This is a genomic window from Janthinobacterium sp. KBS0711 (assembly GCF_000988085.1).
Classification (GTDB): domain Bacteria; phylum Pseudomonadota; class Gammaproteobacteria; order Burkholderiales; family Burkholderiaceae_D; genus Janthinobacterium; species Janthinobacterium lividum_E.
This window is the reverse complement of the sequence record NZ_LBCO01000024.1, coordinates 253,968-310,793: the sequence shown is the minus strand read 5'-3', so window position 1 is coordinate 310,793 and position 56,826 is coordinate 253,968. Positions and strand designations below refer to the sequence as shown.

Annotated in this window: 50 protein-coding genes and 3 tRNA genes (1 of these 53 cut by a window edge); 24 read left to right on the top strand and 29 right to left on the bottom strand. The window is 63.3% G+C overall.

From position 1 onward, the window contains the following. Positions 1 to 481: the 3' portion of a hybrid sensor histidine kinase/response regulator gene (locus VM94_RS14020; protein ID WP_235432912.1), read on the top strand. Its footprint begins 2,408 nt before the window's first position; only the last 481 of its 2,889 coding nucleotides appear in the window; its start codon lies beyond the left edge, outside the window; it ends in the stop codon at positions 479 to 481. Here VM94_RS14020 and VM94_RS14015 read toward each other — a convergent pair. After that, positions 466 to 1,377: an alpha/beta hydrolase gene (locus VM94_RS14015; protein ID WP_052755762.1), complete on the bottom strand. Its 912-nt coding sequence runs from the start codon at positions 1,375 to 1,377 to the stop codon at positions 466 to 468. The genes VM94_RS14020 and VM94_RS14015 overlap by 16 nt on opposite strands. Before the next feature lie 2 nt (positions 1,378 to 1,379). After that, positions 1,380 to 4,517, bottom strand: a complete 3,138-nt coding sequence (locus tag VM94_RS14010) for an NAD(P)-binding protein (protein WP_046684014.1) — start codon at positions 4,515 to 4,517, stop codon at positions 1,380 to 1,382. A 188-nt stretch (positions 4,518 to 4,705) separates the two neighbouring features. Here VM94_RS14010 and VM94_RS14005 point away from each other — a divergent pair, with 188 nt between their 5' ends. Further along, the gene (locus tag VM94_RS14005; protein WP_052755761.1) at positions 4,706 to 5,254 is read left to right on the top strand and encodes a phosphohydrolase; all 549 of its coding nucleotides are present in this window, start codon (positions 4,706 to 4,708) and stop codon (positions 5,252 to 5,254) included. Between the two features lie 362 nt (positions 5,255 to 5,616). Beyond that, positions 5,617 to 6,216 carry a response regulator gene (locus tag VM94_RS14000; RefSeq protein ID WP_235432911.1) on the top strand — a complete coding sequence of 200 codons (600 nt, stop codon included), beginning with the start codon at positions 5,617 to 5,619 and terminating at the stop codon, positions 6,214 to 6,216. 416 nt (positions 6,217 to 6,632) lie between these two features. Here VM94_RS14000 and VM94_RS13995 read toward each other — a convergent pair whose 3' ends face one another. Continuing rightward, entirely contained in the window at positions 6,633 to 6,854 is a 222-nt protein-coding gene (locus VM94_RS13995; RefSeq protein ID WP_046684013.1) for a hypothetical protein, read from the bottom strand. A gap of 261 nt (positions 6,855 to 7,115) precedes the next feature. Between VM94_RS13995 and VM94_RS28735 the strand changes: the two genes are divergently transcribed. The 3 genes from VM94_RS28735 to VM94_RS13980 all read left to right on the top strand — a co-directional run bounded on the left by VM94_RS28735 (position 7,116) and on the right by VM94_RS13980 (position 8,541). Beyond that, entirely contained in the window at positions 7,116 to 7,292 is a 177-nt protein-coding gene (locus VM94_RS28735; RefSeq protein WP_185982125.1) for a hypothetical protein, read from the top strand. 80 nt (positions 7,293 to 7,372) lie between these two features. After that, complete coding sequence (locus tag VM94_RS13985) at positions 7,373 to 7,960, top strand: chromate transporter (RefSeq protein WP_046684011.1); 588 nt, start codon at positions 7,373 to 7,375, stop codon at positions 7,958 to 7,960. After that, the gene (locus VM94_RS13980) at positions 7,957 to 8,541 is read left to right on the top strand and encodes a chromate transporter (RefSeq protein ID WP_035820135.1); all 585 of its coding nucleotides are present in this window, start codon (positions 7,957 to 7,959) and stop codon (positions 8,539 to 8,541) included. The genes VM94_RS13985 and VM94_RS13980 overlap by 4 nt, the downstream gene beginning before the upstream one ends. Before the next feature lie 2 nt (positions 8,542 to 8,543). Here VM94_RS13980 and urtE read toward each other — a convergent pair whose 3' ends face one another. The 5 genes from urtE to urtA all read right to left on the bottom strand — a co-directional run bounded on the left by urtE (position 8,544) and on the right by urtA (position 14,168). Beyond that, positions 8,544 to 9,242 (bottom strand): urea ABC transporter ATP-binding subunit UrtE, encoded by a 699-nt coding sequence (gene urtE, locus VM94_RS13975; RefSeq protein WP_046684010.1) that lies wholly within the window; start codon positions 9,240 to 9,242, stop codon positions 8,544 to 8,546. A gap of 2 nt (positions 9,243 to 9,244) precedes the next feature. Continuing rightward, on the bottom strand, positions 9,245 to 10,075 hold the full coding sequence (urtD, locus tag VM94_RS13970; RefSeq protein WP_046684009.1) for an urea ABC transporter ATP-binding protein UrtD: 831 nt from the start codon (positions 10,073 to 10,075) through the stop codon (positions 9,245 to 9,247). Next, the gene (urtC, locus tag VM94_RS13965; protein ID WP_046684008.1) at positions 10,072 to 11,193 is read right to left on the bottom strand and encodes an urea ABC transporter permease subunit UrtC; all 1,122 of its coding nucleotides are present in this window, start codon (positions 11,191 to 11,193) and stop codon (positions 10,072 to 10,074) included. Before urtC ends, urtD begins: the two co-directional genes overlap by 4 nt. Further along, entirely contained in the window at positions 11,190 to 12,773 is a 1,584-nt protein-coding gene (urtB, locus tag VM94_RS13960; protein WP_046684007.1) for an urea ABC transporter permease subunit UrtB, read from the bottom strand. The genes urtC and urtB overlap by 4 nt, the downstream gene beginning before the upstream one ends. Positions 12,774 to 12,914: 141 nt before the next feature. Next, complete coding sequence (gene urtA / locus VM94_RS13955; RefSeq protein WP_046684006.1) at positions 12,915 to 14,168, bottom strand: urea ABC transporter substrate-binding protein; 1,254 nt, start codon at positions 14,166 to 14,168, stop codon at positions 12,915 to 12,917. A 309-nt stretch (positions 14,169 to 14,477) separates the two neighbouring features. Between urtA and VM94_RS13950 the strand changes: the two genes are divergently transcribed. After that, positions 14,478 to 14,672 (top strand): hypothetical protein, encoded by a 195-nt coding sequence (locus tag VM94_RS13950; RefSeq protein ID WP_138829149.1) that lies wholly within the window; start codon positions 14,478 to 14,480, stop codon positions 14,670 to 14,672. A gap of 75 nt (positions 14,673 to 14,747) precedes the next feature. On the opposite strand, the gene VM94_RS13945 is transcribed toward VM94_RS13950, so the two are convergent. Both VM94_RS13945 and VM94_RS13940 read right to left on the bottom strand, forming a co-directional pair. After that, on the bottom strand, positions 14,748 to 15,530 hold the full coding sequence (locus VM94_RS13945) for a DUF4349 domain-containing protein (protein WP_046684004.1): 783 nt from the start codon (positions 15,528 to 15,530) through the stop codon (positions 14,748 to 14,750). Between the two features lie 15 nt (positions 15,531 to 15,545). Further along, positions 15,546 to 16,145: a transglutaminase-like domain-containing protein gene (locus VM94_RS13940; protein WP_046684003.1), complete on the bottom strand. Its 600-nt coding sequence runs from the start codon at positions 16,143 to 16,145 to the stop codon at positions 15,546 to 15,548. A gap of 265 nt (positions 16,146 to 16,410) precedes the next feature. Between VM94_RS13940 and VM94_RS13935 the strand changes: the two genes are divergently transcribed. From VM94_RS13935 to VM94_RS13925, 3 genes are read left to right on the top strand one after another with little or no spacing between them, the layout of a single operon-like run. After that, complete coding sequence (locus VM94_RS13935; RefSeq protein WP_046684002.1) at positions 16,411 to 16,992, top strand: DUF2760 domain-containing protein; 582 nt, start codon at positions 16,411 to 16,413, stop codon at positions 16,990 to 16,992. Further along, a complete protein-coding gene (locus VM94_RS13930) occupies positions 16,989 to 18,869 on the top strand; it encodes an Hsp70 family protein (protein WP_046684001.1) in 1,881 nt (626 codons plus the stop codon). Before VM94_RS13935 ends, VM94_RS13930 begins: the two co-directional genes overlap by 4 nt. Before the next feature lie 2 nt (positions 18,870 to 18,871). Next, positions 18,872 to 21,649, top strand: a complete 2,778-nt coding sequence (locus tag VM94_RS13925; protein WP_046684000.1) for an Hsp70 family protein — start codon at positions 18,872 to 18,874, stop codon at positions 21,647 to 21,649. Position 21,650: 1 nt separating this feature from the next. Here VM94_RS13925 and VM94_RS13920 read toward each other — a convergent pair whose 3' ends face one another. The 3 genes from VM94_RS13920 to VM94_RS13910 form a co-directional block, all read right to left on the bottom strand. Next, positions 21,651 to 22,049, bottom strand: a complete 399-nt coding sequence (locus VM94_RS13920) for a GFA family protein (RefSeq protein ID WP_046683999.1) — start codon at positions 22,047 to 22,049, stop codon at positions 21,651 to 21,653. 62 nt (positions 22,050 to 22,111) lie between these two features. Next, positions 22,112 to 23,689 carry a CHASE2 domain-containing protein gene (locus tag VM94_RS13915; RefSeq protein WP_046683998.1) on the bottom strand — a complete coding sequence of 526 codons (1,578 nt, stop codon included), beginning with the start codon at positions 23,687 to 23,689 and terminating at the stop codon, positions 22,112 to 22,114. Between the two features lie 84 nt (positions 23,690 to 23,773). After that, a complete protein-coding gene (locus VM94_RS13910) occupies positions 23,774 to 25,114 on the bottom strand; it encodes a serine hydrolase domain-containing protein (RefSeq protein ID WP_082127708.1) in 1,341 nt (446 codons plus the stop codon). A gap of 237 nt (positions 25,115 to 25,351) precedes the next feature. On the opposite strand from VM94_RS13910, the gene VM94_RS13905 reads away from it, so the two are divergent. After that, on the top strand, positions 25,352 to 26,494 hold the full coding sequence (locus VM94_RS13905; protein ID WP_046683997.1) for a sigma-54-dependent Fis family transcriptional regulator: 1,143 nt from the start codon (positions 25,352 to 25,354) through the stop codon (positions 26,492 to 26,494). A 143-nt stretch (positions 26,495 to 26,637) separates the two neighbouring features. Next, complete coding sequence (locus VM94_RS13900; protein ID WP_046683996.1) at positions 26,638 to 28,446, top strand: NAD(P)/FAD-dependent oxidoreductase; 1,809 nt, start codon at positions 26,638 to 26,640, stop codon at positions 28,444 to 28,446. 249 nt (positions 28,447 to 28,695) lie between these two features. Here VM94_RS13900 and VM94_RS13895 read toward each other — a convergent pair whose 3' ends face one another. Then, the gene (locus VM94_RS13895; protein WP_034779171.1) at positions 28,696 to 29,262 is read right to left on the bottom strand and encodes a YceI family protein; all 567 of its coding nucleotides are present in this window, start codon (positions 29,260 to 29,262) and stop codon (positions 28,696 to 28,698) included. A 455-nt stretch (positions 29,263 to 29,717) separates the two neighbouring features. Between VM94_RS13895 and VM94_RS13890 the strand changes: the two genes are divergently transcribed. From VM94_RS13890 to VM94_RS13875, 4 genes are all read left to right on the top strand, one after another. Next, entirely contained in the window at positions 29,718 to 30,176 is a 459-nt protein-coding gene (locus tag VM94_RS13890) for a YbaN family protein (RefSeq protein ID WP_082127707.1), read from the top strand. 324 nt (positions 30,177 to 30,500) lie between these two features. After that, positions 30,501 to 31,310: a methionine ABC transporter ATP-binding protein gene (locus VM94_RS13885; protein WP_046683995.1), complete on the top strand. Its 810-nt coding sequence runs from the start codon at positions 30,501 to 30,503 to the stop codon at positions 31,308 to 31,310. Continuing rightward, positions 31,303 to 31,977 (top strand): methionine ABC transporter permease, encoded by a 675-nt coding sequence (locus tag VM94_RS13880; protein WP_046683994.1) that lies wholly within the window; start codon positions 31,303 to 31,305, stop codon positions 31,975 to 31,977. Before VM94_RS13885 ends, VM94_RS13880 begins: the two co-directional genes overlap by 8 nt. Before the next feature lie 32 nt (positions 31,978 to 32,009). Beyond that, positions 32,010 to 32,837 carry a MetQ/NlpA family ABC transporter substrate-binding protein gene (locus VM94_RS13875; protein WP_046683993.1) on the top strand — a complete coding sequence of 276 codons (828 nt, stop codon included), beginning with the start codon at positions 32,010 to 32,012 and terminating at the stop codon, positions 32,835 to 32,837. Positions 32,838 to 32,914: 77 nt separating this feature from the next. Here the strand turns inward: VM94_RS13875 and VM94_RS13870 are convergent, their stop codons facing one another. Then, entirely contained in the window at positions 32,915 to 33,532 is a 618-nt protein-coding gene (locus VM94_RS13870; protein ID WP_046683992.1) for an OmpW/AlkL family protein, read from the bottom strand. Between the two features lie 146 nt (positions 33,533 to 33,678). Then, positions 33,679 to 34,575 carry a LysR family transcriptional regulator gene (locus VM94_RS13865; RefSeq protein ID WP_046684590.1) on the bottom strand — a complete coding sequence of 299 codons (897 nt, stop codon included), beginning with the start codon at positions 34,573 to 34,575 and terminating at the stop codon, positions 33,679 to 33,681. 235 nt (positions 34,576 to 34,810) lie between these two features. Between VM94_RS13865 and fur the strand changes: the two genes are divergently transcribed. The 7 genes from fur to VM94_RS13830 all read left to right on the top strand — a co-directional run bounded on the left by fur (position 34,811) and on the right by VM94_RS13830 (position 39,521). Further along, positions 34,811 to 35,251: a ferric iron uptake transcriptional regulator gene (gene fur, locus VM94_RS13860; RefSeq protein WP_034756687.1), complete on the top strand. Its 441-nt coding sequence runs from the start codon at positions 34,811 to 34,813 to the stop codon at positions 35,249 to 35,251. 76 nt (positions 35,252 to 35,327) lie between these two features. After that, complete coding sequence (locus tag VM94_RS13855; protein ID WP_046683991.1) at positions 35,328 to 35,693, top strand: MerR family transcriptional regulator; 366 nt, start codon at positions 35,328 to 35,330, stop codon at positions 35,691 to 35,693. Positions 35,694 to 35,752: 59 nt separating this feature from the next. Next, positions 35,753 to 36,343: an NAD(P)H-dependent oxidoreductase gene (locus tag VM94_RS13850; RefSeq protein ID WP_046683990.1), complete on the top strand. Its 591-nt coding sequence runs from the start codon at positions 35,753 to 35,755 to the stop codon at positions 36,341 to 36,343. 172 nt (positions 36,344 to 36,515) lie between these two features. After that, on the top strand, positions 36,516 to 37,733 hold the full coding sequence (locus VM94_RS13845; RefSeq protein WP_046683989.1) for a SpoIIE family protein phosphatase: 1,218 nt from the start codon (positions 36,516 to 36,518) through the stop codon (positions 37,731 to 37,733). A gap of 65 nt (positions 37,734 to 37,798) precedes the next feature. Next, complete coding sequence (locus VM94_RS13840) at positions 37,799 to 38,356, top strand: SiaB family protein kinase (RefSeq protein WP_034756676.1); 558 nt, start codon at positions 37,799 to 37,801, stop codon at positions 38,354 to 38,356. A 22-nt stretch (positions 38,357 to 38,378) separates the two neighbouring features. Beyond that, positions 38,379 to 38,777, top strand: coding sequence for a DUF1987 domain-containing protein (locus VM94_RS13835; protein WP_046683988.1), 399 nt, complete (start codon positions 38,379 to 38,381; stop codon positions 38,775 to 38,777). A gap of 3 nt (positions 38,778 to 38,780) precedes the next feature. Further along, positions 38,781 to 39,521 carry a GGDEF domain-containing protein gene (locus VM94_RS13830; RefSeq protein ID WP_046683987.1) on the top strand — a complete coding sequence of 247 codons (741 nt, stop codon included), beginning with the start codon at positions 38,781 to 38,783 and terminating at the stop codon, positions 39,519 to 39,521. Positions 39,522 to 39,535: 14 nt separating this feature from the next. Here VM94_RS13830 and VM94_RS13825 read toward each other — a convergent pair whose 3' ends face one another. The 9 genes from VM94_RS13825 to VM94_RS13780 all read right to left on the bottom strand — a co-directional run bounded on the left by VM94_RS13825 (position 39,536) and on the right by VM94_RS13780 (position 52,196). Further along, on the bottom strand, positions 39,536 to 40,249 hold the full coding sequence (locus tag VM94_RS13825; protein ID WP_046684589.1) for a substrate-binding periplasmic protein: 714 nt from the start codon (positions 40,247 to 40,249) through the stop codon (positions 39,536 to 39,538). A 159-nt stretch (positions 40,250 to 40,408) separates the two neighbouring features. Then, positions 40,409 to 40,504, bottom strand: a tRNA-Sec gene (locus VM94_RS13820). Positions 40,505 to 40,516: 12 nt separating this feature from the next. Next, the gene (gene selB / locus VM94_RS13815) at positions 40,517 to 42,472 is read right to left on the bottom strand and encodes a selenocysteine-specific translation elongation factor (RefSeq protein WP_046683986.1); all 1,956 of its coding nucleotides are present in this window, start codon (positions 42,470 to 42,472) and stop codon (positions 40,517 to 40,519) included. Then, a complete protein-coding gene (gene selA / locus VM94_RS13810) occupies positions 42,469 to 43,878 on the bottom strand; it encodes an L-seryl-tRNA(Sec) selenium transferase (protein WP_046683985.1) in 1,410 nt (469 codons plus the stop codon). Before selA ends, selB begins: the two co-directional genes overlap by 4 nt. Continuing rightward, positions 43,875 to 44,924 carry a formate dehydrogenase accessory protein FdhE gene (gene fdhE / locus VM94_RS13805; protein WP_046683984.1) on the bottom strand — a complete coding sequence of 350 codons (1,050 nt, stop codon included), beginning with the start codon at positions 44,922 to 44,924 and terminating at the stop codon, positions 43,875 to 43,877. The genes selA and fdhE overlap by 4 nt, the downstream gene beginning before the upstream one ends. A 175-nt stretch (positions 44,925 to 45,099) precedes the next feature. Further along, on the bottom strand, positions 45,100 to 45,771 hold the full coding sequence (locus VM94_RS13800) for a formate dehydrogenase subunit gamma (protein WP_046683983.1): 672 nt from the start codon (positions 45,769 to 45,771) through the stop codon (positions 45,100 to 45,102). Then, the gene (gene fdxH / locus VM94_RS13795; protein ID WP_046683982.1) at positions 45,758 to 46,681 is read right to left on the bottom strand and encodes a formate dehydrogenase subunit beta; all 924 of its coding nucleotides are present in this window, start codon (positions 46,679 to 46,681) and stop codon (positions 45,758 to 45,760) included. Before fdxH ends, VM94_RS13800 begins: the two co-directional genes overlap by 14 nt. Before the next feature lie 13 nt (positions 46,682 to 46,694). Then, positions 46,695 to 49,766: a formate dehydrogenase-N subunit alpha gene (fdnG, locus tag VM94_RS13790; protein ID WP_138829150.1), complete on the bottom strand. Its 3,072-nt coding sequence runs from the start codon at positions 49,764 to 49,766 to the stop codon at positions 46,695 to 46,697. Positions 49,767 to 50,045: 279 nt separating this feature from the next. Further along, the gene (locus VM94_RS13780; protein ID WP_052755759.1) at positions 50,046 to 52,196 is read right to left on the bottom strand and encodes a TonB-dependent receptor; all 2,151 of its coding nucleotides are present in this window, start codon (positions 52,194 to 52,196) and stop codon (positions 50,046 to 50,048) included. A 381-nt stretch (positions 52,197 to 52,577) separates the two neighbouring features. Between VM94_RS13780 and VM94_RS13775 the strand changes: the two genes are divergently transcribed. Beyond that, positions 52,578 to 54,284: a methyl-accepting chemotaxis protein gene (locus VM94_RS13775; protein ID WP_046683979.1), complete on the top strand. Its 1,707-nt coding sequence runs from the start codon at positions 52,578 to 52,580 to the stop codon at positions 54,282 to 54,284. Between the two features lie 25 nt (positions 54,285 to 54,309). On the opposite strand, the gene VM94_RS27290 is transcribed toward VM94_RS13775, so the two are convergent. The 4 genes from VM94_RS27290 to VM94_RS13755 form a co-directional block, all read right to left on the bottom strand. Further along, complete coding sequence (locus VM94_RS27290) at positions 54,310 to 54,762, bottom strand: hypothetical protein (protein WP_051991793.1); 453 nt, start codon at positions 54,760 to 54,762, stop codon at positions 54,310 to 54,312. A gap of 33 nt (positions 54,763 to 54,795) precedes the next feature. After that, a complete protein-coding gene (locus VM94_RS13765; protein WP_046683978.1) occupies positions 54,796 to 56,283 on the bottom strand; it encodes a SulP family inorganic anion transporter in 1,488 nt (495 codons plus the stop codon). A 269-nt stretch (positions 56,284 to 56,552) separates the two neighbouring features. Next, positions 56,553 to 56,626: transfer RNA gene (locus VM94_RS13760), tRNA-Cys, on the bottom strand. 42 nt (positions 56,627 to 56,668) lie between these two features. Further along, positions 56,669 to 56,744: transfer RNA gene (locus VM94_RS13755), tRNA-Gly, on the bottom strand. Between the last annotated feature and the right edge of the window lie 82 nt (positions 56,745 to 56,826).

Genomic DNA, 56,826 nt, shown 5'->3' with positions numbered 1-56,826 from the left:
GCTGCTGTTCGAGAAAATCGACGCCATCATCGACCTGCTGCTGGCGCGCGGCCACGCGCTGCCGCCTGCCGTTCCCACCGAAGACGATACCCTGGCGCGCCAGTTCGGCCTGGACGGCGCCGACGAGCCATCCGCGCCGGCCGATCCCATGACGGCGCCCGTACACATCCTGCCGCTGGCAGGCCTGTCGCCGCAGCACTTGCAGCGCATCGCGCAAGCGTTTCTGACGGAAGCGCCACGGCGCCTGGACCTGGCTTGCCACGCCGTGCGCGATGGCAACGCCAGCGCCGCGGCAGCAGCCTTCCACGCCTTGAAAGGCAGCGCCGGCTACCTGAGCCGCCCCACCCTGCACGGCCTGTGCCACCAGATGGAAACCCTGGCCTCGAACGGCCAGCTCGATAACGTGGAACAGTTCCTGCCGCAGCTGCAAGAGGCGCTCGATGCGGCGCGGCGGGATCTGGAAGCTCAGCCCGCAGGCTGAGGCATCCAGCCATGCGCTTGCAGCCACGCCAGCAACAGCCGTGGCCACGCGGCCGGTTCGCTGCCCGGCTTGCCCAATCCCCATCCATGTCCTCCGCTCTGGAACTGGTGCAGTTCGACGGGCACGCCCGCGCGGCGCAGGGCGGCCGCCATCAATGTACTGTTTTCGGGCGGTGAAATCGGGTCGTCGAGGGCCTGCGCGATGAAGGCGGGCGGCGTGCGCGCATCGACGTGCAATTCCACCGACAGCGCATCGCGCGCCGCCTGCGCGGGGTGGGCGCCCAGCAGCTCTTTCTTCGCATGCGTCGTGTCAAATAGCCGCTGCATGGTCAGCACGGGGTACAGCAGCACGACGACATCGGGCCGCGCGGAGACGCCATCCATCGCATCGACGGGCGCATAGCGGGCGGCGTCCGGCTGGACGGCCGTCATGCCGGCCAGGTGCGCGCCGGCGGAAAACCCCAGCATGCCGATGCGCGCCGGGTCGATGCCCCATTCGGCCGCGTGCGCGCGGATCACGCGCATGGCGCGCTGGCCATCCTGGAATGGCGCGGCCACCCCGCCGCCTTCCTGCGGCAAGCGGTACACGAGTTCAAACGCCGTGACGCCCTGCGTTTGCAGCCAGCTGGCGGCGGGGCCGCTCTCCTTGCCCGCCTCGATATGCGCATAGCCGCCGCCGCTGACCAGGAGAATGGCGATACCGTTCGGCTGCGCCGGGCGGTGCGCGATCAGATACGGTTGTTCGACCTGCGTGATGGAGCCCTTGGCGCCGTCGCGCTGGGGACCCGGCGCCGCGCCACCGGGCGGCGCGCCGGGCCACAGCATAATCGCGCCGGGCGGCGCCGCGCCCGCGTGCAGGTGGAACAGGACCAGACACGACAGCATCAGGCGTCGCATGCCTAGAAATCCTTCTCGCCCTGGATCACGGCCGGATAGCCCGTCATGGCGCGCGACGTTTGCATGCCGGCCATCACGGCCGCCTCGACGCAGCCCGCGTTCAAGCCCGTCCTGATCCAGTCGCCCGTGAGGAACAGGTTGCTGAACCCTGACTGGTCGGTGGCCAGCCGGTACTGCGTGCTGCCCACCACCGACATCACGTAGCGCTCGGACGGGTCGACGTTGGCGCGCCAGTACTGGCTGTCGAAGCGCGCCGGTCCCGCAGCTTCCTTCGCATCGACCAGCCATTGCCACGGAAACGCGCCCGGCGCGCCCGCCTCGGACCACAGCGCGCCGATCTCGCGCTCGAGCTGGTGCAGCGCGCCCTGCTTCGCCCTGGCCGCGCAGCGGGCGGGGAAATCCGTGTCGGTGACGGGCGGGTAGCTGTCGACGGGGAAGGCGCTGCAAAAGTACGAGACGTTTTTCGGCTCCAGTCCCGCCGGCCAGTCTTCGTGCGCCAGGAGTTGGTCCATCGGCGCCCACGTGTCGTACGGCTCAGTAAAAGCCGACAGCACCGGCTGCTGGCCTTTCGGCTGCGTGGTCCAGCCCATCTGCGCCAGGTTCTTGTTGAGCCACACCTGGTAAGCCTGCGTGGCCACGGTTTTCACCTTGTCGGCCGCCAGCTGCAGGGCCGGGCTTTGCGCCAGCAACTGCGGGCACAAAGCCTGCAGCGAGCCGATGGAAATGCCGAACACCACCTTGTCGAAGTCGACGCCCTTCTTCAATACCGTGGCGGGCAGCGCGCGGCCGAACGCTTGTCGGTATTGCTGCGGCCAGGCGCTCCAGTACGATTCCAGGTTGACTTCCTGCGCCTGCAGCAGCGCCGCCTGGGCCGGTTCGATCTGCGCGTAGTCGGGCGCGCTGGGCCAGCAGGCGAGGCCCTTGACGTCCACCAGCGGCGCGTAGCCGGCGGCGGGGTCCTTCAATTGCACCTGCTGCGTGATGCGGATGCTGTCGATATCGCCCGCGCCCGGCACCAGTTCTTCGACACGCTGGAAGAATTTGAATTCCACACCCCTTTTCTTCAGCACTTCGTACATCGGCGTGAAAATCGTGTCGCCCATGCCGGCCTGCATCTTGAACATGATGCCGCCCTTGTAGGCCAGGCCGATGCGCGCCATCGAGCGCAAGAGCGTCCCCGCCTCGATGTTCGGCCTGGAAAAATCGCCGCCTTCGTAGGCAAACACCAGGTCGTAAAAGCCGCGCACGGGCGCCGAGTTGACGCTGAACTGCTCGTCCCCGCCATGCTTGCGCAGCCAGGCGCGGAAATCGATGTCGTTGATGACGTCAAAGCCGTTCTTGAACACGCCATCCTCGAACATGCCCTTCATGACCGTGATACCCAGGTCCAGGCAAGTGAACAGGCGGCGCAATTCATCGTCGCCATCGATCAGGGCCCGGTAGCGCAGGCGCAGCCACGCGCGGATGCCGTTCAGGGTGCTGGCCAGCAACTGATGGCGGGCCTTGTCGTGGCGCGTGGAGTCGGGCGCCAGGTCGGCCACCAGCGCCACCAGCGCGCCGACGGACAAGCCCACGTCCAGCCCCAGTTCATCGGCCTGCCCCACTACTTCGTCGGCCAGGCGGCGCAGCCAGCCCGGCCACACGCCCTCTCCCTGCGATGCGCTGGCGCGCACGATGCGCGCGTCGGCATCGGCCACTTGCCGGATCTGGCGTATCCACTGCTCGATCCAGCCCACCATGGCGATGGCCATCTGCCACAGGGTGATGTCTTCACCGCCCTCGCCCGGCTCGCCCGGCAAGGTGGGAAAGACGATGGACCAGTTGCGCCACTCTCCCTTGACGTCTTCCGACAGGGCCACGTAATCGTGCTGCTTGAAGGCGTCGCGCCAGGTGGCCAGCGGCGCGCCGGGCGGGCGCTCCAGGCTCGCATACGCCTCCTTGATCATCTTGAAGGCGTTCGCATAAAAGCCGAACCAGATGTGCAAGCCGTGTTCCTCGATGCGCTGGCCCGCTTGCGCATTGCGCCCGCTGGCGCCCTTGCCGCCCAGGCGCCAGCCCAGCTGGTAGACGGTGATCGTGTGCCGGTTTTGCCAGCCCGGCTGGTTCGTCAAATAATACGCGGTGGTCATGGCCGCCACCCCGCCGCCGAGAATGGCGATCTTTTCCGGCGCGATGCGGGAATTGTCGACCAGCTCCTCGCCCGGCATGGCCGTGAAATCGAAGTTCACATTGAAGGGCAAGATGGCCGTTTGCGGTCCCAGCTGCAAGCCCAGGGTCTGGTCCAGCGGGAAACTGTCAAATGCATGCACCGTGCACTCGTAATCATAGCCCAGCAGGCGCGCACTGTGCAGGCGGTTGATCTCGGCCGGCGCGGCCACCAGGGCCTGGTACACGGCTTTCACGCCCGCGCTGTCGGGGAATTGCTTGAGGAAAATCTGGTCGATGCGGGGATTGCGCAGCAAGGACAGAATATCGGCCCAGCCGGCCTGGTCCATGTCGAAGAAATCGGGAATGGAGAGGAAAATCTGGAACGCCTGCTCGATAAGTTCCAGGAAACTGTTGACGGGCTTGTGCGGCCCCGTCTGGACGGTGGCGTTGACTTCCAGCAGCGGGTGCAGGGCCAGTTTCGTTTCCGGCGAAAAATGCTGGAAGCCCTTGGCGGCGACGGAGCAGCGCAGCGGCTCGCTGCCGGCGGCAGGAATCTCGTAGTCGCACAGGTATTTCGGATAGCCGAACAGTTCGCGCCCGTTGATCAGGGCCATCGCGTCATCGACGAAAATATGGCACGGGTACCAATAGATATGCGCGAGCTTGCCCGCCGCATCCATCTGCCCCACCATGATCCAGGTGACGATGTCGACTTCCGTGATCCAGCCCTTGGCCTGGTCGACGGGGTTGGCGGAGTCCGCATGGTTGACGCGCGTAAACGTCAGCATCACATACGGCGACAGGGCTTTCAGGGTCATCTTGCTGCCCGCCACCTGGTTCAAGGTGGTATTCACGGTGGCCTGCAGCTTGGCCAGGTCGCCCTTGACGAAATAGCCGTACATTTCCGACTGTTTCAATTGCAGCGGCGAGTGCATCATCACCGAACCGCCCTGATAGATATACGAAGGTCTTGCCGAAGGTTGCGCCGTCATTGCCCTGCCCCTGTGAAGTTTCAGAAAAACAAGATTGCTACAGTGTATTTTAGAAACAGCAATGAATGATATGAAATAAATTAAAGGATTTACCAAGATGCATAGCGTAGGCTTGCGCACGGCAGCCGGGGCAAGCCCATGCCATCGGGTGTAGGATGAAACATCTTGAGCGTTCCGAGCACCATGCCATGGCAATGATTACCACCGACTACGTTTCCACTTATTCAGGCAACCGTTTTTATCCTTTGCGCCCGCATATCGACAAGGTCGCCATCGAGGACATCGCCCACGGCCTCGCTTACCAGTGCCGCTTCAATGGACAGACGCAAGTGTTTTACTCGGTTGCCCAGCACAGCCTGATCGTCGCCGAACTGGTGCCGCCCCATTTGCGCCTGGCCGCCCTGCTGCACGACGCGGCGGAAGCCTACCTGGGCGACATGGTAAAACCCTTGAAAGTGTTGCTGCCGGAATTTGCCGTGCTGGAAGACAAGGTCAGCGCCATCATCGCCACCACGTATGGGTTGGATTTTTCCGATTACGCACCCATCAAGCGGGCCGACCTGATCGCGCTGGCGACGGAAAAGCGCGACCTGATGCCGCACTCGGCCGAACGCTGGGCTTACCTTGACGGCATCGCCCCCTTGCCCGGTATAATCGAAGCCATGGGCCCGGCCGAAGCCAAGCAGCGCTTCCTGCATGCCTTTGCCCAGCTGAGCGGACTTGGACTTGCCGCATGAATGCTACGACCTTGCCTCACCAACGGGCGCTAAGCCCCGGTTTTTGCACGGCTTTTTTAGATATCCACAGCAACTGTGGATAAAGTTGTTGATAAGCCCCTCTTGACAAGCCGCAACACCAGTATTGATGCGGGTTTCAACAATTTGCTGATTTCACAGGCAATTTTTTACCCCAATGAAATCAATGACTTGCAATCATGAATTTGCGCTAGAGCAAAGTTACTTCACCACCATGAAAATATATTTTGCTGTGCATAAGCGCTCCTGGCGCCAGGCAGCCTTGTCTGAACAGCATTGTTTTGACAAACCCCGCAGACTGGCATAGTGTGGAATGGCGCGCACGATCAATGGTGGATAAACGCATGAACATGGATAGCGACAGCGCCGCCAAGGGGGCGGACGAACCGGACTGGCTGGTCGACGAACCGCTGGAACGGACAGACGCGGCGGCAGAGCCTGCCACCGCGACGCCATGGCGCGTGCTGATCGTCGATGACGACGTCGACGTGCACGTGGTGACCAAGTTCGCCCTCAGCCAGGCCAGCTTCCAGGGCCGCAGGCTGAGCTTTTTGCACGCGTATTCGGGCGCCGAGGCGCTGGCCTTGCTGCGCAGCACAACCGATATCGCCGTCGTGCTGCTCGATGTGATCATGGAGACCCAGGATGCCGGGCTGCAAGTGGCGCGCCAGATCCGCGAAGATCTGCACAATACCGCCGTGCGCATCATCCTGCGCACGGGCCAGCCCGGCCAGGCGCTGGAGCACCGCATCATCATCGACTACGACATCAACGATTTCTGGTGCAAGACGGACCTTACCACGCGCAAGTTGTTTACCACCGTGATCGCCTCGCTGCGCACCTACGCCACCTTGCGCGAAGCGGAGCAACAAGTCGCCGAGCTCGCCGCAGCCCTGGCCCAGTGCGGCAACACGCCGGCGGCGCCGGCCGGCGGCACCCCCTGAACCCGGCCGCTACTTTCAGTCATAAAAACAAGAGCACTGGATAAGCATACAGGCTTGTGGAATGCCCCATTTTGGCCCATTTTGCCGGCCCATCGCATGTGCCGAGCAGCCCCAATTTCCTAAGTGGCGGATTGTTAAGCCCTTTTTCAGATATCCACACGGACTGTGGATATCTTTGTGGATAAGGCCCTATTGACAGCCCTCAAAGCCACAGCCCGTGCGGCTTTCAATAAACTGCTCAATCAAACAGCAAAAATAAAATCCATTAAAATCAAGCACTTGGAAACTCACACATAATCACAAGAAAATTATTTCGCCAATTTCGTTAACCCATCATTTGTGCATAACTGAGCCGTAATGATCAATCCGACAACACCGGGCTCACGCTGCCGGCAACACAGTTGCCGTGCGGATACTCAATGCACGGTCTGGCGGCGCTGCTCCGGATGCAGCAGAACGCGCTCGATCAGTTCGGGGGCGACATTGTATGACTTCAGGTATTCGAGCGCGCACAAGGTGCTGAAGGCTGCCTGCACGGCGATGCCCAGGTTGACGATATCGCACATCTTCTGGTCCACGCGAGCATGGCGCACCACAGGTATGACGGGCATGTGCAAGGTTTCTTGGGAATTAGGCATGATGAATGACTCCTGCGGAAGGTAGACATGGCGGGAAGCGGCAGCGGAGAGCGGAGCCGGGATGGCAGCGTGGAAGAGTAACAGCGAAAGTATTGCCGAAAAACGCGCGATGTCAATGCCAGCCAGTTATTCCAATGCAGTTTTTTTCTGATACACAAGGCCGCACGTCTAAGGCAGATCAAACGCAGCGCCTGTCGCCAGCCTAGTATGGACTTGCTGCCAACACGCGGCGTTCGCACTGCATGGACGAGGAGACACGACATGAATACAACACCCGAGCCGGCCAAAAATCCCGGCGACATCGCCCCTTCCGGCACCCCCGGCACCGGTGAAAACGTCTGCACGCATTGCCAGGGCCGGGGCACCAGGGCGGATGGCCAGCCCTGTCCCATGTGCGGGGGCACGGGCGTGGTTATCGCCGGCATCGGCGGGGGCTGAGCCATGCCTGGACAAGGGCATGGGAAAGAAGTACGGACATAAGCATGGACAAGGCGAAGCAGGCACGGCGATAATCAGCCATGTCCGCACCTTCCACCCTTCCTCCCGACCTGCCCCGCCCGCAACCGGCTTCGCTTGCCGACCTGTTCTTCTCGTTCACCTGGCTGGCCCTGCAAGGCTTTGGCGGCGTGCTGGCCGTGATCCAGCGTGAGATGGTCGAGCGCAAGCGCTGGCTGACGCAGGAAGAATTCCTGGAAGACTGGGCCGTGGCGCAAATCATGCCCGGGCCGAATGTCGTCAACCTGTCACTGATGGTGGGCGGGCGCTATTTCGGCTTGAAGGGCGCGCTGACGGCGCTGGCCGGCATGCTGGCCGCGCCCCTCGTCATCGTGCTCGTGCTGGGCGTGCTGTACACGCGCTTTGGCGACAATCCACAGATGGCGGGCGCCCTGCGCGGCATGGCGGCCGTCTCGGCCGGCATGATCGCCGCCACGGGCGTGAAACTGGCGACCGCGCTGACCAAGCATCCGCTGCCCTTGTGGCTGACCTTGTCCATCACCGTGCTGGGCGTGCTGATGGTGGCGATCTTCCGCTGGCCCCTGCTGTACATCCTGCTGGGCCTGGGCGGCATCGGCTGCCTGCTCACCTATCGAAAGCTGTCCACATGAATCCGCCCTTGCAACTGGTGTTGAGCACGGGCGACTGGCTGAACCTGTTCGGCCACTACTTGATGCTGTCGCTGATGTCGATCGGCGGCGCCATTTCCACCACCTCCGAAATGCACCGTTTCCTCGTCGAGCAGCACGGCTGGCTGACGCAGGCGCAATTCAATGAATCGATCGCCATCGCCCAGGCCGCGCCCGGCCCGAACGTGCTGTTCGTTGCCCTGATGGGCTGGAACGTGGGCATGAACGCGGGCAGCTACACGGCCGCCTACCTGGGCGTGTTCATCACCATGGTCGGCATCATGCTGCCCAGCACCACCCTTACCTACGTGGCGGCCCAGTGGGGCTACCGCAACCGCGACCTGCTCCCCGTGCGCGCCTTCAAGCAAGGCATGGCGCCCATCGTCGTCGCCCTCCTGATTTCCACGGGCATGATTTTGGGCGGCGCCAACCATGACATCCGCACCGACTGGCCCCTGTGGAGCTTGTCCATCGTGGCCGGCCTGATCATCTGGCGCACGAAGATCCATTTATTGTGGCTGCTGGCGGCAGGGGCCGTGCTGGGCTGGTTCCAGCTCGTCTGACCTCACACGGCCAGGTGCCGCTTCACGTCCTCGCCAGCCATCTGTTCCGCATTGCCGCTGGCGACGACACTGCCGCGCGACAGGACGATGAATTCGTCGGCCAGTTCGCGGGCAAAATCGAAATACTGTTCGCACAGCACGATGGCCATGTCGCCCCGCTGTTTCAACAGGCTGATCACCCTGCCGATATCCTTGATGACGGAGGGCTGGATGCCTTCCGTCGGCTCATCGAAGATGATCAGCTGCGGCTCGGCCAGCAGGGCGCGGGCGATGGCCAGTTGCTGCTGTTGCCCACCGGACAAATCGCCGCCACGCCGCTGCAGCATCTCCTTTAATACCGGAAACAGTTCATACACGTGGGGATCGATGCGCGAAGCCTGCCTGCCCCGCTTGCTCGCCATACCCATCAGCAGGTTTTCCTCGACCGTCAGGCGCGCAAAGATGTCGCGCCCCTGCGGCACGTAGGCGATGCCCAGCTTGGCGCGCGCATGCGGCGTCAGTCGCGTGATGTCGCGGCCCTGGAACAGCACCTTGCCCTGGGCCACGGGCAGCACGCCCATCAGGCATTTCAACAGGGTCGTCTTGCCCACGCCATTGCGTCCCAGCAAGGCCAGGCATTCGCCCTTGCGCGCCGACAAACTGATGCCGCGCAAGGTGTGCGAGGAACCATAGTATTGATTCAATTGTTCGACTTCCAGCATGGTTACCTTCCCAGATAAACTTCGATGACGCGCTCGTCGGCCTGCACTTCGTCCATGCGGCCCTGCGCCAGCACGGACCCTTCATGCAGCACGGTGACGATGCCTTGCTGGGCAATTTCCGTGACAAAACCCATGTCGTGCTCGACCACCATGATCGAATGTTTGCCGCGCAATTCATTGAGCAATTCCGCCGTGCGCGCCGTTTCCGCATCCGACATGCCGGCCACCGGTTCGTCCAATAGAATCAGCTGCGGCTCCTGCATCAGCAGCATGCCGATTTCCAGCCACTGCTTTTGCCCGTGCGACAGCAAACCGGCCGGCCGCGCCTCGTGGCCATTGAGGCGGATCAGGTGCAATATCGCTTCGATCTTGCCTGCCTGCTCCGAGCTTAAACGCGCAAACAGGGTGGGCGCCACGCGCTTGTCCATCTTCATCGCCAGTTCCAAGTTGTCGAACACCGTGTGCTGCTCGAACACGGTGGGGCGCTGGAACTTGCGCCCGATACCCGCGTGGGCGATTTGCGCTTCCGTCATCGTCGCCAGATTCATGGTCTGGCCAAACCAGGCCGTGCCGGACGTGGGCCGCGTCTTGCCGGTGATCACGTCCATCATCGTCGTCTTGCCCGCGCCATTCGGACCGATGATGCAGCGCAACTCGCCCACAGAAATATCGAGACTGAGCTTGTTGATGGCCTTGAAACCGTCGAAGGACACGCTGATGTCTTCCAGGTACAAAATCGCGCCATGCGTCGTGTCGACACCCTCGCCTTTGACGCGCGAATAGCTGGCGCCCGTTTCCGTGCCTGCCATGCCGGGCAACATGCGGATACTCATGCGGCCTCCTCTGCCACGACGGCCGCTTTCTTGCGTCTGAGCTTGCTCAACACGCCGAGCATGCCTTGCTGCATGAACAGGGTGACGACGATGAACAGCAAGCCCAGCGCGAACAGCCACAGTTCCGGCAAGGCGGCCGTGAACCAGCTTTTCAAGCCGTTGACGGTGAAGGCGCCCAGGATGGGACCGATCAAGGTGCCCCGCCCACCGACAGCCACCCACACGACCATCTCGATGGAATTCGCCGGTGACATTTCGGACGGGTTGATGATGCCCACTTGCGGCACGTACAAGGCGCCGGCGATGCCGCACAGCACGGCCGACAAGGTCCAGACGAACAGCTTGAACCACAGCGGGTTGTAGCCGAGGAACATCAAGCGCGCCTCGCTGTCGCGCACGCCCTGCAGCACCCTGCCCAGTTTCGAGCGGACGATGGCGCGCGCGCCGACCAAGGCCGCCAGCAGGAAGGCCAGGGTCAGCAGGAACAGCACGGCCCGGGTGGCGGGCGCCGTGATGCTGTGGCCGAGGATGGTCTTGAAATCCGTGAAACCATTGTTGCCGCCAAAGCCGGTGTCATTACGGAAGAACAAGAGCATGAAGGCATACGTCATCGCCTGCGTGATGATGGAAAAATACACGCCCTTGATGCGCGAGCGAAACGCAAAGTAACCGAAGACAAAAGCCAGCACGCCCGGCACCAGCACGACGAGGGCCATGCAGTACCAGAAGTGTTCCGTGAAGGCCCAGTACCACGGGTAGGTTTTCCAGTCGAGAAAGACCATGAAGTCGGGCAAGCTGCTGTGGTACTGGCCCTGCTCGCCGATGGCGCGCATCAGATACATGCCGTGGGCATACGCGCCCAGCGCAAAGAACACGCCGTGTCCCAGCGACAGGATGCCCGTGTAGCCCCAGACGAGGTCCAGCGCCAGCGCGGCCAGCGCGTAGCACATGAACTTGCCCACCAGCGCCACCGTGTAGGCGGACACGTGCAAGGCATGACCTTCGGCAAACGCCAGGTTAAAGATCGGCAACATTGCCGCCAGCAGCGTGCAGGCGGCAATGACCAGCCAGACGGGCCGCGTGAACAGGCCCTGCTTTATCGGATAGGAGGTAGTCATTCGACGCTGCGTCCCTTCATGGCAAACAGGCCTTGCGGCCGGCGCTGGATGAAAATGATGATGAACACGAGAATGGCGATCTTCGCCAGCACGGCGCCCGCCACCGGTTCGAGGAATTTGTTCACTTCGCCCAGGCCCAGCGCGGCGATCACGGTGCCGGCCAGCTGGCCTACGCCACCGAGCACCACCACCATGAAGGAATCGACGATGTAGCTTTGGCCCAGGTCCGGTCCCACGTTGCCCAGCTGCGACAGGGCCACGCCGCCCAGCCCGGCGATGCCGGAACCGAGGCCGAAAGTGAGCATGTCGACCTTGCCCGTGGCCACACCCACGCAATCGGCCATGCGGCGGTTTTGCGTGACGGCCCGCACGAACAGGCCCAGCCGTGTCTTGTTGAGAATCAGCCACACGGCCATCACGACAAGGACAGCGAAGACGATGATGGCCAGGCGGTTGTACGGCAGCACGAGGCCGCCCAGCACGGTGACGCCGCCCGACATCCACGCGGGATTGGCCACTTCCACGTTTTGCGCGCCGAAGATCGTGCGCACCGTCTGCATGAGGATCAGGCTGATGCCCCAGGTGGCCAGCAGGGTTTCCAGCGGCCGCCCGTACAGCCAGCGGATGACCGTGCGCTCAAGCGCCACGCCCACCAGTCCCGCGACGAGAAAGGCGGCCGGCAAGGCGGCCAGCAGATACGCCTCCTGCAGGTCAGGCAAATAGGTGCGGAAAAACAGCTGGCACAGATACGTCGTGTAAGCGCCTATCATCAGCAATTCGCCATGCGCCATGTTGATGATGCCCATCAAGCCGAAGGTGATGGCCAGCCCCAAGGCGGCCAGCAGCAGCACGCTGCCCAGCGAAATGCCGTAAAACACATTGCCGGCGAATTCCATGCGCGCTACTCGTCCCTTGATCTGGCCCATGGTGTCGATGGCGGCCAGCTGCACGGCCTCGTCCGGCTCGCCTCCCTTGTCCACCATGGCTTGCAGCACGGGCAGCAAGCGCGCATCGCTGCTACCCGCCAGGTCCTGCACGGCCTGCTTGCGCGTGACGGCGTCTGGCGCATGCAGGTTGGCGCTGGCGATCAGCACTTGCAATATCTGCTGGATCTCGGCATCGCTCTCTTGCGCCAGCGCCTTGTGGATCAGGGGCAGCTGCGCCGGATCGACGGATTGCTGCAGCGCCCGCGCGGCAGCCAGGCGCGTGGAGCGCTCGGGCGCCAGCAGTTTCAGCCCCGACAGAGCGCCCGCCACGACCGAGCGCAAGCGGTTGTTGACCATGACGCCATCGATGCCGTCCGGCAGCGGCACGCTCTTGCTGGTCGACGGGTCATACGCCTGCTCGCCGTCGACGATATAGACCTTGCCGTCGGGCGCGGCATATAACTGATCATCCTGCAAGGCTTGCAGCACACGGGCGGCCTCGGGTGTGGCCAGGGCGGCGATCTGGGCGACTGCCGCGACCCTGGTGTCGGGGTCGTCGCCGGATAGGGGCTTGAGCAGGTCGGGAGGGATGGCGGCCTGCGCAGACAGCGGCAACAGGCAAAGTAATAGCAAAATACGACGTAGCAGACGCATGCGGAAAGACCTCTCATCGTTATTTCAGCCCGAGCGAAAATCTGGGGTCAGACAGGGACACCAAGTCCCGTCGGGGGAATTCGTCCCAATGGGACGAATTCCGATCGCGAAGCGACTGACCCCGGCCTTTTGGCCGCTAACTCATAACTTCTGCTTGCCCTCATTCCCCTTGATAAACGGGCTCCACGGCTGGGCACGTATCGGTTCCTTGGTTTTCCACACGACATTGAATTGCCCATCGGCCTTGATCTCGCCGATCATCACGGGCTTGTGCAAATGGTGATTGGTGGCGTCCATGGTCAGGGTGAAGCCCGATGGCGCTTTCACGCTCTGGCCGGCCATGGCGGCGATCACCCTGTCCGTGTCCGTCGACTTGGCTTTTTCCACGGCTTGCGCCCACATGTGGATGCCGACATAGGTCGCTTCCATCGGGTCGTTCGTCACCACCGAACCCGCGTTCGGCAGCTTTTGCGCCACGGCATAGGCTTTCCACTGTTTGATGAAAGCCGTATTCACGGGATTCTTGACGGACTCGAAATAATTCCACGCCGCCAGGTGGCCAAGCAAGGGCTTGGTATCGATGCCGCGCAGCTCTTCCTCGCCCACGGAAAACGCGACGACGGGTACGTCCGTGGCTTTCAAGCCGGCATTGCCCAGTTCCTTGTAGAACGGCACGTTCGAATCGCCATTGATGGTGGAAATGACGGCCGTCTTGCCGCCCGTGGAAAACTTCTTGATGTTGGCAACGATGGTTTGATAGTCGGCATGGCCGAACGGCGTGTAGACCTCGCTGATATCGCTATCCTTGACACCCTTGCTTTTCAGAAAGGCGCGCAGGATCTTGTTGGTGGTGCGCGGATACACGTAATCCGTGCCCAGCAGCACGAAGCGCTTGGCACCGCCGCCATCCTTGCTCATCAGGTATTCGACGGCGGGAATGGCCTGCTGATTCGGTGCGGCGCCCGTATAAAACACGTTCTTTTCCAGTTCCTCGCCCTCGTATTGCACCGGATAAAACAGCAGGCTGTTGAGTTCCTTGAACACAGGCAAAACCGATTTACGGGACACGGACGTCCAGCAGCCGAACACGACGGCAACCTTATCCTGCGCCACCAGCTGGCGCGCTTTTTCCGCAAACAAAGGCCAGTTCGACGCCGGGTCGACGACGACGGCTTCCAGCTTCTTGCCCAGCACGCCACCCTTGGCATTGATCTCGGCGATCGTCATCAAGGCCACGTCTTTCAGCGACGTTTCGGAAATGGCCATGGTGCCTGACAGGGAATGCAAAATGCCCACCTTGATCGTATCGGCGGCCAAGGCTGCCTGCATGGTGATGGACGTGGCCAGGGCCAGTGCGCCGGCGGCGGCCGCTTTCAGGATGATGCGTCGTGACATGGGGACTCCTGTGATGGGTTCGTGGGGGTCGAGCTGGGTCTGCGATGTTGTTAAAGCAGAATGCATGCCAGGCACATTGCCCTGGAGTGGCGGGGACGGGGCGACAGGGCGGCGCGCGGCCCACCGTTTTGGTGCAGCAGCGCCACTTCCTGGGGAATCCGGAATTATCTAAAAACTAATTGAGCTTTCTTGATAAGCGCACTAAGATATGACTCTCTTGCGCCGCATTGCCTGGCGGCGTAAGTAAACATGAAATCAGCGTGGTACTTGCTTCTTTCCCTTTACTTCACTTACTTAGGTAGTTCACTCATGAAAAATATGATCGCGGGCGTATGCGCCCTGTTGCTGTTGAGCGCATGCGCCGCACCTACGGCCCCGGCGGGTGGCGTCAGCACGAGCCAGGTCAAGGTCGACGATGAAGGCAGTACCGGCAGCAATATCAAGAAACGTCCGAAAAAAGCGGCCGAAGTCGTGTCTGCCAACACGGCGAACCATCACGCTTGATCAAGTTGCGGCAAGCATGTAACGCCGCTCCAGGGCCTGCCGCGCGCAGGCCCTGTTCACGTCTGCGGCGCGTGCCTAGCGCTTGATGCCGCGCAAACGACGCCAGCCCTTGCGGCCCAGCGGGAACAACAGCACGAAAGCGATCAGCCACGGCAGGATGTACGCCATGGCCGTGATGGCGTTGGCCACGCCTTCCGACAGGTTGTCCGTAAAATTGCCCAGCGACCGCTTGACGGGCGTCCAGAACGATTGCTTGCCTTCGGCGCTGATGGCCACGTTCAGCAAGTCCGTATCGATGCGCTGCATCAACAGCGCGTTGGCCGCCGTCGCCTGCTCCAGTTCCACTTGCACGGTGGCCAACTCCTTGGTCACCTTGATGAGGGCGTCGACGTTCGCACCCGAGCGTTTTTCCAGATCCTGCAATTGCGCCTGGTACTGTTTGAGCATCTCCAGACGCTTCTTGCTGTCGAGCACAGGTCGGCCCAGGTCTTCCACCTTGGTGCCCTGGCTGGTGACGTCGCCTTCGGCCGCGACCAGCGCGACGAGCTTCCTGATGCCGGCCGGCTTGGCACGCATGCTGATGCGTGCGTGCACGTAGCGGCCACTATCGAGGCTGGAATCGAGCAGCAAACAGCCGTTTTCCGTATCGGCCTTGCAGGCGGCGACCACTTTTTCATACAGGGGCCGCACTTGCGCCTCGTGCGTATCGACGCTGACGCTATGCTCATAGGCAAGAAACTCGCTGCCCTTTTCCTTGCCATCGAGGCGCGCGGCGCTCGATTGCCCGCCGCTCTCGCCCTTGCCGCCGCAACCGGCCAGCAGCATCAGGCCGATCAAACCCACATACACTTTTTTCATGATTTCTTTCCTGGATTATTTTTGCAGCGGCAGCAATGTGATATCAGGCAAGTTCGCCGCCACGTCCTGTACGGTCGCATGGCCGGTCAGGGACGCCACCACCTGCGGCAGCGGTTCCGCCCAGATTTCCGGCAAGTCGCGCTCCTCGGGCGCCAGCACGGGAAAGGCCAGCTGCTCGCGTGGCGGCGTGAATGCGGCATCGACGCCGGGCTTGTTGCCGCGCGCATCGATGCGGTACCAGCCAAAGTCCTGCAGATACACGGCGTTCAAGCCATGCAGGCAAAACGGCGGCCCCACTTCGCCGACGGCCAGGCGCTGGTAGCACAGGCCGGCAGGAATGCCGTTGGCGCGCAGCAGCGCGGCCAGCAGATGGCTCTTCGCATAACAATATCCCGTGCCATGCTGCAAGACGTCGGAAGCGCGGCAGGTGACGGGATTGCGCCGGTAATCCCAGCTGTGGGCCACCTCGTCGCGCACGAAGGCAAAGCAGCGGGCCGCGATGGCGGCGTCGCCCACCGCGCCTGCCGCCAGTGCGGCCGCCTTGGCGCGCACGGCCGGATGGTCGCTGTCGATATACAGGCTGCTGCCTAGATAGGGGGAAAAGTCGGTAGACATGGCATAAAGGCAATGCGAAAAGATAATGCGCGATTTTAGTCGAAGCGGCGCAACATTCACCGTTTCTTTGCGCAGGAACAAAGAAAATCCACGCATCAGGCTGGCTGCGCGGGGGGCGGCGACTTTGGCGCCGGCCCGGTAGCTGGTATCATGCGGGCAAACGCAGCCGGCCCTATAGGCCCGGCACAGGCACTACCCTGCGAAGCGGCCCCGCCATCGGGCGCGCCGCCGACGCCTCCCTACAGATCAGAGAAACGAGTTCCCTATGAACACATCATCGTCCCACCCATCGTTCTGGCGCAGAGTCCCGCTGGCTTTCGGCGCCTTCTTCAGCACCCTGTCGGACGCCGCTTATGCGGCCCGCGTGGAAAAGCTGTCCTTGCCCGAGGCTGCTCCCGTTGCGCCAGTGGTCCCGGCGCCAGCCCCCGTGCCGACGCCGGCCGCCGCGCCCGTCATTTTGAAGGAAGCCACGCCGGACGCGGCCCTGCAATTGCTGGCCCTGCTGCAACGCGAAGCGCGATTGATCGACTTCACCCAGGAAAACCTGGGCAGCCATGCCGACGCCGACATCGGCGCGGCCGCCCGCGTCGTGCATGAAGGCTGCGCCAAAGTCATGCGCGAATATTTCACCATCGACGCCGTGCGCCAGGAAGCCGAAGGCAGCCGCATCGTGCTGCAGGAAGGTTTTGACAGCGCCCAGGTGCGCCTGACGGGCAACGTGGTCGGTTCCGCGCCATTCACGGGCACCCTCAGCCACCGCGGCTGGCGCGCCTCCAGCGTGCGCCTGCCGAAACTGAGCGAGCAGCACGACGCCGCCATCCTGGCACCGGCCGAGGTGGAACTGTGAACGACGCAAGGAACGCCACCCCGAACACCCCGCGCTACGCCATCGGCATCGACCTGGGCACCACCCACAGCGCCCTGTCGTATGTGAACCTGGTCGAGAGCGACGGCGAGCAATCCAGCCACGGCGTGCTGAAAGTGCCGCAACTGTCGGCGCCGGGCACCGTCGAAGAACTCTCCTTGCTGCCATCGTTCGTCTACCTGCCGCACGCCGATGAAGTGGCGGCGGGCGACCTGGCCCTGCCGTGGGTTACCGAAGAAGCGGAAGCGCCGTTCGTCGTCGGCGAAATGGCCCGCAGCCGCGGCGCCACCACGCCTATCCGTCTGGTGTCGAGCGCGAAAAGCTGGCTGTGCCACCCGGGCGTGGACCGCCGCGCGGCCATCCTCCCAAATGACGCGCCGGCGGAAGTGGCGCGCATCTCGCCCATCACGGCCGCCACGCGCTACCTGACGCATTTGCGCCAGGCCTGGGACAACGCCCACCCGCAAGCGCCGTTCGCCGAGCAGGAAATCACCGTCACGATTCCCGCTTCGTTCGATCCGGCCGCGCGCGAGCTGACGATGGAAGCGGCACAGGCGGCTGGCTATTCCTCATTGACCTTGCTGGAAGAGCCGCAGGCGGCCCTGTACAGCTGGATCCAGACGAGCGAAGGACGCTGGCGCAAGGAAGTCAAGCCGGGCGACATCATTTTGGTGGTCGACGTGGGCGGCGGCACCAGCGACTTTTCGCTGATCGCCGTGCTCGAACGCGACGGCGTGCTGGAACCGCACCGCGTGGCAGTCGGTGAACACATCCTGCTGGGTGGCGACAATATGGACCTGGCCCTGGCCCACCTGGTGGCGCGCAAGCTGGCCGCCAACGGCACCCAGCTCGACGCCTGGCAAATGCGCGCGCTCACGTATGGCTGCCGCAGCGCCAAGGAAAGCCTGCTGGCCGACAGCGGCCTCGATGTAGCACCGATCGTCGTGCCAAGCCGCGGCTCGAAACTGATCGGCGGCTCCATCCGCACAGAACTGACGCGCGCGGAAGTGTCCACCTTCATCCTCGACGGCTTCTTCCCGCAAGTGGAAGCGTCGAGCCGCCCTGCCGTGCGCACACGCGCCGGCCTGACGCAACTGGGCTTGCCGTATGCGCAGGACGCGGCCATCACGCGCCACCTGGCCGCCTTCCTGGGCCGGCAAGTGGCGGCGACGAGCGAACTGGAAGGCTTTGCCGGCCGCCAGGCGGACGGCGCCAGCTTCTTGCATCCGACGGCCGTGCTGTTCAACGGCGGCGTCTTCAAGTCCGACTTGCTGGTCCAGCGCATCATGGCCACCGTCAACGACTGGCTGTACATGGAAGGCGCGGAACCGGCGCGCATGCTGGCCGGGGCCGACCTGGACCTGGCCGTGGCCCGTGGCGCGGCCTACTACAGCTACGTGCGGCGCGGCCATGGCGTGCGCATCCGCGGTGGCACGGCCAGTTCCTTCTATGTCGCCATCGAATCGGCCATGCCCGCCATCCCCGGCATGGAACCGCCGATCCAGGCCCTGTGCGTGGCGCCGTTCGGCATGGAAGAAGGCAGCGAACTGGAATTGCCGGGCCAGCAATTCGGCCTCGTCGTGGGCGAACCCGTGCACTTCCGCTTCTTCGCCTCGTCCACGCGCCGCAACGACCAGATCGGCGACTTGCTCGACTTCTGGGGCCCCGATGAATTGCAGGAACTGAGCGAAATCCAGGCGACCTTATCCGCCGAAGGCCGATCGGCCGGCGACGTGGTACAGGTCAAACTGCACGCGCGCGTGACGGAAGCGGGCACCCTGGAACTGCTGGCCGTTTCCCCTGACGGCGCCGAGCGCTGGAAAGTGGAATTCGACGTGCGCGGCACGCCGCAGCAATAAGCATGCGTGGCGCTGCGGGCAAGCCGGCCTTCCTGGTCGGCATCGACCTGGGCACCACCAACACGGTGGTCGCCTATGCCGATGCCAACGATGCGCAGGCGGGCATACAGCTGTTCGCCATCGAGCAGCTGGTCGCTCCCGGCGAAGTGGGCGCACGCCCCCTGCTGCCCTCGCTGCGCTACCACCCTGCCGCCGGTGAACTGGCGGCGGGCGACTTGCAGCTGCCGTGGCCGCAGCAGGACGTCGCAGGCGTGGAATCTGCCGTGCTGGGGGCGCTCGCGCGCCAGCTCGGCGCGCAGGTGCCGGGCCGGCTCGTTTCCAGCGCGAAGAGCTGGCTGTCGCATGCGAATGTGGACCGCCAGGCGCCCATCCTGCCGTGGGGCGCCGATAGCGACGTGGCCAAGGTGTCGCCCGTGGCGGCCAGCGCCAGTTACCTCGCGTATGTGCGCGCCGCGTGGAATCACCGCTTCCCGGGCTCTCCCCTGGAAGATCAGGAACTGGTGCTGACCATCCCCGCCTCGTTCGACGAGGGTGCGCGCGCACTCACATTGGCATCGGCGCGCATGGCGGGCTTGCCCACCTTGCGACTGGTGGAAGAACCGCAGGCCGCTTTTTATGATTACCTGCAGCGCCGGCGCGCCACCCTGCGCGCGGACCTGGCCGACACGCGCCGAATTCTGGTGTGCGACGTGGGCGGCGGCACCACCGATTTCAGCCTGATCGACGTGGGCTTCGATGACGACGGCGAACCGCAGCTCACGCGCAGCAGCGTGGGCAACCATTTGATACTGGGCGGCGACAATATGGACCTGGCGCTGGCCCACCTCGTGGAAACGCGCATGGCCGCTGGCAACGAAGGCGGCATGAAACTCTCGGCCGCGCGATTGTCGCAGCTGATGGAACGCTGCCGCGCCGCCAAGGAACTGCTGCTGTCGCACGACGCACCCGAGAGCGCCACCGTCACCCTGCTGGGCGCGGGATCGCGTTTGATCGGCGGCAGCCGTTCCGCCGACGTCACGCGCGAGGAAGTGGCGGCCATGGTGGTCGACGGCTTCTTCCCGAAGGTGGAACTCACCGAGACAGCGAAAAAAGGCCGCGCCGGCATCGTCGAATTCGGCCTGCCGTATGCGCAGGACGCGGCCATCACGCGCCACCTGGCCAGCTTTCTGCAACAGCACCAAGGGGCACTGCCCGACACCCTGCTGCTGAATGGCGGCGTGTTCCGCGCCGACGCGCTGGCGCGCCGCCTGGCCGAGACTCTGGCGCACTGGCGCGGTGCTCCACTCACCATCCTGCATAACGATAATCCCGACGTGGCCGTGGCCCGTGGCGCCGTCGCCTACGCGCTGGCCCGCCGTGGCCAGGCGCCGCGCATCGGCGGCGGCTCGCCGCGCAGTTATTTCCTCGTGCTGGGCGAAGCGGGCAAGGACAACCGCGCCGTCTGCATCCTGCCCCGTGGCAGCGCCAGCGGCGAAGAAATCCGCTTGACGGAGCGGCTGTTCGCGCTGCGCCTGGGCCGGCCAGTGCGCTTCCACTTGGCCACCTCCCTCGCGGAAGCGGGCACGCCGCCGCAGCTGGGCGAGATCGTCGACCTGGACGCCGGAGAATACTTGCGCCTGCCGCCGCTGGCCAGCGTGCTGCAAGCGGAAAGCGGCGACAAGCGAGAAATCACCGTGCAGCTGGCAACCGTCATGACGGAAGTCGGGACTTTGGAAGTGCATTGCGTGGCTGAAGCCGACGCCAGCCAGCGCTGGCTGCTGGAATTCCAGTTGCGGGCTGGTAAGGAAGAGCAAGGCGATGACGAGGCTCAAGCCGTTTCGCCACGCATCAAGGAAGCGGTCGAAAAGATCGAGCGCATCTTCGGCGGCAAGGCGCAAAAGGTCGAGATCAAGGAAGTGCGCCAGTTGCGCCAGCACCTGGAACGGGGGCTGGGTGGGCGTGAAAGCTGGGAGACTCCCCTGTTGCGCCAGCTGTTCGACGCCCTGATGCTGCGCGCGCGCGGCCGGCGCCGCTCCGCCGAGCATGAGCGGGTGTGGCTGAACCTGGCCGGCTACTGCCTGCGTCCCGGCTATGGCGATGCGCTTGATCCATGGCGCATGGAGCAGCTGTGGGCCATGTTCGACGCGGGCGCGCAGCATCACAAGGTCAACCAGGTGTGCGCCGAATGGTGGACTTTGTGGCGCAGGGTGACGGGCGGATTGAATTCGGAGCAGCAATTGCGCCTGCTCGACGACTTCGCCTTCAACCTGCAAGCGGACGCGGCCCAGCGCGGCAGCCGCCCCGTCACCCTCGTGGGCGGCAGCGACGACGACATGCTGCGCCTGGGCGCGTCGCTCGAGCGCATCCCCGGCGCCTACAAGGCCGAAGTGGGTGCCTGGCTGCTGCAACGCCTGGACAAGGCCAATAAAAAGGGCGAAGCGGCAGACACGAATACCCTGTGGGCGCTGGCCAGGGTCGGCGCGCGCCAACCCTTCCACGGCAGCGCGCACGAAGTGGTCGACAGCGCCACCGTGGCCGACTGGCTGGCCGTGCTGCTGGCGTTGGACTGGAAAAAAACGGAACCGGCGGCGTTTGCCGCCGCCCACCTGGCACGCATGACGGGCGACCGCTCGCGCGACATCGGCGACGAGCTGCGCGCCAATGTGCTGACCCGCCTGAAAGCCGTGGGCGCCCCGGTACTGTGGCAGGCCATGGTCAGCGAAGTGACGCAGCTGGACGAAGCTGTTACCCGCCGCATGCTGGGCGAGGCGCTGCCGCCGGGGTTGAAGCTGATCGGGTAAATTACCCCTCGCTACGCGCCCCACGATACCGCGGCAAGCCATCGGCCAATTTCACCCACTCCAGTTGCGTGTCCGTATAAATATGGCTGTGCGGCGGCAGTTGTTCCGGGTTGTCCAGGCTGCCGGTGGTCAAGCCGACCTCATCCGGGTCGCGCTCATCCTCGAACGTCAGCTGGGTGCCGCAGCGGGGGCAAAAACTGCGCGTGCAGTGTTCGCTGGATGCATAGGGCGTGGCCTCGCCCTGCAGCCAGCGAAAGTTCGCCCTCGGCACGCTGAACCAGGCGACAAACGGCGCGCCCGACGCGCGGCGGCACATCGAGCAATGGCAGGCCGTTTCATGAAAAGCACCCGTGCCCGCTTCGTAGCGCACGTCGCCGCATAAACATCCTCCGCTCAGCATGGCATTCTCCTGCAATTGAAAAAGGCGCCCAGTGTAGCGCCGCTGCGGCGCCACGGTTTGCGCTAGATCAGGGCGACGATCAACAGCAGCACCGCCAGCGGCGCCTGCACCAGCACGATGCCCGGATGCGTGCGGCGCAGCTGGGCCCACACGGACAGGCCCGGCACTTCCTCGTGCGGGTGATGGGCTTCGTCGCGCAACGACATCGCGTGCAGGAACATGCCGGCGATCAGGGGACCTGGATTGACCCACCAGCCCTGCTCGAGCAGGCCGCGCGACAAATAGATGGCCAGCGCGCCGATGGCAAACGGCGAAGCCCATACCAGCACCAGCATCAAACGGATGCCATAGAATTCCGCCAGGGTGCCCATGCGGTGCAAACGGCTGAAATCGTGGTCTTCCATGCGCCGGTCGATGGCCAGTTCGGCGCGGCCGTACAGGGTCCACAGGCCGCCGAACAGACAGCCCAGCAGCACGCCGATGACGATGTCGGCCACGAACACCGCATATTTATTGACGTCGGCCGTGCCGATGCCCAGCGACGTGTGGGCGGCCGCGTGCAGGTGCAGGCCGGCCTGCTCGCCTTCGGCCGTCGTATAGCGGTCGCGCACATCATACGTGCTGCCGATATACACGACGTTCTTGCGCAACGCCCCGGCATCCACGCCGGCCTGGCCGTCGATCAGTTTGACGCGCGTGCGCGTGGGGTTCAGGAATGCCGGCGCCACGGCGGCCGGGTGAAACGGCGCGGTGACGGCGTTCTGTTCGGCCGCCGCCTTGGCGTCGCCATGGATGACGGGCTCGAATGCCCAGCGCGCCAGCTCCTTTTCACTGCCCGTGCGCCGCGCCAGCTGGCACACGCGGCCGGCCAGCGCCACGACTTCCTTTTGCTCGGACAGGGCGGCCGGCATGGGCTGCTTCTGCTCCTGCTCGTCGGCGCCATGCGCCAGCTCGAAGGCCACGGCCGCCAGCACGGGACTTTTCAGCTCGATACGCGTGACGGCGCCCATGCGTTCGCGGATACGCGGGCTGGCAAAGTGGATGCCGGCCGCGCAGCGCGCGCGTATCCACGGCAGGTTCGCGTTCTGGTCCGATTGCTCGGGCAGGATCAGCACCAGTTGCCGGCCATGCGCGGCCAGCTGGTCCAGCAAGTGGTCCAGCGGCCGCTCGCCGTCCTTGTGCTGTTCATATACTGCTGGCGCCAGGTCCAGGTCGATGGCCAGCACCTTGCTGCCGCGCGCGGCGGCGCTGGCGATCACTTGCTCCAGGCGCGTACGCTCCAGCGGTTCTCGCTCGTCGAAGACCTGTTCGAAGGCTGGCTGGTCGATTTCGATGATGCCGGGCCGGTAGGCAGCACCCGGGTCCTTGCCCCGGTCCAGCAACTGCTCCTGCGCCGCGCTGGCACGCAGCATGGCCGCATCGAGCCATTCGAGCACGTGAAAACCTTCCAGCGCCAGCATCAGCGCGGCGATCAGGCTGGCGCCGATCACGTGATGCAGCAGATGTGTGCCCGTCAGCTTGAAGGCCGAGCCAAGCTGGGCGGCTGGCCACAGCAGGCGCCGCCAGAGTGGCGGGCGCGGTTGATCCGGCTGGCTGGTTTCCACGGTGCGTTCCCCTTGCGTGCGATGCCTGAATGTCATTCAAGCAACAAATAATGACAAAAGGATAGTGTATTGCAGTTGTGCCCGTTTCGCCGCACAACTGGCACGGGTCAACCCGGCAGCCTACTGCGGCTTGGCCAGCAGCAGCTTGCCCAGCGCTTCGAAGGCCGGCGTGGTGGTCGGATCGTTGGCCGCGTTGGCCGCCGTCGGCGTCGAGGCGAAACGCACGATCACCATTTCCGCTTTCGGGTCGACATAGATACGCTGGCCGTACACGCCGCGCGCCATGTAGGCGCCATGGTCGTTATGCGTGACCCACCACATGTCGCGGTAGCTCCAGCCCTTGAGCAAATCGTAGCCGCCCTTGGCGAACAGCTGCTTGTCGCCGCCACGGCGGATATTGTCGACGGCTGCCCGCGGGATGATTTGCTGGCCGTTGTAGCGGCCATCGTTGCGCAGCATCTCGCCGAAGCGGGCCAGGTCGCGCAAGCCCGCGCTCAAGCCGCCGCCGGCAAACGGCGTGCCCGTCGAATCGACCGACATGTAGGCATCCTGCTCGGCGCCCAGCTTTTGCCACACATGCTCGGACAGGTACTCATTGACGTTCTGCCCCGTGACCTTCGCGATGATCCAGCCCAGCACGTCGGAATTGACCGTGCGATAGCCGAAGCCCTCGCCATGTTTTCCCTCATGCCGCACCGTTTGCAGATACTCGAAATAACTGCGCGGTCCCGTGTAATCCTTCGGTTTGGGCAGCGGATTGCCGGCCGCCGCGTGCTGCCACACTTCCGCGTTCGGGTCGGCGTAATCCTCGCTGAATTTCAGGCCCGTGGTCATGTCGAGCACCTGGCGCACGGTGGCGTCGCCAAATGCAGATTTGCCCAGTTCCGGCACGTAATCGGCCACCTTCTTGCCCGGATCGAGCTTGCCTTCGGCCACCAGGGCCGCGCCGATGGTGCCCATCACGGACTTCGTCACCGACATGGCGCCATGCTGGCCGCCCTCCTTCAATACGCCAAAATAGCGCTCATACACGATGCGGCCCCGGTGCAGCACGACGATGCCGTCCGTGTAATTGGCGCCCAGCGACTGCTCCCACGTCATCGTTTCCTTCGCGCCCAATGGCGTGAAGCGCAGGCTGTCGATATCCTTGCGCAGCGCGCGCGGCAAGGGCACGGGCGCTTTCAAGCCGCGCGCCACCGCCACCGTCGGCATCAACTGGCGGAAGTGCGACACGCTCCAGCGCAGCTGCGGGAAATTGAAATAACTGCCATCGTCGAAGCGGATGATTTTATCGGCCGGCGGCGGCGCGCCCACCATCCATTGCAATGCGGCCGGATCGCTGGCGGCGGCCGACAGAGGTTTGGCAGCCACCTTGGTCGTCTCCGCCGCATGGGCGCCGGCGGCCAGCGCCAGGCAGGCGGCGGCCAAGGCCAGGCCGCGGGTTGGTGGCAGTGTCGTCATGCATTTCTCCTGTCATGGCTGGCGCCGGCGGCGGCGCTCGCTTCATGCGATACATGCTAACAGAGAAACTTTTTTATCTTGTTCTACGGCATCCTATTGTGCGGGCCACGCGCTGAGACAAACGTCTCACGTGCGTGCCATGCTGCAGCGCAGGATGTAAGGCCCCGCGCTTCGTGCTAAAAACGGAGACAACAAGCAAAACACCATAAAAACAGACACGAGACACTGGAGAGCGCCATGCCCTACGTCCGCCAGACCAGCCATATCGACCGCGTGCGCGACCTGATCGCCGGCCGCATCGTCAACCCAGGGGCCGATACGGCCAGGCTGGCGTCGTCATACCGGCGCTCGCTGGACGATTACCGGCTCGACCCAGCCTCCACCACGGGACCGCGTATCCTGACGGGCGCCGAACTGCGCGCCATCCAGCAATCCGAGGAAGATTTTCTGCGCTCCACGGGCCAGTGTTTGCCGCGCCTGCACGCCATGGTGCGCGAAGCGGGTTACTGCGTCATCCTCGCCAATGCGCGCGGCGTGACGATCGACTACGTGGTCGACACGGACCAGCGCAAGGATTTCAAGAAGGCGGGCCTGTACCCTGGTTCCTGCTGGTCGGAAGAGGAAGAAGGCACGTGCGGCATCGCCTCCGTTCTGCTCGACCACGAAGCCATCACCGTGCACAAGACTGACCATTTTCGCGCCGCGTTCACGGGCCTGACCTGCAGCGCGGCGCCGATCTTTTCGCCGCACGGCGACTTGATCGGCGTGCTCGATGCGTCGGCCCTGCGTTCTCCCGACGCGCGCGACAGCCAGCGCCTCGTCAAGCAGCTGGTGCGGCAAGGCGCGACCCTGATCGAGGACGGCTTTTTTCTCAAGTCCTACAGCCATTGCTGCATCCTGCTGGCGCACCGCAACCGCCACTTCGTGGAAGTGCAGCCGGAAATGCTGCTTGCCATCGATGAACATGGCGACATCGTCGCCGCCAACCGCTGCGCGCGCGACGTCATCGGGGGCCTGGACACCCTGCCGCGCCCCGTCGCCGAGGTGCTGGAAGTGGGCGTCGAACGGCTGTTCGATGCGCGCGCGGGACGCAGTCTGCTGTCCTTGCGCCTGGCCGGCGGCAGCACCTGGCTGCACGCCCGCGTGCGCGCGCCGCTGCGCCCGGCCAAGGCGCGTCCCCGCGCGATGCGCGAGGCCACCGCCGCGCAAGACGTGGTGGCCTACACGGCGCTGGAACTGGCCGAACGCACGCGCATCGTCCACGCCATGAACGCCGCCAAATGGCGCCCGCTGCAGGCGGCCGCCATGCTGGGCATCTCGCGCGCCACCCTGTACCGGCGCCTCAAGCAGCTGCACATCGTGGCGCCGCACCGGCAATGATGCGACAAACGCGCTGAGACTTCCGTCTCAATCGCTGCCATGCTGCGCTGCGCAATGCGGCGCCGGAACGCCAGTGTTACAACATCGTCAGCGGCAACACAGCCGCATACCATCATAAAGTCAGCAGACTTGGAGGAGACACGATGCAAACCGATATCAACCCGCACGACCTGGCCGTGGCCGGCATCCTGGAGCAGCTCGAAGGCTTTCTCCGCGCAAGCGACGGCACGGGCGCCGCGCAACTGTTCGAACAGGATGGCTACTGGCGCGACCTGGTGCTGTTTACCTGGAACCTGAAAACCCTGGAAGGCCGCGAGCAGATCGCCGCCATGCTGGCCGCCCAACTGGGCGCCGTGCAGCCGGTCTCCATCCGCATCGCCGATGGCGAGCATGCGGTGGAAGCCGGCGGCGTGCTGCAAAGCTGGATCACGGTGGAAACGAACGTGGCGCACGGCGTGGGCTTCATCCGCATCCGCGACGGCAAGATCTGGACCCTGCTCACCACCATGAGCGAATTGAAGGGTTTTGAGGAAGCCAAGGGCGGCCGGCGGCCCATGGGCGCCGAACATGGCGCGCGTACGAATCGCAGCAGCTGGCTGGAACAGCGCGAGCAGGATGCAAAGGAACTGGGCTACGCGCGCCAGCCCTACTGCGTCATCATCGGCGGCGGCCAAGGCGGCATCGCGCTCGGCGCGCGGCTGCGCCAGCTGAACGTCCCCACCATCATCATCGAGAAAAGCGCCCGTCCCGGCGACAGCTGGCGCAAGCGCTACAAGTCCTTGTGCCTGCACGACCCCGTCTGGTACGACCACATGCCGTACATCCCCTTCCCCGACAACTGGCCCGTCTTCACGCCGAAGGACAAGGTCGGCGACTGGCTGGAAATGTACACCAAGGTGATGGAACTCAATTACTGGGGCTCGACGTCCTGCGAATCGGCCAGCTTCGACGAGACCACGGGCGAATGGACGGTGCAGGTGCTGCGCGATGGCCAGCCCGTCACCCTGAAACCAAAACAGCTGGTGCTGGCCACGGGCATGTCGGGCAAGGCGAACATGCCGAAGTTCAAGGGCATGGACGTGTTCCAGGGCGAGCAGCAGCACTCGTCGCAGCATCCGGGGCCGGACGCCTATGTGGGCAAGAAGGTGGTCGTCATCGGCGCGAACAATTCCGCGCACGATATCTGCGCCGCCCTGTGGGAAGCGGGCGTGGACGTGACCATGGTGCAGCGCTCGTCGACGCACATCGTCAAGTCCGATTCCCTGATGGACCTGGCCTTGGGCGACCTGTATTCGGAACGGGCGCTGGCGGCCGGCATGACGACGGCCAAGGCCGACCTGACGTTCGCCTCGATCCCGTACAAAATCCTGGCCGACTTCCAGAAGCCCGTCTTCAAGGCCATCCGCGAGCGCGATGCGGACTTTTACGCGCGCCTGGAAGAACGGGGCTTCATGCTCGATTTCGGCGACGACGATTCCGGCCTGTTCATGAAATACCTGCGCCGCGGCTCCGGCTACTACATCGACGTGGGCGCCTCCGAGCTGGTCGCCGAAGGCAAGATCAAGCTGAAAAGCGGCGTCGGCGTGCAGGAATTGAAAGCCCATTCCATCGTGCTGTCGGACGGCACGGAACTGCCGGCCGACCTGGTGGTGTACGCCACCGGCTACGGCTCCATGAATGGCTGGGCGGCGGACCTGATCTCGCCCGAGGTGGCGAACAAGGTGGGCAAGGTGTGGGGACTCGGGTCAAGCACGACCAAGGATCCTGGCCCGTGGGAAGGCGAGCAGCGCAATATGTGGAAACCCACGCAGCAGCAGGCGCTGTGGTTCCACGGCGGTAACCTGCACCAGTCGCGCCACTATTCCCAATACCTGTCGCTGCAGCTGAAGGCGCGCATGGAAGGCTTGAACACGCCCATATATGGGCAGCAGGAGGTGCATCACCTGGCGTGATCGTCTTGCATGCCTGGCGCATGTCGGCTTATGTCGGATTACGCGCGGCGTTGCCGCGCTAATCCGACCTACTGTCGAAAAAGCGGTGGTTTTGGGCCCGCCGCTTCTTGCGGCACCTGCAAAACCACGTAGGTCGGATTAGCGCGCAAGCGCGTAATCCGACACAATGTTGGCGCATGCCGGAATACACACGAAAAAATGGCGGCGGACCGAAGTCCGCCGCCATTTTTTTCGTCATGCATCCGACAATTACTGCTTGATCGCTTCGATAGCAAACGTCAACGTCACGTCATCGCTGACAGCTGGCGCATATTTGCCGGCGTTGAATTCCGAGCGCTTGATCTTGGCCGTGGCGTTGGCGCCGCAAGCGTCTTTCTTCAGCATCGGGTGCGGTGCGCAGGTGAACGAGGTGACGGTCAGGGTCACTGGCTTGGTCACGCCTTTCAGGGTCAGGTTGCCGTCGACGGAGGCCAGCTTGTCGCCGTCGAAATTGAACTTGGTCGACTTGTAGGTGGCGACCGGGAACTTGGCCGTGTCGAGGAAATCTTCGCCCTGGATGTGCGAGTTGAACAGGGTCGAACCCGTGTCGACGGACTTGGTGTCGATCAGCACTTCGACGGCGCCCGTCTTGGCGGCGCGGTCCAGGGTGACCTTGCCGGTGGTGTTATTGAAACGGCTTTGCTGCGTCGAGAAGCCCATGTGGGTGTACTCGAAACGGGGGAAAGTGTGGCTGCCATCGATGACATAGACTTCTGGAGCGGCAAAAGCGGACAGCGAGAAGCCGGCGGCGGCGATAAAAGCGAGCAGTTTTTTCATGATGGATTCCTGATAGGAGTGGAGGATGTCAAAACCGCAAGCAGCTGCAGGCGGGAAGCGCTGCGGCTGATTGTCTGGCTTCAGTTGCAACAGATTATGCATGGCATGAAGATCGATGTAAAACGGAAAATATACCTAGTTAGCATCGAAAAAATCGATAGTAACGGTAATGGTGTCCATGACAGCGTCTTCTGCTGCCGATTATTGTCTGCATTGCCAAAAATATCCAGCGTTATCAGCTCATCAAATGAGAATGATTCTTGTTATTATCCTGTGAAATGGTTATCATCGCGGCCCTGGCCAGCATGCAGCGCCGCCTTGATTCATCCATAATAGAGCAGAACACAGCACAGAAAAAACATGACGGCCACCCGCCACGATACGAATACTTTGAACGCTCAGCTCACCAATTGCCCGCCATCCAGCCAGGGCCTGACCGCCGGCGCCCTCGCCTGATGCGGGAGCCGCACGCCCAGGTGCCACTGTGCGAAGCGCACGGCGTACGCCTGCGCCGCTGGGCCTGGACGGCTGCCGGTGCCCTGATGGTGCTGCTGGGGATCATCGGCGCCATGCTGCCCGTCATGCCGACGACGATTTTCCTGATCCTTGCCCTGGCCTGCTTCAGCCGCGCCTCGCCGCGCCTCGAGCACTGGCTGCTGCATCATCCCCGCTTCGGCCCGTCGCTACGCCAGTGGCGCGAACACCGCGCCGTCTCGCGGCGCGGCAAGGCCATGGCTTGCCTGGGCATGGCCATCGGCTTTGTCGCCATGTGCCTGGGCCACCCGCCGTGGTGGGTCATCGCCATGGTGGGTGCCATGGAAATCGCCGTCCTCGTCTACCTGTTGCGGCGTCCCGAAGGCCCTGCCGCCAGCGGGGCAGAATCTGCCCCAGAAGAGGGCAATGACGGGCAGTAAACCGCCGCACCCGCATCCAGAAAACGGCAAGTGAGCTGAACTGCACATAAAAGCACCGCGATGCGTCCGCAGGGCACGGCGAACTTTTCACCAAGATGCGGCTCCTTCGCGCCCGTCCACGTGATTAAATTCGGCAAGAACGCCGCTTTCCCGCTTTTTCAACCAACAAACAGGCGCATAGACATTATTTGCATATTCAAAGCAAGATTCTGTCGTAGGAGTAATAACACGATCGGAGGTATACTACGCAACCGACGTAACAGGCTGGGCGATTTGGCCCCTGCAAGCGCGCCTGTCACGGTCCAATAAAAAAGGAAACACTGCATGACCACATCACACCGCACGCCGGTGATTCGCATCGATGGCGCGAACAAGACTTTTGCGCTGCCCAAAGGCGAACAATTCCACGCGGTCAAATCGGTCACGCTGGAAGTCTATCCCGGTGATATTTTCGGCCTGATCGGCAAGAGCGGCGCCGGCAAATCGACCCTGCTGCGCCTGATTAACCTGCTCGAGCGTCCCGACAGCGGCACCATTACCGTGGCCGGGCGCGAACTGACCCGCCTGGGCAAGAGCGAATTGCGCGACGCGCGCCAGAATATCGGCATGATTTTCCAGCAATTCAATCTGCTGCAGAATGCCAGCGTCTTCGACAACGTCGCCTTCCCCCTGAAAATCCATGGCACGACCAAGCGCGAGCAGATCGCCGCCAGAGTCGAGGAATGCCTGGCGCTGGTCGGCCTGTCCGACAAGCTGCACAGCTATCCGGCGCAATTATCCGGCGGGCAGAAGCAGCGCGTGGCCATCGCCCGCGCCTTGGCCAGCCACCCCGACGTGCTGCTGTGCGACGAGCCGACGTCCGCGCTGGACGCGGAAACGACGCGCGCCCTGCTCGACACCCTGCGCGACATCAATGCGCGCCTGGGTGTGACCATCGTCATCGTCAGCCATGAGCTGTCGGTGCTGGGCGCCATCTGCAACCGCGTGGCCGTCGTGGAAAACGGCGCCATCGCCGAACAATTCGATCTGAGCGACACGGCCACCCCGCGCAAGACGGCGCTGGGACGCGAGCTGGCTTATTACGGCACCGAGGCGTTTGAAGCCACCGCATGGAAGGATGCAACACATGTTTGAAGAATCGATCAATAACGTCATCAACCTGCTGCCGGAAATCTGGGTGGCGCTGGGCCAGACCATGACCATGCTGGGCATTGGTCTCACGGCCGCCATCCTGATCGGCGGCCCGCTGGGCATCCTGCTGTTCCTCGTCTCGGAAGGCCAGTCGCTGGAAAACCGTCCGCTGTCGACGATCCTCGGCTGGCTGGTGAATACCGTGCGCAGCTTCCCCTTCATCATTTTGCTGGTCGCCCTGACGCCGTTTACGCGCATCATCGCAGGCACGTCGATCGGCCCGCTGGCGGCCAGCGTGCCGCTGTCGTTCGCCGCTATCCCCTACCTGGCGCGCCTGGTGGAACAGAACCTGCGCGAAGTGCCGCGCGGCGTGATCGAGGCGGCGCACGCCATGGGCGCGTCGGAAATGCAGATCATCTTCCGCGTGCTGCTGGTCGAAGCGCGTTCCGGCCTCGTGCTGGCCCTGACCGTGCTGTCGATCAGCTTCCTGTCGTATTCGGCCGTGGCCGGCGTGGTGGGCGGCGGCGGCATCGGCGACCTGGCCATCCGCTACGGCTACTACCGCTTCGAGACGGACATCATGGTCGCCACCGTGGCCATCCTGATCGTGCTGGTGCAAACCATCCAGTTCGCCGGCACGCGCATCGCCAAGCGCCTCGACAAACGTTAATTCATCTTCAGTATTTCAGTACAAGGAAAAGCATGAACCACATTCGCCGCACCCTGCTCCTGGCCGCAACCAGCCTGGCCTTCGCCACCGCCGCCCACGCCAAGGACCCAAAAGAACTCGTCATCGGCACCAGCTCCGGCCCGTATTCGGACCAGCTGAAGCTGGGCATCAAGCCTATCCTGGAAAAACAGGGCTACAAGGTCAAGATCGTGGAATTCAACGACTACGTGCAGCCGAACTACGCGCTGGCCGAAGGCTCGCTGGACGCCAACGTGTTCCAGCACATCGTGTATCTGACCAAGTTCGCCACCGATAACAAGCTGCCATTGAGCCCCCTGATCACCGTGCCGACCATGCCGATCGGCCTGTACGGCGGCAAGCAGAAAACGCTGGCCGACGTGAAGAACGGCGCCACCATCACCATGCCGAACGACCCGACCAACCAGGCGCGCGCGCTGGTGATGCTGGCCAAAATGGGCTGGATCAAGCTCAAACCGAACGTCGATCCGCTGCGCGCGTCCGAACGCGACGTGCTGGAAAACCCGAAGAAGCTGAAACTGGTGCCGCTGGAAGCGGCGCAGCTGCCACGTTCGCTGGCGGACGCCGATTACGCTTTCGTCAACGGCAACTTCGCCCTGGCCGCCGGCATGAAGCTGACCTCGGCCCTCGCCGTGGAAAAGATCTCGGACAGCTACATCAACCTGGTCGCCATCCGCACGGCCGACAAGGCCAAGCCATGGGTCAAGGATCTGGAAGCGGCCTACCGCTCGCGCGCATTCCTCGACGCGACGAACAAATACCTGGCCGGCTATGAAAAAACGGATTACCAGCTGGCGCTGGAAAAAACGCTGAAAAAATAAACGGTACGCTTGAAACGTAAAAAGGACGGCTGTTGCCGTCCTTTTTTTTCGCCCGCGCTACGCGGACATGCCAACACTTAGAAGCGGTAGCCGACGCCGACGCCGATCAGGATAGGATCGACCTTGACTTCGCTGGCCTTGGCGCCACCGATGAAGACGTCGCTGCGGATCTGTACTTTCTTGATGTCCAAGTTCAAGGACCAATTTTTATCCAGCTTGTAGTCGACACCGGCTTGCAGCGAGTAACCCCAGCTGTCGTGCTCCAGGCGGCCGGCGCCGTTCAGCAATTTCACGTCCGAGATATTCGTGTAGTTGATGCCGGCACCCACGTATGGGCTGAACTGTTTTTCCGGCATGAAGTGGTATTGCAACGACAGGGTCGGCGGCAAGTGCTTGAAGGTACCGATATTGTTGCCGTCGAGCTTGACGTCATGCTTTTGCGGGTAGGTCAGGATCAGCTCGGCGGCGATATTGGGGGTGAAGAAGTACGAAATATCGATTTCAGGAATCGTCTTGCTGCTGACCGTCAAACGGTCGGATGCGCCGACGCCACCAACAGGAGCAGATTTATCGGCCGGATCGATGTGCACGGCGCGCGCACGGACCAGCCATGGGCCTTCCTGTGCCATTGCGTTGCTGGCGAATGCGCCGATGGCGGCCAGGACGATTGCTGCTGTAGTTGCGGACTTTTTCATTCTAGTTCCCTCTTTTTGTCGTTAAGTAACGCTGCGAAGTCTAAGAGTGCAGTGCAACAAAAACTTTGATCCACATCAAATAGTGCTAGATGGCATCAATAGAGGGATTTTTTCCTTTGCCCAGGTCAAGAAAATGCGGCAGCGCGTCAATTCGCTTCGGCAAACAGGCCGGCGACCCAGTCGGCAAACACGCGCACGCGCGGCGACAGTTGCCGGTGATGGGGATACAGCACGGACACGGGCAGCGGGTCGGGACGCAAGTCCCGCAGCACTTCCACCAGCTCGCCCGCGTCCAGGGCCCGCTCAAGGTGATAACGGGGCGCCTGGATCAGGCCCATGCCCGCGCGGCAGCAGGCGTGGTACGCATCCGCGTTATTGACGGACACCGTGCCCGGCAAGGCCACGCTGTGCCGCTGGCCATCTACCTTGAAATCGAAGGGCCAGACCTTGCCCGTCTGGGCGGAAAAGAAATTGACGGCGCGGTGGCCATCGAGCTGCGCCAGATTTTCCGGCGTGCCGTGCGCGGCCAGGTAGGCGGGACTGGCGCAGGTAAGCTGTTCGAGCAGCGCCACCCGGCGCGCCACCATCGACGAATCACTCAATTCGCCCACGCGCAGCACGCAATCGACGCCTTCGCGCACCAGGTCGACGAGGCGGTCGCCCATGCCGATTTCCAGCTCGATCAAGGGATAACGGGTGCAGAACTGGTCCAGCACGGGCATGACGAAATGCATGGCCAGGGTCGCATGCAAGTCGATGCGCAGCTTGCCGGCCGGCTGCTGCGCCACTGAGGAAAACACGGCTTCCGTTTCTTCCAGGTCCGCCAGCAGGCGCACGCAGCGCTGGTAATACGCCTCGCCATCGGGCGTGGGCGTCACTTGCCGCGTGGTCCTCTGCAGCAAGCGCACGCGCAGCCGCGCTTCGAGTTGCTTGATCGCATGCGTGACGGTGGCCTTCGGATAGCCGAGGTCATGCGCCGCCTGCGTGAAACTGCGCAACTCGACGATGCGCGTAAAGATGCGCATCGCATCAAATCGGTCCATGCCCTGCCCCATTGTTATTGCTTGCTGCACAGTGTAGCGATATCGCTCTTGATTTTGCAATACCGACGGAAGATGCGTGCAACGCAATCGGACCTTGCACCGATGTCACTGGATTGCAGGCCAGCTGGCCAGCATACTATTTCCAGTTCACACGATACAAGTGAGAATAGTAATGATTATCATTTGCGATATAATGAATGACCTCGCTAGGCGACTACAAAAAGGAATGGGAGACATGGATATATTGAGGGAACTGCGTGAATCGGGATTGAAAGTCACCATCCCCCGCTTGCGGATTCTGCAGCTGTTTCAAGAAGGCACGATCAAGCACCTGAGTGCGGACGATGTCTACAAACTCTTGCTGGCCGAAAAAATCGACGTGGGCCTGGCCACCATCTACCGCGTGCTGATGCAGTTTGCCGAAGCGGGCATTCTGTTTCGCCGCCACTTCGAATCGGGCCACGCCGTCTTCGAATTGAACGAAGGCCAGCACCACGACCACCTGGTCTGCACGGGTTGCGGCAAGGTCGATGAATTCGTCGACGAAGGCATCGAACTGCGCCAGAACGAGATCGCCGCCGAGCGGGGCTTCGTGCTGCACGAGCACGCGCTGTCGCTGTACGGCACCTGCGCCGAATGTACGGCCAAGAAAGTCCCGCCGCGCAAAGCGTCCTGAGGCAGCGCGCAATCTAGCGCCAGGCGGCCCGCCTGCGCTACACTGCGTGCGCAGCAGTTCTCGACAAAGGAAAGCCATGTACATCGGAGAAATCGCCCGCCTGGCGGGCACCTCGCCCAAGGCCTTGCGCCACTATGAAGCGCTGGGCTTGTTGGGTGACGTGCGCCGCTCGGGCGCCTACAGAGTCTACACGCAGCAAGACCTGGCGCAAGTCAAGCTGATACGCCAGGCGCAGGTCCTGGGCTTCCGCCTGGCCGAACTGCTGCCCGTCCTGGCCGGCGACGATACCGACTGGGCCGCCCTGTCGCAGCACATCGCCGCCAAGCGCGCACAGGTGCAGCAGGATATCGCCCGCCTGCGCCAGCTCGACGCGCAGCTGGCCGACATCGACACGGAAATCGGCGACTGCCTGGCGCGCCAGCGTCTGCAAGAGGCCGCTTGACTCTGCCACTAGGGACAGGCTTTAGCATGCAAGCTCTTCTTTAACGGACAGCCTGCATCATGACCAAGACGACACCCAAGCGCATTTTGATTATTCTCGGCCACCCGTCCAGCGACAGCTATTGCGCCGCCCTGGCCGAAGCCTACGCCGCCACGGCCCGCAGCGAAGGCCACACCGTGCGCGAGCTGCGCCTGGGCCAGCTGGACTTCGACCAGAACCTGCATGAAGGCTACCGCCAGGTGCAACCGCTGGAAGCGGACTTGCTGGCGGCGCAGGAAGCCATCACCTGGGCCGAACACCTGGTGTTCGCCTACCCGATCTGGTGGGGCGGCGCACCGGCCCTGCTGAAAGGCTTTGTCGACCGCGTCTTCCTGCCCGGCTTTGCCTTCAAGTATCGCCCGGGCAAGGCCTTCCCTGCCCAGCTGCTGAAGGGCCGTACGGCCCAGCTGCTGGTATCGATGGATACGCCGCCCTGGTATTTCCGCTGGATCTACCACATGCCCGGCATCCACCAGCTGCGCAAGACGACCCTGGAATTTTGCGGCGTCAAGCCCGTCAGCGTGGCCAGCTTCGGTCCCATTTTGAACTCCACCGAAGCGCAGCGCGAGCGCTGGCTGGAACAGGCGCGGGCGCTGGCCCGGCGCCTGTAAGTTGCTTGCCATGCAGCCATCTTGCATACGGTTTTGACAAGCTCGTAATCAAGCCGTCACATTCAAAGGCTACCATGATGATATTGCCTGTTTGTCAGTCGCCTTGCTCTCGCGACAACAAGGGTCCGATCGTCATCTAAAGGTAGCCGCTGTGGAGTTCAACGCTTCTCGATTGCATCTTCCCCGTTATCGCACGTCCGTGGCGTCCGACCTGTGCATCCCCACGGAATCCGTGCAGGCCGACGCCAGCAATTTCGCCGTGCTGGAACTGTTCACGGAGCGGCGCGACATGATGAGCCTGCCCGTCACGGAGCAGCAGCGCCCTATCGGCTTAATCAGCCGCAACATCTTCATGTCGCAAATGTCCAAGCCCTTCTATCACGAGGTGTACGGCAAGAAGAGCTGCATCGCCTTCATGGACAAGGAACCGCTGATCGTCGATGGCGCCATGAGCATCGAAGACCTCACCTTCCGCGCCGTGGAAGCGGGCGAGAAGGCGCTGGCCGACGGCTTCATCATCACCGAGGCTGGCGCGCTGGCCGGCGTGGGTTTCGGCTTGCAGCTGATGAACGTGGTGGCCACCATGCAGGCCGAAAAGAACCGGCAAATCATGCACAGCATCGATTACGCCAGCGTGATCCAGCGCGCCCTGCTGCGCACTTCCGATGCGGAATTGCGCGCCACCCTGCCCGATGCGCACCTGGAATGGCAGCCGCGCGACGTCGTCGGCGGCGACTTCTACTTTTTCGAACGCCACGCGGGCGGCTGGTTCGCCGCCATCGCCGACTGCACCGGCCACGGCGTGCCGGGCGCCTTCATGACCCTGATCGCCTCGTCGGCCCTGAGCCAGGCCCTGCGCGAGCTGGGGCCGCACGATCCGGCCGCCCTGATCGGCGCAGTCAGCCGCGCCATCAAGACCCTGCTGGGCCAGGATGGCGCCAGCAGCAGCGAGGCCACAGGCCACGCCGGCTCGAACGACGGCATGGATTGCGCCTTTTTGTGCTACGACACGGCCAGCGCCAGCCTGCGTTTCGCGGGGGCGAAACTGGCGCTGCACGTGGTGGCGCCGGGCGACGAGAGCGTGCGCGCCATCGACGGCGCGCGCATGGGCGTGGGTTATGTCGACACGCCGGCCGGCTACTGCTGGCACAACGAGACGCTGGCCATCCCTCCCGGCAGCCTGCTGTTCCTCACCACCGACGGCTTGCTCGACCAGATCGGCGGCGCGCGCGACATCGCCTACGGCAAGCGGCGCATGCGCGAGCTGCTGCTGGCGCGGCGCGATGCTCCCGCCGGCGACGTGGCGGCGGCCCTGCTGCAGGACAGCGCCGCCTGGCAGGGAGCGCAGCCGCGCCGCGATGACTTGACCTTTTTCTGTTTCCGCCTGTAGTTTTGGCGCCATCGAGCCACCTTATCAACAAGAAACCGGGTCACCGGCTAGCCAGGAGCACGGACGTGCTGTACGAAGAATTCAACGAGTTTTGGGATGTGGCGCGCAAGCGCAACATCATCTTTTTTTACGTGGGCTATTTCTCGCAGCACGTGGTGAACGCCATTTCCGAAACCATCAAGGCGCGCCTCGATACGGCCGGCGCGGCCGGGCCCACGCGGCGGCGCATCTTTTCCTCGTTCATCGAGATGTCGCAAAACATCATGCACTATTCCGCCGACAGCCTGACGCCCGATGCGCAGCTGGACCAGCAGATGCGGCGCGGCTCGTTTTGCATCGGCACGCGCGGCGACAGCTTTTTCCTGCTGTGCGCCAATCCCGTCTCGACGGACAACGTGGCGCAGATCCGCGCCCGCCTGGAACCGCTGCACACCATGACGATGGAAGAAATCCGCCTCGCGTATAAAAAGGCCCTGCGCGAGGAAGCGCCGGCCGACAGCAAGGGCGCGGGCCTGGGTTTTCTCACCATGGCGCGCGACGCCAGCGAGCCGCTGGAATTCGAATTCGTCCAGGATCCCCAGGAGCCGGGCCACACCATCTTCTGCATCAAAGCCATCATTTGAAAGAGCCGACTCAGGAAAGTATATGCAATTACCGTCACCACTGTTCATCGCCGCGACCCCGAGTTCGCCCGAAATCGACTTCCGTTTCGAGCAGCACACCCTGTCGATCAAGGGCGAATCGTATCCGGAAAACGCAGCCGCCTTCTATGGCCCGCTGATCGCCGCCGTGCGCGCCTACCTGGAAGGCTGCCGCGAAGCGGCCATCACCGTCAACGTCTCGCTGGCCTACTTCAACAGTTCGAGCACGAAGATGCTGTTTACCCTGTTCGACACCCTGAACCAGGCTGCCGTGGACGGCAACCAGGTGCGCCTGAACTGGTACCACGACGAAGACGACGACACCATCCTGGAATTCGGCGAGGAGCTGCAGCAGGACTTCACGGCGCTCGATTTCCACGACCATCCCGTGCAAGGCAACTAGGGCATGCGCGCCGCCCTCTCCGAGTCCGGCCTGGAGCCCGACCTGTTCACCGTGGAAGCGGCGGCGCTGGCCGCCGCGCGCCGCATGCACGCCGACGCCAACGCCTCGGGCGCGGAACAGCGGCGCGTGCTCGGTGAACTGATCATCCACTACGAGCGGCTGATGCGCGAGACGCGGCGCCTGATCGGCCGCAGCGACCGCGCCGAGCGCGACATGCATCTGCTGAACCGCCAATTGCAGACCCTGGCCGGCCAGCTCGAATACCGCGCCACGCACGACCCGCTGACGGGCGCCCTGAACCGCGGCGCCGTGATCGACCACGCGTCGCGCTGCCTGGCGCAGGGCGACATGGCGCTGATCGTGCTCGATATCGATTTATTCAAGCAGGTCAACGACGACTTCGGCCACCCGGCCGGCGACGGCGTGATCCAGGCCGTGGTGGACTGCCTGAAAGGCTTGCTGGGCCAGGAGACGGCCATCGGCCGGGTCGGCGGCGAAGAATTTTCCGTCGTCTGGCCCACCTCCTCGCGCGACGACGCGGCGCAAGTGGCGCAGCGCATCTGCGAGACCGTCGGCCGCCAGCGCCATGCGGCGCCCATCACGCGCGCCATCACCGTCAGCGTGGGCCTGAGCTGGAACCGCGCCGGCACGCCGTTCGAGACGGCCTACAGCCATGCGGACCAGGCCCTGTACCAGGCCAAGCGCGAAGGACGCAACTGCGTGCGCCAGTGGCTGGAGAGCTGAATCAGTGCACTGAATCAGCGCAGCTGCTCGCGCGCCATGCTGCCGTCGCGGCGCATGGCCGCCGCCGCCCGCTGCATGGCCGCCACCTGCGCCTCGGGCAGTTGCTTGTTGCAGGCGAGGTAAGTCTGCACGCGATTAAAAGTCAGCAACGGCACCACCTTGCCCGCCCACTCCTTGCCCACAAACGGCTTGCTGCCCACGGCCATGCCCACGGCCCACAGGTCGATGCGCCCCAGCAGCAGTTTTTGCGGATTGAGCCACTCCTGCGTCACGGGCGCCACGTTCATGCCGCGCTGGCGCAGGTAGTCGTCGCGCGCGTCGCCGAGCACCGTGCCAATCACCAGGCCGCGCGCATCGTCGAGCGTGCGCAGCGCCAGATGCCGCTCGGCCAGGCCATAGAGTATCCATTCCGCTTCGTTGAGGGGGCCGATCCAGCGAAATTGCGCTTCGCGCTCCTGCGTGCGGCTGGTGGAAAAGATACAGGTGTCGGCTTCGCGCAGCGCCTGCGCGTACGCGCGCTTCCACGGCAGCAGTTCGATACTGTAGGCAATTCCGGCGCGCGCCATGATGTCGCGCACCTTGAGCGTTTCACGTCCCACGACGACATTGCCTTCCATCATGCTCGATGGCGGCAAATGCTCGCCGACGATGCGCAGGCCGGCCGCCGCGGCCAGCGCCGGCATCAGCAGCGCCACCGCCAGCAGCCGTGCCATGCTTCCTTGTTTCATGCTTGCTTTCATCTGCTACAGGGGATTCAAGCCGATGTTACCATTGGCTCCCCCACGGCATCGCCGCATATTGCCAGTTCAATCAACTATTTTCGGCAGCGTGGCAACAAGCCAACGCCAGCAGAACGCCATGCGCGAGGGGATGAGATGAAAAGTAACTGGCGGAAAACAGTAGGAGTCGAACCTACGGGAGAACGTCTGACGCCCTCCACCGGGTTTGAAGCCCGGCCACATCACCGGATGAGTGTGCTTTCCGCGGTGCCTGAGCTAGCTGTTGGGCGAGGCTGCCGTATAGGACCAGAGCGCCTGCGGGCGCAATAGATGCCCATTGCCAACACGACGAGTATAACCGACGCGGTCGAAGAATTCCAAGACCTGGATCGCCCGCTTGCGGCCCAGGCCGCTGGCGTCGCGGAAGGTGGCCGCGCCCACGGCGCCGGAACCGGGCGCCAGATTCTCGTCCAGTTCCGCTTTTTCGGTCAGGGTGCGCACCAGTTGCGCCAGCTCGGCCAGCGCCGCCTGGTGATAGAACAGGTCGTGCACCACCTGGCTGATCTGGCCTGCCTTGGCAAGTTTGCGCAGCAGCCTGCGCGTCTCATCCTCGGCCAGGCCGAAGCCCCGCGCCAAGTCGCGCGTCCACGGCGGATCGGCTCGCCCCTGCTCCAGCGCGGCCAGCAAGGGCTCGGCCACCGATTGCTCCTGCGGCGTCAGTTCCACGCTGTGCGTCGGCAAGTGCAGGCTGGCGCCGCGCGCGAGGAGCTCGCCACGCGCCAGCAAGCCTTCGACCAGGTGGCTCCACAAGGCGTCTTCCATCTCCGCGTCGACGATGCGTTTCAGGCGCCACAGTTCCGGCCCCGCCTCGTCGGGGGCGCGCGCGTGGAAGATTGCCAGAGCTTCCAGCACCCGCTCCTGCAGCGCCAGCAAGGCCGGTGGCGCCACCAGCAGGGCGTCGCCGCCGCGCAGGGCGATGCGCCGCGTGTCGGGCGGCAGCGCGATGGCCGCCGCCGGCAGCAGGGACAGGCGCACCAGCAGCGACTCGCGCAGCCCCAGCGGGCTTTGCGCCAGCAGGTCCGCATAGTCGCCGTGCGCGATGAACGCGGCCAGCGCATCGAGCCATGCCAGCCTGGCCGGGCTGCGCCGCTTGCGCGCAGGGCCGAAGGGATCGAGCACCATGCCGCCGCCCACGGTCTGCGTCGCTTGCGCGTTGCGCACGACGAAGCGGTCGCCCGGCACGCCGTGCATGGGGGCGTCGAACACCAGTTGCGCTCTTCCAGTCTGCCCCGGCGACAGGGTCTCGCCATCGAGCATGACGGCGCGCGCCAGCTGGTGCGCCGCGCCCAGGTGCACGTGCAGCGGCGACCAGGCTTTCAGCTGCACGCCCGCGTCGGGCAAGAGCGTCAGTTCCACGTCGAGGCGCTCGGAACACTGCGCCAGCTCGGGCGCGACGATCCAGTTGCCCCGCTCGATACGCTCGCGGTCGATGCCGGCCAGGTTCAGCGCCAGGCGCTGGCCCGCCATGCCCGTTTCGGCCGCGCGGTTCTGCGCATGGATGCTGCGCACACGCGCCTGCGCGCCGCCGGGCGCCAGTTGCAGCATGTCGGCCACCTGCGCGCGGCCCGCCAGCGCCGTGCCGGTAACGATGGTGCCCTGCCCCGACAAGGTGAACACGCGGTCCACGCCCAGGCGGAACAAACGCCGCTCGTCGCGCTGCGGCAGACTGCGCGCCACTTGCGTCAGGTGCGCCAGCAAGGCGGCCACGCCGGCATCGTTGTCAAGATTGGCGGCGGTGGGAAAAATCGGGCTGCCCGCCAGCGGCGCGCCGGCCAGCAGCGCTTCGATGTCCGCCTCCACCTGCGCCACGCGGGCGCTGTCGGCGCGGTCGATCTTGGTCAGCGCCACGGCGCCGCGCGTCACGCCGAGCAGCTGCAAGATGGCCAGGTGTTCGTGCGTCTGCAGCATGATACCGTCGTCGGCGGCCACCACGAGCAAGGCGAAGTCGATGCCCGTCACGCCCGAAGCCATGGTGCGGATGAATTTTTCGTGGCCAGGCACGTCGATCACGCCCAGCACCGTGCCATCCGCCAGCGGCAGGTAGGCGTAGCCGAGTTCTATCGAAATGCCGCGCGCCTGCTCTTCCTTCAGGCGGTCCGTGTGCACGCCCGTCAATGCGCGCGTGAGGGTCGTCTTGCCATGGTCGATATGGCCTGCGGTGCCGACGATCATGCGGACAACTCGCCGAGCTGCGCGATGAAGGCCGTCTGGTGCGCCGCTTCCAGGCAGCGCAAATCGAGCCACAAGGTGTCTTGCCCGATGCGCCCGATCACGGGGCACGGCAAGGCGCGCAAACGCTGTTCCAGCACACCCAGGGGATTGCTCAGGCGCGAGCCGGGCGCGCTGCGAATGGCCAGGCCAAAGCTGGGCAGCTGGTCGACGGGCAAGGCGCCGCTGCCGATCTGGCTTTTCATGGCTTCCGCCGTCACCACGTACTGCAAACCCAGCGCGCCTTGCAGCAGCGGCAGCAGGGTTTCCGCCTGCGCGCGCATGGCGGCGGCGGGACGCGTCAACAGGCGCAAGGTGGTCAGCCGTTCGGCCAGCAAGTCCGGCGCGCGGTACAGCTGCAGCACGGGAGCCAATGCGGCCAGGGTCAGCTTGCCGACCCGCAGTGCGCGTTTCAATGGGTTGCGCTTGATCTTCGCGATCAGATCGGCGCGCCCGACGATGACGCCGCATTGCGGGCCACCGAGCAATTTGTCGCCGCTGAAGGTTACCAGGTCGGCGCCCGCTTCGATGGTTTCGCGCACCGTCGTTTCATGCGGCAGACCGTACTGCGCCAGGTCGACCAGGGTGCCGCTGCCCAGATCCACGGCCGTCGGCACGCCGTGTTTTACGGCCAGCGGCACCAGTTCGTCGAGCTCCACGCTTTTCGTGAAACCGGTGATCGCGTAATTGCTGCAATGGACCTTCATCAGCAAGGCAGTGTTCTCGTTCACGCCATTTGCGTAGTCGGCCAGGTGCGTGCGATTCGTGCTGCCCACTTCACGCAGCACGGCGCCCGCGCGCGTCATGACGTCGGGGATGCGGAAGGCGCCGCCGATTTCCACCAGTTCGCCGCGCGAGACGACGACCTCCTTGTTCTGCGCCAGGGTGTTCAGCATCAGCAGCACGGCGGCCGCATTGTTGTTGACGATGGTGGCCGCTTCGGCCCCCGTCAGTTCGCGCAGCAGTTCCTCGACCAGGTCGTCGCGGTCGCCGCGCTTGCCCGTTTCCAGATCGAATTCCAGGTTCATCGGCCACTGCAGCGCTTCCACCACGGCCTGCACGGCCGCGTCGGGCAGCAGCGCGCGGCCCAGATTCGTGTGCAGCACGGTGCCCGTCAGGTTGAAGACGGCGCGCAGCTGCGTGCACGCTTGCGCTTGCAGCCGTTCGTCCATTTGCGCGACGATGGCGGCGATCGATGCGCCCTCCTCGCACACTGCGCCGGCCAGCATGGCCGTGCGCAGTTCGGCCAGCACGGCGCGCGCGCAGGCCAGGGTCTGCGCGCGGCCGTAATGCGCAATCAGGTCCAGGCAAGCCGCGTCGCCCAGGATGCGGTCGACCGACGGCAGGCGCACGGTTTGCCCCGTCGTCATGACGGCTGGCCTTCGCTGCTTTTGCCCAGCCACAGCAGCGGATTGCCGCTGGCGCGCTGGTAGCCCGCTTCGCCCACCAGCAGGTCGAGCATCAGGCTGGCCAGGTCGTCGGCCAGCGGTTCGACGTTGTAATCGTGTTCCTGATTGAAGACTTTTCGATACGTATGGCAGTCGTCGCAGGTTTCCGCGCGCGCCACCTTCTTCGGATCATTCGCCTTGTTCGGCAATTTGTCGTCCTTCGCCGTCACGGGGTCGAACGGCTTGGCATCGGCCGCGTCCAGGCCCTGGTAGGCGATCTTGCCATTCTGTTCGCAGGTCGAGCACTTGACGCGCACCATATGCCATTCGCTTTCGCAAATGCCGCAATGCAGGTAGCGGTAACCCTGCGACTGGCCGCCGATGCGGATCACGCTGGCGACGGGGTGCGAACCGCAGACGGGACACAAGGTGCCCGTTTCCAGGTCCGGCACGCGCGCGGCGCGCAATTCGCTGGCCGATACCGACCACAGGATTTGCAGGGCGGCCGCGACGAACGGCGCATGCATGGGATTGAGGTTGTCGCCGTTTTCATCGAGCACGGCATCGGCGCAGGCGTCCAGCGCTGGCGCATCGAGTGCGCGCAGCTGGGCCAGCACCTGGGTCAGGCCGCCGGACAGTGACGGCTGGCTTGCAGCCGTGGCGGCCAGTTCATCGAGCAGGCTGGCGAAAATGTCGCGCCAAACGGGCGGACGGGCGCCGCTGACGGGCAGCACCGGCATGCGGTGCTGGATGGCGCGGCGCAGCGCGTCCGGGTCGGCGGCAGGCACGGCGCCGGGCGCCAGTTTTCCCACCACAGCGGCCTGCGCATCGGCCAGCGCGGCCATCAGCACCAGGTAGCCCTGCATGCCCGCGTCGACGGGGATGCCCTTGATGTTACCTTGCGCCAGTTCGCGCAGGCGCAAGGCGCGCGCCTTGAACAGACTGTCAGGCTGCGGCAGCAGCAGGCGCGGAATCGCGTTGTGGTCCAGGCCTTCGATTTCGCCTGGCTGGAGTATGCGTTGTACCAATGGAGTTTTCCCATCAAAAAAGGCAAGGCAGAGCCAGCGGATTTGGCTGTGCTGTAAAAGTATTTTAATCGATAAAAAGAAAGGGGCCAGTCCTGGGGGACTGGCCCTGGCATACGAAAACGCCGGCGGCGGAGCATGTCGGCTTACGCGAAGCTAAGCCGACCTACCCTGCTGCCTACTTTCTCGTATTACGCACCACCGATTCAAACCACTTCGGATGGTGCTTGCGCGCCCAGCCATAGGTGACGGTGCCGCGCACCATGGCGCCGATCGAGCCCTTGACCCAGAGGGCCGCATAGATGTGCACGATGATCGAGCAGATGATGCCGAACGCGCACACGGCGTGCAGCAAGGCGGCCGCGCGGATGACGGGGATCGGAAAATAGAACGCGAAATACGCGCGCCAGATCACGATGCCCGACAGCAGCAAGCCCACCATGCAAGCGAGCAGCACGAAGAACAGGATCTTCTGGCCGGCATTGTATTTGCCGATCTTCGGAAGCTTTTCTTCGCGGTTGTTGAGCACGTCATCCATCTGTTTCAGCCACTGCTTGTCGCCGTCCTCGAACTTGTTGTGGTGCCAGAAGCGCACCACTAAAATCGCGAACGAGACGAACATCACCAGGCCGGCAAACGGATGCAAAATGCGCGTCCATTGCCCGCCGCCGAACAGGTTCGCCAGCCACGCCATCGACGGATGGAACATGGCCAGGCCGGACAGCGCCAGCATGACGAAGGTGATGGCCGTGACCCAGTGATTCGTGCGCTCGTTGGGGTTGTAGCGTTCGATCAAGGGATTGCCATCCTTGTCGCGCAGCTTTCCATCATGCAGATCACTGTGGCTCATGGTCTTCCTCCCGTATGCGCTTGGCCTCTTCCAGCGCTTCGTGCTCCTCTTCCCTGCTCACTTCGTTCGGACCGACACGCGTGTAATGGAAGAAGCCAGCCAGGGCCGTGGCGGCCATGCCGGCCACCGCCAGCGGCTTGGACCAGCCCTTCCAGAAGCCCACCATCGGGCTGATGCGCGGGCGTTCCGGCAAGTTCGAATACAGCTTCGGCTTGTCGGCATGGTGCAGCACGTACATCACGTGCGTGCCGCCCACGCCCAGCGGATCGTACAGGCCCGCGTTCTCGAAACCGCGCGACTTCAGGTCGACGATACGCTCTTCCGCATGCACCTTCATGTCTTCCTTGGTGCCGAACACGATGGCGCCCGTCGGGCAGGTTTTCACGCAGGCCGGTTCCTGGCCCACAGCGACGCGGTCCGAGCACAAGGTGCACTTGTAGGCGCGGTCGTCCTTTTTCGAAATGCGGGGCACGTCGAAAGGACAGCCGGCCACGCAGTAGCCGCAGCCGATGCAGTTTTCCTGATGGAAGTCCACGATGCCGTTCGTGTACTGCACGATGGCGCCCGGCGCCGGACAGGCCTTCAGACAGCCCGGGTCCTCGCAGTGCATGCAGCCATCCTTGCGGATCAGCCACTCGAGGTTGCCGTCGTTGTTTTCGTGTTCGGCAAAACGCATCACCGTCCACGATTGCGGCGTCAGGTCCGTCGGATTGTCATAGGTGCCATGGTTTTCGCCGACTTCGTCACGCAAGTCGTTCCATTCCATGCACGCCGTCTGGCAAGCCTTGCAGCCGATGCATTTCGACACATCGATCAGCTTGGCCACGGTGCCCGTCACCGGGCTGCGTGCTTGCGACGGGGTCACCGTGGTAGCCGACAGGCGCCGGATATCTAAGGATTGCAGTGCCATTATTGAGCTCCCATCATGCTTTTTCCACCTTCACGAGGAAGGACTTGAATTCCGGCGTTTGCGAATTCGCATCCCCCACGCCCGGCGTCAGGGTATTGATCAGATACCCCGGCTTGGCCACGCCCGTAAAGCCCCAGTGCAGCGGCAGGCCCACGGTATGCACCGGCTTGCCCTCGATCATCAAAGCCTTGATGCGCTTGGTGACGACGGCCTTGGCGATGATGTGGCCCCGCTTGGAACTGACGCGCACTTCTCCGCCGGCAACGACGCCGATGCTCTTGGCCAGCTCTTCGCCGATTTCAACGAATTGCTGCGGCTGGATGATGGCATTCAGGCGCGCATGCTTGGTCCAGTAATGGAAATGCTCGGTCAGGCGGTAGCTGGTGGCCACATGCGGATATTCCTCATGCGTGCCGAACATTTTCCGGTCATCGGCGAACACGCGCGCGGCCGGATTGCTGGTCGCTTGCGGGTTTTTCGGATGCATGGGGTTGTAGCCCAGCGGATTTTCAAACGGCTCGTAATGCTCGGGGAACGGACCTTCGGCCATGGCGCCACGCGCAAAGAAGCGCGCCACGCCCTCGCCCAGCATGATGAACGGCCCCATGCCATTTTCCGGCGGTTCGTCGACCTTGAAGTCGGGAATATCGGCCCCGCTCCAGTTCGTCCCATTCCACTCGATGAGTTTACGGGTCGGGTCGAAAGGCTTGCCCTTCAAGTCGCACGAAGCGCGGTTGTACAGCACACGGCGGTTCGCCGGCCATGCCCAGGCCCAGCCCAACGTCTGGCCGATGCCGGTCGGGTCGCTATTGTCGCGCCGTCCCATCTGGTTGCCCGCCTGCGTCCAGCTGCCGGCGAAAATCCAGCAACCGCTGGTGGTCGTGCCATCGTCGCGCAATTGCGCAAACGAGGCCAGCTGCTCGCCCTTCTTCACCAGCAGCTTGGTCGGATCTTTCGGATCGTACAAGTCGGCCAGCGCCTTGCCGTTGAATTCACGGGCGATTTCTTCCGGCTGCGGGTTATGCGGCTGCGCATAATTCCACGTCAGGTTGAGAATCGGATCGGGGAACTTGCCGCCCTCTTTCTGGTACATGCTGCGCATGCGCAGGAACAGGCCCGACATGATCTCGAGGTCGCTGCGCGCCTGGCCCGGCGGTTCGGCCGCCTGCCAGTGCCACTGCAGCACGCGCGAGGAGCTCACCAGCGAACCGCGTTCCTCGGCGAAGCAGCTGGTCGGCAGGCGGAACACTTCCGTCATGATCTTGGTGGGATCGACTTCGTGGTACTGCCCGTGCGCCTTCCAGAATTCGCCCGTTTCCACGGCCAGCGGATCCATGATGACGAGGAACTTCAGCTTAGCCAGCGCTTCCGTGACCTTCTGCTTGTTCGGCGCGGACGCCAGCACGTTGAAGCCCTGGCAGATATAGCCCGTCATCTTGCCTTGGTGCATGTTCTCGATCGCTTGCATCAAGTCATACGGCTTGTCGAGCTTCGGCAGGTAGTCGAAGGCGTAGTTATTTTCCGCGGTGGCAAAGTCGCCCCACCACGTCTTCATGAAGCTGACGTGGAATTTGCGGTAATTGCTCCAGTAGCTGAGCTGGTTCGGCCGCAGCGGCTTGGTGGCGCGCGCGGCGATATAGCCGTCGAAATCCTGCTCGGCCTCGTTCGGCAAGGTCATATAACCCGGCAACAGATTCGACATCAGGCCCAGATCGGTCAAGCCCTGGATGTTCGAGTGGCCGCGCAAGGCGTTCATGCCGCCGCCGGCGATGCCCATATTGCCCAGCAACAGCTGCACCATGGCGCCCGTGCGGATGGTTTGCGCACCCGTCGAGTGGTGCGTCCAGCCCAGCGCGTACAGGATGGTACCGGCGCGTCCCGGCACGGCGGTCGAAGCCAGGGCTTCCGCCACCTTGTGGAACTTGTCGGCCGACACGCCGCACGTACGTTCGACCATCTCGGTCGTGTAGCGCGAGTAGTGCTTCTTCATCATCTGGTAGACGCAGCGCGGGTGTTCCAGGGTCGGGTCGACCTTGGCATAGCCATCGTCGCCGATCTCGTAATCCCAGGTGGCCTTGTCGGTGTACTTGCCTTTTTCCTTGTCGAAACCCGAGAACAGGCCGTCCTCGAACGCATAATCTTCGCGCACGATGAAGGGCATGTCCGTGTAGTTGCGCACGTACTCATGCTGGATCTTGTCGTTCGTCAGCAGATAATTGATGATCGCGCCGAGGAAGACGATGTCCGTGCCGGTACGCGTGGCGCAGTAGTAATCTGCCACGGATGCGGTACGGGTAAAACGCGGATCGACAACGATCAGCTTGGCCTTGTTATGCGCCTTCGCTTCCGTTACCCATTTGAATCCGCAAGGATGTGCTTCTGCTGCATTGCCGCCCATGACCAGGATCACGTCGGCATTCTTGATATCGACCCAATGATTCGTCATCGCGCCACGGCCAAACGTCGGGGCAAGACCTGCCACCGTCGGTCCGTGTCATACACGCGCCTGATTATCAAAGGTCAGCATCCCCATGCTGCGCACTGTCTTGTGAGTCAGATACCCGACCTCGTTGCTGCCGGCGGACGCGGCCAGCATGCCGGTGGAGAGCCAGCGGTTGACGGTCTTGCCGTCGGCATTCTTTTCGATCAGGTTGGCGTCGCGGTCATCCTTCATCAGGCGCGCGATCTTGTCGAGCGCCACATCCCAGGAGATCGGTTGCCATTCCGTGCCGCCCGGTGCGCGGTACTCGGGCACTTTCAGGCGGTTCGGGCTGTGGATGAAGTCGACCAGGCTGGCGCCTTTCGGGCACAGGGTGCCGCGGTTCACCGGGTGATCGGCATCGCCTTCCACGTGGATGATGCTGGAGACGGCATTTTTCGCGCCGTCGCCCAGCCCATACAGCAGGACGCCGCATCCTACCGAACAGTAGGGACAGGTATTGCGTGTCTCGGTCGTGCGAGACAGCTTGTATTGCCGCACTTCCGCCATCGCCTGGCCCGGTGCGAAACCGAGCAGGGCGAGGCTGGAACCAGCAATGGTCGCGCCAGTTACCCGAAGGAACTGGCGCCTGGACATCTGAACCATATTCAGGCCTCTATGATGTGAGTAAATAAAAGTCATACGGCGTCGTGGTCGTGTCATATCATCAAGATATAAGCACCATGCCTGTGCCGTATGACAGCATTTTACCCCCCAATCCCGATCAAGGCTCAGTTCGCCGGAGAAGGTTTCCTTTAGTCAACGTTAATTTGGCGATACCGAACGTTCCCTCTAAACCATGCCAGCCTGCCCCGCGCGCTTGCACATCGCTACCCACCCATGCAAAAAACCCGCTCGCAAGCGGGTTTTCGGGGGCAGAAAAAGTTACAGGCTGTAGCGCAAGGTCAGCGCCACATTGCGCGGCGCGCCTGGCAAGCTCAGGTTCGGGCTGGAACCGTGACCCGACACGATGTAGCGCGTATCGCCGATATTGTTGACGTTCAGCTGCACTTCATAGCGGCCCGTGCGGTACGCGGCCATGACGTCGGCCGTCACGTAGCCTGGCAGCACCACCGTGTTCCCCTGATTGGCGAAGCGGCTGCCGACGGCATTCGCGCCACCGCCCACCGTGAAGCCGTGGCCCAGGTCTTTCGTCAGCCACAGGTTGGCCGTGTTGCGCGCCGTCAGGGTGGCGCGCTTGCCCTTGATGGCGACGGCGCTGGCCGTCGTCGTGCCAGGCGCATTCACGCTGCGGTCGACGGCGATGGAGTCCGTGATGGTGGCGTCCAAGTAGGCGTAGCCGGCCATCATTTTCCAGCCATCGTGCAAGTCCGCGTTGAAGGTCAGTTCCAGGCCATCCGTGCGCTGCGTGCCGACCGGCACGATGCGGTTCGTGATCGGGTCGCTGGTCTTGATATTGTCGCGCTCCAGGCGGAACAACGACACGGTGGCGTTGGCGCGGCCGCCCCACAGGTCGTACTTGGCGCCCACTTCCGTATTGCGCGTGGTTTCCGGCGCCAGGTCGGCATTGTTGGCGGCCAGGGCGAAGTTTTCCCCGCTCGGCTGGAACGAGCGGCTCCACGACGCGTAGTACGATTGCACGGCGCTCGGTTGCCAGACGAGGCCGGCGCGGGGGCTGTAGGCCGAATCCGTGCGCGACAGGTCAGCCGTCGTCACGCCAAGCGCATTGGCCAGGCGCGACTGCTGCTTGTAGCGGTCGTAGCGCAGGCCGGCCAGCGCCTTCCACTCGTCGCTGATGCTGATGGCGTCCTGCACGTAGGCGGCCGCCGTGTCGTAGGTGCCGAAGGTATCGCCGCGCGCGCCCAGCTTGCTGCGGTTAACCTGCGGCAAAACGGGATTGAAGATCGACACATTCGTCGCCACCACGGTCGAGGCCCAGCTAGACGCATCCTTGTTTTGCTTACCGAACTCGGCGCCGTACAGCACTTCGTGGCGCAGGCTGCCCGTGACCAGCTTTTGCGTCAGTTCCGTCTGGTTGAACCAGCCGCTTTCGTCGCGGTTCAGCTTGGCGTGGCCCAGGCTCATCGTGCCCTTGACTTCGTTGACGTTGCCGGAAATATTCGTGTTGTTGCGGTCCAGGTGGTAATCGTAGTAGCGGAAGGCATTGCGCAGCGACAAGCTATCGCTGAACTTGTGTGTCAGGGTGGCGGCCGTGGACACTACGCGCGACTGGCTGAAGTCCGCATCGCGGGCATTCTCGGCGCCAAAATAGGTGCGCGCATCGACGGCGACAGGACGGCCCTGATAGGACGGGATGCCGAAGTCCGTCAGGCGGCGGTCTTCCAGGTAATCGCCCTGCAGCAGCAATTTGGTGGCGCCGGAGAGGCGGATGGCCACGGAGGGCGACAGCGCCGTGCGGTTGATGAATTGCTGGTCGCGATAGCTGTCCGACAATTCGCGCGCACCCGTGAAGCGCCAGTCCACCGTCTCGCCGACGCGGCCTACGTCGACTTCGCCGCGGCGTCCTTTTGTATTCGTCAGGCTCAGGGCCACGTCCGTGATATCGATACCTGGCTTCTTCGTGATGCGGTTCACCAGCCCGCCCGAGGAACCGCGGCCGTACAGCACGGCGGCCGGCCCCTTGATCACTTCCAGGCGCTCCACGTTCGACAGGTCGCGGAAGTACAGCGCGTCATCGCGGAAGCCGTCGACGAACTGGTCGCCGATGGCCGTGAAGCCGCGGATGAACACCTGGTCGCGCTGGCCGTCGCCCGTGGACAAGCCCACGCCGGGGATGTTCTTCATGATGTCCTGGATCGACATGGCGTTCTGGTCGCGGATGACGGCGGCCGGCACCACGTTGATCGTCTGCGGCACGTCGCGCAGGGCCATTTCCGTCTTGGTGCCGCTGGCCGAGGTGGCGGCGACATAGCCATCCTTGTCCTTCGACGCCGTGACGGTAACGGCGGGCAAGCTTTCCTGCGCCCAGGCCGCCAATGGCGTGGCGCCCAAGGTCAAGGCGCCCAATACGGCGATGGTGATCGGTTTACATCCTGGCGTGCGACGTTGCTGCATACAATTCCCTGGTCGATGTTTTAATACGAATGATTATCATTAGTATTTTATCAGGCAAGCCTGCATAAAGTAAGCACTTCTGTAAGTGATAGTACCTATGGACTAGGTACTTGATGTAAAAACACAACAGGAAATCAATATCAAAAAATAATTAAAATTGCTTTGAAAAACTATTTCTCTGCGTCAATGCTATACTTGCGGCTTGCTGGGCAGCGGTCAGCCTGACCGACAAGCCCCTTGCTTCACCTCCAACGCCACGCTCAGCGCGGCGCGCCGCACAGCCATCCGCGGCACCCGAAGACCCCGATCCCCTGCGCCTTGCGGCGCCTGTCCGCCCCTGCTGGCGGCGGCGATCATGACTATTAAACTGTTAGGAATTACATGAAAAACCTGAACATCGGCAGCCGCCTTGGCGTCGGCTTTGCTGTCGTATTGCTGTTGCTTGCCGCCTTGACCATCACCGCCCTCGTGCGCATGCAAACGGCCAGCGACCTGACTTACCGCCTCATCAATACCAGCATCAAGAACCAGCGCATGGTGGCCGAATGGTCGAAGATCATTGAACTCAACAGCGTGCGCGGCGTCGCCTCGTTCGAGATCACCGATCCTGTCGTGCGCGCCAAGATCGAGGAAGACTTGAAAGTCGATGCGGAGCGTTCCAGCAAGCTGCAGGACGACATCGTCGCCTCCCTGCTCAACCCGGCCGTGATCGAGCAATTCAAGGTCGTGCGCAAGGTGCGCACCGACTACGTGACGACGCGCGCACGCGCCTTCAAGATGAAGGCCGACGGCGACATGGCGGGCGCCAAGGTCGTGTTCGACAAGGAAGTCGCACCGATCACCGTGGCTTACCTGGCCGAAGTCAAACGCTTTGCCGGCATGCAGATCAAGGCGGCCGACGGCGTCGGCAACAGCATCATCGAAGCCTACAGCGGCACCCGCATTTTCCTGATCACCATGGGCGTGCTGGCCGTGCTGATGGGCATCGGCTTCGCGTGGTGGATCACGCGCTCGATTACCGGCCCCATCCGCGCCGCCGTGAAAGTGGCGGAAACCGTGGCAGCGGGCGATCTGACCAGCACCATCATTGCGCAAGGCCGCGATGAAACGGGCCAGCTGATGCACGCCCTGAAAACCATGAACGACAGCCTCGTCGGCATCGTGGGCCAGGTGCGCAGCGGCACCGACACCATCGCCACGGCATCGGCCGAAATCGCCGCCGGCAACCAGGACTTGTCGTCGCGCACGGAGCAGCAAGCCAGTTCGCTGGAAGAAACGGCCTCGTCGATGGAAGAACTGACCTCGACAGTAAAACAGAACGCCGACAATGCGCGCCAGGCGAATAAACTGGCCGGCGACGCAGCCGGCATCGCCAGCCGCGGCGGCGCCGTGGTGGCCGAAGTGGTCGCCACCATGAGCGAGATCAATACCTCGTCGAAGAAGATCGTCGACATCATTTCCGTCATCGACGGCATCGCCTTCCAGACCAACATCCTGGCCTTGAACGCGGCCGTGGAAGCGGCGCGCGCCGGCGAACAGGGCCGCGGCTTTGCCGTCGTGGCCACCGAGGTGCGCAACCTGGCGCAGCGCTCGGCGGCGGCGGCAAAAGAGATCAAGGGCTTGATCGACGACTCCGTGCAAAAAGTCGACGTGGGCACGGACCTGGTCGACAAGGCCGGCAAGACAATGGAAGAAATCGTGCAAAGCATCGGCTTCGTCACGTCCATCATGAGCGAGATCAGCAACGCCAGCGAAGAGCAGAGCGCGGGCATCGAGCAAGTCAACCAGGCCATTTCCGAAATGGACCAGGTGACCCAGCAAAATGCGGCACTGGTGGAAGAAGCGTCGGCAGCAGCCGAAGCGATGCAGGAACAGGCGAGCGAACTGGCGCAGGTAGTCAGCGTCTTCCGCCTGGACGCCAACGCCGCGGCGACCGACCGTTTCAGCGTGAAAGCTACGCAGCGCAGCGTGCCGGCAGCGCCAGTCGCACCAGCCCGCAAGGCCTCGGCCCCTGCCCTGCGCCTGCCGGTGATGCGCACCAGCAGCAAGGCAACGGCGCCGGCCGAAGGCGAGTGGGAAGAGTTTTAAATTTTCTTCAGCAAGCCCTGCGGCATCAAGCCGCGCGGGCTTGCGCCTGGGCGATCAGTGCCGCCAGTTCGCGCGGCACGGATTGCCCCAGAAATTCCAGCGCCAGCGCCTCCGGATCGATGGCGGCGTCCGCCGGCAAGCCATGCTCGAAGCCGCCCACCATGGTGCGGCAAAAATGCGGCGATTCCGCCCGCGTTTCCACATACCAGCAGCCCGCATGACCCTGCACGAAGTATTCGCCGATAAAGTAGCCGAGCATGGTTTTCACCCATTGCCAGCTTTCGTCGCGGATGACGATGGTGCGCATGGCCGCATCGATGTACGGCAGGTATTCGGCCGCATTCGTCAACACTTCGTGCGCGGGCTGGATGCCCAGGCGCTCGACAAAGTTCACCAGCGACGCGCCCAGCGCGTCATAGTAGGCATCAAAAGCCGTTTGGCTTTGCTGCAATAATTGCTCTTGTTCGTACGACAGCATTCACACTCCACAGACATTCAACAATCGCCTATTTTACGCCACGCTCACATCCACGCCCGCGCGCTGCAGCAAGACCTGGTTGCGGGGAGACAGATGCGTCACCTGCAGGTGCTTGCCCGCCTTTTCATAACGCTCATACAAGGCTTCGATGGCGGCGATGGCCGAGTGATCGGCCATGTGCAGGTGCCGGCAGTCGAGGATGACGCGGGCCGGGTCGGTCGCCGCCTGGAACAGTTCCAGGAAATGCGTGGTCGAGGCGAAAAACAGGGTACCGTGCGGCAGGTAGACGCGCACGCCTTGTGCACCATCATCGATGTCGGCACGCATGTCGCGCGCATGTTGCCAGGCGAAATTCAAGGCCGCAATCACGATGCCGCACAGCACGGCCAGCGCCAGGTCCGTCAACACCGTGATCACCGTCACGGCGACGATCACCAGCGCATCCTGCAGCGGCACCTTGCCCAGCACGCGCAGCGATCCCCAGGCAAACGTCTGCTGCGCCACGACGAACATCACGCCGACCAGGGCGGCCAGCGGGATGCGTTCGATCAGCGGCGACAGGAACAGGATGAACAATAAAATCATCACGCCGGCCGTCACTCCCGACAGGCGCGAGCGCCCGCCCGAACTCAGGTTGATCATGGTCTGCCCGATCATGGCGCAACCGCCCATGCCGCCAAACAGGCCCGAGACGACGTTCGATGCGCCGAGGGCGATGCATTCGCGGTTCGGCTGGCCCCGCGTTTCAGTCATCTCATCAGTGAGATTAAAAGTGAGCAAGGTTTCCAGCAAGCCCACCATGGCCATCAGTGCAGCATACGGAAAGATGATGTGCAAGGTCGCCATGTCCAGCGGCACGGTAGGCCAATGCAGGGCCGGCAAGCCGCCGGCGATATGCGCGAGGTCGCCCAGGGTGCGCGTGGGCAGCTGCAAGAAATGGCTGAGCACGCCCACGCCCAGGATGGCCACCAGCGCCGGCGGCACGGCTTTTGTCAGGCGCGGCAGCACGTAGACGATGGCCATGGTGAGCAGCACCAGCGCGCTCATCACGTACAAGGGCGCGCCTTGCAGCCAGGTTTCGCCTTGCGGCGTGGCCTGGCGGAAGTGTTCCAGCTGGGCCATGGCGATGACGATGGCCAGGCCATTCACAAAGCCCAGCATCACCGGGTAGGGCACCATGCGGATCAGCTTACCGAGGCGCAAGATGCCGAACAGCGCCATGATGATGCCGCTCAGCACCACGGTGGCCAGCAGATATTGCACGCCATGCTGGGCCACCAGCGCCACGATGACAACGGCCATGGAACCTGCCGCGCCCGAAATCATGCCGGGGCGCCCGCCAAAGATGGCCGTGAATGCGCAAATGATGAAGGCGCCATAAAGGCCCATCAGGGGATTCAGTTGCGCCACGAGGGCAAAGGCGATGCATTCAGGCACCAGCGCGAATGAGGTGGTCAGCCCCGCCAGAACGTTTTTTTGTATGTTCGAGAACCACTCATCCCGAAAAGTTGCGTTGATCATTGATGCGTATCCAAAGTCGGAACAGAGAAAATGCCGTCCTGATGGACAATCATCAGGCGCAGCCATGCCAGCGAGCGTCACAGAAAAGCCGCGCTGCGGTTGAACGGAGCAGGAAAGTCGTCAGTGACTACATCGGTATGGCGGAAAGGGAAGTTTCATCAAGGCGCCAGGCGGCGCGGCTGAGCTCGTTGGCATTATACAAGATGCGCAGACGACAAAAACATGGGCAAAAAAATAGCCCACTCGAAAGTGGGCTATTTTTTTTCATCTGGAGGCGAGGACGGGAATCGAACCCGTCTAAACGGCTTTGCAGGCCGCTGCATAACCTCTTTGCTACCTCGCCAGAGGAACTGCTTTGATGCGCCTTGCGGCCCACCTTGAAAACTGGAGCGGGAGAAGAGTCTCGAACTCTCGACCTCAACCTTGGCAAGGTTGCGCTCTACCAACTGAGCTACTCCCGCATTGGAGCTTGGTTACCGCCTAATCGCGCCGCGTACCGCGGCGGATAAAAAAAGGAAGCCAGCTTAGCTTCCCTTTAGAATT

What these genes read in the sequence shown, in the direction of transcription:
- VM94_RS13920 (WP_046683999.1), bottom strand. Translation starts at nt 22,049, where the DNA reads ATGCTGAGCGGAGGATGTTTATGCGGCGACGTGCGCTACGAAGCGGGC.
- VM94_RS13835 (WP_046683988.1), top strand. Translation starts at nt 38,379, where the DNA reads ATGCAATTACCGTCACCACTGTTCATCGCCGCGACCCCGAGTTCGCCC.
- VM94_RS13980 (WP_035820135.1), top strand. Translation starts at nt 7,957, where the DNA reads ATGAATCCGCCCTTGCAACTGGTGTTGAGCACGGGCGACTGGCTGAAC.
- VM94_RS13900 (WP_046683996.1), top strand. Translation starts at nt 26,638, where the DNA reads ATGCAAACCGATATCAACCCGCACGACCTGGCCGTGGCCGGCATCCTG.
- VM94_RS13830 (WP_046683987.1), top strand. Translation starts at nt 38,781, where the DNA reads ATGCGCGCCGCCCTCTCCGAGTCCGGCCTGGAGCCCGACCTGTTCACC.
- VM94_RS13895 (WP_034779171.1), bottom strand. Translation starts at nt 29,262, where the DNA reads ATGAAAAAACTGCTCGCTTTTATCGCCGCCGCCGGCTTCTCGCTGTCC.
- VM94_RS13870 (WP_046683992.1), bottom strand. Translation starts at nt 33,532, where the DNA reads ATGAAAAAGTCCGCAACTACAGCAGCAATCGTCCTGGCCGCCATCGGC.
- fdxH (WP_046683982.1), bottom strand. Translation starts at nt 46,681, where the DNA reads ATGGCACTGCAATCCTTAGATATCCGGCGCCTGTCGGCTACCACGGTG.
- VM94_RS13945 (WP_046684004.1), bottom strand. Translation starts at nt 15,530, where the DNA reads ATGAAAAAAGTGTATGTGGGTTTGATCGGCCTGATGCTGCTGGCCGGT.
- VM94_RS13875 (WP_046683993.1), top strand. Translation starts at nt 32,010, where the DNA reads ATGAACCACATTCGCCGCACCCTGCTCCTGGCCGCAACCAGCCTGGCC.
- urtA (WP_046684006.1), bottom strand. Translation starts at nt 14,168, where the DNA reads ATGTCACGACGCATCATCCTGAAAGCGGCCGCCGCCGGCGCACTGGCC.
- VM94_RS13775 (WP_046683979.1), top strand. Translation starts at nt 52,578, where the DNA reads ATGAAAAACCTGAACATCGGCAGCCGCCTTGGCGTCGGCTTTGCTGTC.
- VM94_RS13940 (WP_046684003.1), bottom strand. Translation starts at nt 16,145, where the DNA reads ATGTCTACCGACTTTTCCCCCTATCTAGGCAGCAGCCTGTATATCGAC.
- VM94_RS14010 (WP_046684014.1), bottom strand. Translation starts at nt 4,517, where the DNA reads ATGACGGCGCAACCTTCGGCAAGACCTTCGTATATCTATCAGGGCGGT.
- VM94_RS27290 (WP_051991793.1), bottom strand. Translation starts at nt 54,762, where the DNA reads ATGCTGTCGTACGAACAAGAGCAATTATTGCAGCAAAGCCAAACGGCT.
- VM94_RS13825 (WP_046684589.1), bottom strand. Translation starts at nt 40,249, where the DNA reads ATGAAACAAGGAAGCATGGCACGGCTGCTGGCGGTGGCGCTGCTGATG.
- urtD (WP_046684009.1), bottom strand. Translation starts at nt 10,075, where the DNA reads ATGAGTATCCGCATGTTGCCCGGCATGGCAGGCACGGAAACGGGCGCC.
- VM94_RS13985 (WP_046684011.1), top strand. Translation starts at nt 7,373, where the DNA reads ATGTCCGCACCTTCCACCCTTCCTCCCGACCTGCCCCGCCCGCAACCG.
- urtE (WP_046684010.1), bottom strand. Translation starts at nt 9,242, where the DNA reads ATGCTGGAAGTCGAACAATTGAATCAATACTATGGTTCCTCGCACACC.
- VM94_RS13800 (WP_046683983.1), bottom strand. Translation starts at nt 45,771, where the DNA reads ATGAGCCACAGTGATCTGCATGATGGAAAGCTGCGCGACAAGGATGGC.
- VM94_RS13890 (WP_082127707.1), top strand. Translation starts at nt 29,718, where the DNA reads ATGCGGGAGCCGCACGCCCAGGTGCCACTGTGCGAAGCGCACGGCGTA.
- VM94_RS14005 (WP_052755761.1), top strand. Translation starts at nt 4,706, where the DNA reads ATGGCAATGATTACCACCGACTACGTTTCCACTTATTCAGGCAACCGT.
- VM94_RS14015 (WP_052755762.1), bottom strand. Translation starts at nt 1,377, where the DNA reads ATGCGACGCCTGATGCTGTCGTGTCTGGTCCTGTTCCACCTGCACGCG.
- VM94_RS28735 (WP_185982125.1), top strand. Translation starts at nt 7,116, where the DNA reads ATGAATACAACACCCGAGCCGGCCAAAAATCCCGGCGACATCGCCCCT.
- urtB (WP_046684007.1), bottom strand. Translation starts at nt 12,773, where the DNA reads ATGCGTCTGCTACGTCGTATTTTGCTATTACTTTGCCTGTTGCCGCTG.
- VM94_RS13935 (WP_046684002.1), top strand. Translation starts at nt 16,411, where the DNA reads ATGAACACATCATCGTCCCACCCATCGTTCTGGCGCAGAGTCCCGCTG.
- VM94_RS13855 (WP_046683991.1), top strand. Translation starts at nt 35,328, where the DNA reads ATGTACATCGGAGAAATCGCCCGCCTGGCGGGCACCTCGCCCAAGGCC.
- VM94_RS13880 (WP_046683994.1), top strand. Translation starts at nt 31,303, where the DNA reads ATGTTTGAAGAATCGATCAATAACGTCATCAACCTGCTGCCGGAAATC.
- selB (WP_046683986.1), bottom strand. Translation starts at nt 42,472, where the DNA reads ATGATCGTCGGCACCGCAGGCCATATCGACCATGGCAAGACGACCCTC.
- fur (WP_034756687.1), top strand. Translation starts at nt 34,811, where the DNA reads ATGGATATATTGAGGGAACTGCGTGAATCGGGATTGAAAGTCACCATC.
- VM94_RS13885 (WP_046683995.1), top strand. Translation starts at nt 30,501, where the DNA reads ATGACCACATCACACCGCACGCCGGTGATTCGCATCGATGGCGCGAAC.
- VM94_RS14000 (WP_235432911.1), top strand. Translation starts at nt 5,617, where the DNA reads ATGAACATGGATAGCGACAGCGCCGCCAAGGGGGCGGACGAACCGGAC.
- VM94_RS13915 (WP_046683998.1), bottom strand. Translation starts at nt 23,689, where the DNA reads ATGACATTCAGGCATCGCACGCAAGGGGAACGCACCGTGGAAACCAGC.
- VM94_RS13780 (WP_052755759.1), bottom strand. Translation starts at nt 52,196, where the DNA reads ATGCAGCAACGTCGCACGCCAGGATGTAAACCGATCACCATCGCCGTA.
- VM94_RS13950 (WP_138829149.1), top strand. Translation starts at nt 14,478, where the DNA reads ATGAAAAATATGATCGCGGGCGTATGCGCCCTGTTGCTGTTGAGCGCA.
- VM94_RS13910 (WP_082127708.1), bottom strand. Translation starts at nt 25,114, where the DNA reads ATGACGACACTGCCACCAACCCGCGGCCTGGCCTTGGCCGCCGCCTGC.
- urtC (WP_046684008.1), bottom strand. Translation starts at nt 11,193, where the DNA reads ATGACTACCTCCTATCCGATAAAGCAGGGCCTGTTCACGCGGCCCGTC.
- VM94_RS13995 (WP_046684013.1), bottom strand. Translation starts at nt 6,854, where the DNA reads ATGCCTAATTCCCAAGAAACCTTGCACATGCCCGTCATACCTGTGGTG.
- VM94_RS13905 (WP_046683997.1), top strand. Translation starts at nt 25,352, where the DNA reads ATGCCCTACGTCCGCCAGACCAGCCATATCGACCGCGTGCGCGACCTG.
- VM94_RS13850 (WP_046683990.1), top strand. Translation starts at nt 35,753, where the DNA reads ATGACCAAGACGACACCCAAGCGCATTTTGATTATTCTCGGCCACCCG.
- VM94_RS13765 (WP_046683978.1), bottom strand. Translation starts at nt 56,283, where the DNA reads ATGATCAACGCAACTTTTCGGGATGAGTGGTTCTCGAACATACAAAAA.
- VM94_RS13865 (WP_046684590.1), bottom strand. Translation starts at nt 34,575, where the DNA reads ATGGACCGATTTGATGCGATGCGCATCTTTACGCGCATCGTCGAGTTG.
- VM94_RS13925 (WP_046684000.1), top strand. Translation starts at nt 18,872, where the DNA reads ATGCGTGGCGCTGCGGGCAAGCCGGCCTTCCTGGTCGGCATCGACCTG.
- selA (WP_046683985.1), bottom strand. Translation starts at nt 43,878, where the DNA reads ATGACGACGGGGCAAACCGTGCGCCTGCCGTCGGTCGACCGCATCCTG.